The sequence below is a fragment of the Acidovorax sp. GW821-FHT09B03 genome (assembly GCF_059418305.1).
Genome location: NZ_JBWKPP010000015.1, coordinates 26,978 through 82,192 on the forward strand (window position 1 = coordinate 26,978; position 55,215 = coordinate 82,192).

Here is a 55,215-nt window from a genome sequence, read left to right on the forward strand (position 1 = left end):
GTTCCTCGATAGCTCAGTCGGTAGAGCGCCGGACTGTTAATCCGTAGGTCCCTGGTTCGAGCCCAGGTCGAGGAGCCATTCATTGGCAGTAAAAGGCTACCCTTCGGGGTGGCCTTTTTGCTTTGGGGCGGCAGTCATTGATGTGGTTGATGCTGCGCACATCAGCGGTTGATGGCTGCGGGCATCGCGGGTCGGTGCTGTTCGGTGGGTTCAGCGGCGAGGTTGTTGAGGTGCAAGGCTCAGCGGACTGCTCGGGTCTGCGAACTGTCGGCTATGACCTGATGATGAGCAGCATCGGTGGCGGCTATGTGCAGGTGTGGCGGGCCTCGATGCGGGGTGGCTTGGTCGGTGCTCATTGAGGGGATAGATGGCGCACGGATTGATGCCGGATGCATTGATGGTGACTATGGTGGTGTGATCTTCACTGGCGATGCTGTAGTGGATGGTGTGGATCAGTTGAGTAGTCGATCAAGTGGATCAGCCCTCTCGAACTCCATGAACTTTGCAAAGCGCTGGTCAACCTCTTCTCTAAGTGCCAAAAGCTCTTTCCGCCGTTCTGCCTTGGCTGCTGCAAGTTCGGCGCGGTAGCTTGTCTCAGCGTTGTCGTTGTAGTTGTTCTGCGCAGCAACGTATTCAGCCATTGCAGCCCAGACGCGTCCTTCCAGGAACTCTTTCATCTCCTTGCCGAAAACCCATCGAGCACTGACGATGCCTTGAAGATACTTGCGCTCAGACTCACTGTTCATGTGCCCCAACACACCAAGGTCGCCGAACATGGCCATAACGGCGTTGTAGATCCTTAGGCGCTCCTCATACATGTCCATTCGCAGTTTGTTCCTGGCGGTGAGCGCGGCGTCCCTTGAGGTTTCCGCCTGCCTGCTGGCGATTCCCACTTGAGTTTTGGCAATGTCTGCCTGGATGGAGCCAAAACGATACGCTACATAGGCACCTAAGCAAGCGGCAATGGGTGTTCCAAAAGCTCTCGCGAATTCAAGTATCTCGTTGTACATGGCGTGTATGAGAGGGAAGCGCAGATGACGAATGCAATGTTAGATTTTCTGCGGTTCGGTGGATGGTCGTATGCAGTACTGCTGGAGCGCCTGCCTCAGAATGCAGCCAAATTTCGATTGGTCCAAGCTCGGAATACTTACTTGCAACGGACTCGACAATGCGCGCGCCACGAGGAGTTGCTTGATCGCCATAGATCAGGTAGATGGCTTTCTTGTAGTCAACTTGTTTTAGAAACGCGTGGAGGGTACAGAGGTCTTTTCGGATGCCATCTAGTGCAAGAGAGTGCTTGACTTCAATGATTGCGAAGTTCCCCTGCCAATCGCCGGGTACATGCACCAAAAGATCTGGTTTTGACTGGGACACCTCTGGCTCTCTCAGGAGTGGGTGTGCGCGCTTGTCAACCTCTCCGTTGAGAACGTAAGGGCTGGCTGTGGGCCAGCGCAGACGCATCTGGTGGTACAGCTCATAGCAATAAACCCTCTCTCGAAAAACGGAAGGCCCGCCATGAATCTTCAAACGGATGTATTGATCTTCTATCCCTGCCGTGGCGGCTTCAAGTATCGAATCAAGATTGTTCATCGCTGTGTTCAGCCTCCACCGTAGCTTTTGTCCCCAGCGGATTTGCTCAAGCGCTAGATAGGCTGCACAACAACTTCAGCAGGATCTGCAACGCTGGCTAGCCTCAAGCCCTTGGCTTGGACTGTTCAAATGGCAAAAGCAGAGCGGTCCTTGTCAGCGATCCACCCAGGAGCACGGCCCCGACCTGTCCATGTGGCTCCTGTCGCGGGATCGCGGTATTTCGCCGCCACTGTAGTGCCCTTGGTGCTGGACGTGCGGGCCTTCTTGGCGCCCCCGAACACATCCTCAGAAGTCAGTCCGAACTCAGCGATCAGGGCGCGTGCTTCTGCGATAGCGCCTGACTGCTCGGCCTTGCGGGTCTCCTCTATGAGGCGGTCAAGTTCGGCTTTGCGGGCGATGAGTGCTTTGTAGTTGGACATGTCGAGTTCGTGTGATCAGGTAAAGATGAAGGTAGCGATGAAAGGTGTGGTCGCATTGATTGTCGAGTGATGCGAACACTGGGCTAGAGGCATCATATCTTCGACAGGTACGGCAGGCCACTGCTCAAGTAGTTTTTCGCTAGTCAACTCCGGGTTTAGCCTCCATACTTACTACAATCCAAAAAACTTTAGAGGATGAATGCTCATGGAATTTGATTTGAATGCACTCGGATCAGAAAGTGACGTTGAGCAAAAGCTTGTGTATCCGCTGCTTTTGAATTTTCTAAAGTTCTACTCTGAGGAAATAAAAACAAAAGATTATATTTCTCCTACAAGCATCGATAAAGGAGCTGGCAAGAAGATTGGCTATTTCCCGGACTATGTGATTTATATTGGCGGGCTGCCCACCATAGTGGTAGAAGTCAAGGATGTTGATGTTTCGGTCGATGAAGGTTTGCGAGAGGCATTGCTCTATTCTCATGAAATAAATAAAAGATATGCATCGGGAATAAGCCCTGTTAAATATTGCATGGCGATTAATGGAAGAGAGTTAAAATATTGTCCATGGGATGCTGAAGGCGAGGCCGTATGTATTGCTCTTGATTCGGCAATTGCTAGTTCGGCATCGTTTGCAAAACTGAAGGAGGAGCTTGGGAGAGAGGCGACGATAAAACATGCTAACGAATTAAGGTCACGCTTAGTACTGGAGAAGTGGAGTAGGGGTCTCAATCAAATAGGCGGAGCTAGTAGACAGAATGAGACCATTGCTTCAAACACCTTTGCTGTAGAACTTACACCCATACTGCGAAAGTTTTTTGACCCCACAGAGGGAGCAATATCAGAGGATATTTTAAAAAGAGCCTACGTCACTTCCAACGAGGTGACTGAGTACGAAGGGACTCTCCAAGCTCTCTTAAAGGAAAGAATACCCAATCAACGAGACGTGACCACCGTTGATACCACTAAAAAACATGCTGATCAGTTTGATACTGCTTTGATTAGAGCCGTTCGGGATAAAAAGTCGGTGCCAGATCCGCTCATTCTTTTGGTCGGCGGAGTGGGTGCAGGTAAGTCAATGTTCCTGGATAGGTATTTTCGGTATCTTGTCCCGGACGAGATACGTGAAACCTTGATCCAGTTGAAGATAAATTTTAATGAGGCTACTGATGCTCTAGAAAATGTTGAGCAATGGATGTGTGAACAGGCCGTGGAGGATTTCATTCGTCTGTTTCCTGACTTTCATGATAATTCAAATTTAAAGCGATATTTTGCTAATGAAATAAATGCCCTTGAACGGGGGCCGCTCCAAGAGCTTAAAGATTTTCCAGAAAAGGCTGCGTCACTTCGAGCGGAAAAATTGATTGAATGGCAATCAGATTCAAAAAAACTTTGCTTCGCGGCAATAAAATATCATGCAAGTGTTTGCGATGTCCCCGTGGTGGTCTGTTTTGATAATGTAGATCGTAGAGACCGAGATCAGCAACTTAAAGTTTTTCAAACGGTACAATGGTTCAAGGCGCAAGCGCGATGCATGTGCATTCTTTCACTTCGGGATGAGACATTTGATGCGTTTCGAAATAAGCCTCCCCTGGATGCCTTCTTGAAGCCATTTGCGTTTAGGATATCCGCTCCTAGATTTATAAACGTAATTAAGAAGCGGCTTCAACTCGCGATTGAATTTTTGGGGCAGCCCGCAACATCAAAATTGACCTATCAGTTGAAAAATGGTATGTCTATCGAGTACCCATCTACCAGACTGGGACACTATTTGGCAACTTTGTATGTATCAATTTTCGATCAGACGAGAAAAATTGGATTGATACTTGAGGCTGTTTCAGGCCGTGATACGCGACGTGGTCTAGAGATGTTCACTGAAATCCTTCGTTCGGGATACCTTCCGGAAGAGGCAATTTTCAGCATAACTCAAGGTGGCAAGCACCAAATACCCGAATGGCTTATTATAAAAATCCTCATGAGAACAAATCATTTGTTCTATTCAGCCAAAAGGGGTTATATTGCGAATATATTGGATTTCAATGACAATGGAAAATCCGGCAATTCATTTCTTGGCCCGGAAATATTGGAGCATCTGGCTCAGAGGCGAAAAGAGGTCTATGCATTCAGTATAGAGGGCTATATTGAGGTGGGTAAAATAATCGCTGCGATGTCGGATTTTGGATACCTAAGAGAAGACGTTATGCATTGCATGGAAAATATGCTTCCTAGGGGCTTGATTGTTGCTGATCATCAAAAAACTTCGGGCCTAAAAATTAGTGACTATGTGAAAATAACGGCATCCGGATATTACCATCTTCGTTTTTTGTCGGCACGAAGAGAGTATTTATCTAATATTGCAATGGATACACCGCTGCTGGGTACCAGAAGTGGAAAGCTGATGTCTCGTGCGACAGAAGACACCTGGGAGCATTCCAATCAAAGGTTGCATTTGTTGTCGGAAAATTTGAATTCCCAAGTCGCTGCCATAGAAATTTTCCGTAGTGACTTTACCAAAAAATCTTTCGGTTATGAGACCTTGGAAAGAAACTACAAAAAGGCCTTGCAAGGTGGTGGCGCAGCCCTTGGTGAGCGAGATAGTGGTCAATCAGAATTAGATGTTTAAAGGTCAGGCAAATTTCAGAACGGCGCCCGCGCAACCATCACCTCAGCGCGCCCCTCACCCTGGTACACCACTTCACCGGTCGCTATGACCATCACCGTGCACCATTCCCCGTGGCGCAGCACCTCGTAGTGATCAATGGGCAGCGGCAGCACCCGGTCATCCACAACGGCGTCGTTCTTGGCGGGCACACGGAGCAGGGTAGGGTGCACGCGGCAACTTCAGCGTGACCCGTCGGAGCATGTTTGGCGAGGCGCAATATGTCACAAGGCGCGAGTTCGTCCGTCTTGGATGTGATGGGTCGATTGTTGGCCATCGACAACCACATCCAGGAAGGACTGAACATCATGAATCGTGCGAATTGGTTCGCTGTCTCCCCCGAAGGCGCAAAGGCGGTCGGCGCATTGCATCACTACGTCGTCAATGACACCGATCTGCCCAGCACACTCATCCACCTTGTCTTTCTGCGCGTATCGCAGATGAACGGATGCGCTCACTGCATCGACATTCATACTCGTGATCTGCTTAAAGAGGGGATGTCGATTGACAAGGCAGTATTGGTACCAGCCTGGCATGAGGCCCAGTATTTGTTCACCGAACAAGAACGTGCAGCGTTGGCGTGGTCGGAAGAAGTCACGCGGGTAAGCGAGACTCACGCATCAGACGAAGCCTATGCCGCTGCCCTGGCTGTGTTCGGCGAAAAGGACTTGGTGGACTTGACCCTGACCATTGCAGCCATGAACGCGATCAACCGTCTTGGCGTTAGTTTCCGCCTAAAGCCTCGTGCAAGAGCCTGAAGGTCTTGTGCGGTTGGCTTGAGTTGTACATGAGGGCGCGAACATGGACGCACGAAACAGTTGGCGCTTCGATTTCCTTAAAGCCTGAGGCGGTAGCGATGCCCATTTGGCTTTGAAGCACGGGTATCAAAACGGCGCCCGAGACACCACCACCTCGGCGCGCCCCTCGCCCTGAAACACCACCTCGCCGGTCGCAATGACCATCACCGTGCATAACTCGCCGTGGCGCAGCACCTCGTAGTGATCGAACGGCAGCTGCAGCACCCGGTCATCCATTACCACGTCATTCTTGGCGGGAACTCGGAGCAGGGTAGGGTGGCCCCTGGGGATGTTCTCGTCAGCACCGCCGACCCACAGCAGCCTATTTGGATCGGTCGATTTCACAGTGCCACTCCTGCATGTACCAAACCTTGTCTACCCGCTCGTAGCCAATGAACCGGATCATGCCGGCCGTGATGTAGGTCACCCGAGGTTCGTACAGCTTCGGAAAGCCTGATCCCAAGGCCTCCAGCACCTCATAGGTCTTGTCCTCGCCCACCGACCTCTCGTGCTTCAGCCATAGGTCGCCGTAGCCCCTGCGCCTCACGGGCACATGCAACTGACCCTCTTCCCGTACCAACATGACCTTGACCCGCATGGGGGTGACTGTAGCTGAAAATACTGTATTTATGTACAGTATTACACCATGTGCACCCGGTACATCCCTCCCCACGAGCGCGACCTTGAGCGTGACTGGCACATAGGCAACCGCAACCCCTATCGCTGGTGGGAGGAGGTGCTGCACCCCCAATACGTGGGCCCTTTCGTGAGGAGAGCACCCGATGGTGGCGCCAGACCCGTTGAGCTGGTCATTGGCCAATGGGGGCTCATCCCGAGCTTCTCCGCGACACCCCAAGTGGCCTTCCCCACCAGCAACGCCAGGTCGGAGGAGTTGGTGTTCAAGCCGAGCTACCGCGATCCGTGGCTGAGCGGGCAGAGGTGCCTGATCCCCGCTTTGAGCTTCGATGAGCCCTGCTGGGAGTCCGGCGCCAATGTGTGGTGGCGATTCCATCGGGTTGACGGTAGGCCGTGGGCGCTGGCGGGCCTGTGGAATACGTGGGTTGATCGAGTGACGGGGCAGCCCTTCGAGAGCTATTCGATGCTCACGGTCAACGCTGACGACCACCCGGTGATGTCCCGCATGCACAAGCCCAAGTTGGACCCGACGACCCGACGACCACGGGCGCAACAGGACAAGCGCAGTGTCGTATCCATCGAGGCCCGCGACGTGGGCACATGGCTATTCGGCACGGTCCAGCAAGCACAGCGACTGCTCACACCGCCATCGGTAGAACACCTGAAAGGAGCGCCCCACCATGACACACACGATCTCGATCTACGCACCACACCTCAACTGTTCGCCTGAGACCTTGGAGCGGGCAAAGGCAGCCGCCGTGGCCACCCTGGAGCGCCTCGGGGTGACCCTTGAGCAGGCCATGGACGCGAGGTTTGAAATCGAATGCTGGGACGACATGGGCTGCCCCGACGACCACAACTTCGCGGATGTGGACGGCAAGCGCTTGGAGGCTTTTCATGCGGCACACCAAGCGGCCATGCAGGTCTGTGGAGTGAACTTCGATGACGGAATGTTCGACATCGGGATAGACGAGGTAGACCTGCCGCAGCATCTGCCCGAATGGCTGCCCGCGTATGGTCCCTTCGCGCTATCGACTTGACCCGTCGATGCTTCCGCCTGCTTCGCGTCAGGTCGTGACAGCCGGGTACGGCGGCACCAGATCGTTCATGGTCAGGTAGCTGGCCACCAGCAGCATCAGCTTGGTGTCGACCTGCGCCACATCCCGGGGCACCAGGTCGTAGTGGCACAGCGTGCCCACGATGGCGCCGTTGGAGTCCATCACCGGCACGCCCACGTACGACGCCACGGCTTCCTTGGCGGGATGGGATGCCAGGCGTTCGTCGAGCAGTGCGTGGGGCGTCTTGAACGGGGCACCGCTTTCGCGCACATAGCAGCAGTAGGTGGCGGTTTGTGGCACCACGCCGGATGCGATGGCGGAGGGGTCGAGGCGGTCGAAGTGCACGGCGGCAGTGGCCATGCCGTCCTGGAATCGCCAGATGCCGATGTACCGAAAATCGGTCAAGGCAAGCAGCTTGGCCAGCGCATCGCGCACGGACTTCGTTTTGGCGGTGAGGACGAAATCGGCAAAGGTGGCGCTGCTGGGCTTGGTCATGGGATCTCAACGGGGGTGGGCAATTGATTGTGCAGTACCCCGGGCGGTGCTATTGCCTCGCGAAACGGGTCGCCCATCTCCAACCCTGTAGGACAAATGCCCGAGAGCGATGGCATGGGGCGGGGCCTGGCTTTCGCTCTGCGCAAACCAGTACGATCTGCACAGGTCAGGTGGGCAGGCTATGCGCAGGAGAACATTCATGATGATCCGCAAAAGGCCTCGGTGGGGTTGGCAGGCAGCAGCACTGCGGTCGTGCATCGCCGTGGCCTGTTGCGGCCTTTTGGGCATGGCCGCATCCGCTGGCGTGACCGATGGCGACCTGTTCGGCCACCGCCTGGGCGCCCGCCTCGTGACGTCGCCGAGCACCATGGGCTACTGGAGCCAGGGGCGGGCCGTCATCATTGTCGACAAGCCGGAGATTCCGCCCGAGTTCGAGAAGCTCGAGCTGCTCACCACCCCCAAGACCTACACCATCGGCAACATCTACGCGACCAAGAGCCTGCCGGAGCGAACCGCCGCCTTCACCCTGGCCGAGAAGTACAAGGACCTGTTGCCCACGTTCTACCGCGAGCAGTGCGTGCGTGAGCGGGATGGCTTTGGCGGGGTGGTGCTGGACATGCGCTGCGGCCAGTACCAGCTAACCATCCAGATCTACTCACCCGACCGGCAGAACCCCAATGGCCTGTACACGGTGCAGGTCGGTTTGACGATGGCCAAGGAGACGCGGGTCGGCTACGACTGGCAGGTGCTGCTGGACGAGGAGATGGACGCCGTTGACAAAGAGGGGCGCCAGCGCCGGCTGGAGCAGGCCAAAAAGGACCGCAGCCTGCGCGGCTTTCCTTAGAGCGACCAACAAAACTCTTCTGGCCAGCGCGGGGGTGAAATGATTGATGAAACGCCCTGGCCAGAACCGCTTCGCCGAGTTTTTTTGTCCGCTCTTAGCGGACCTTGCCGCGTGCGGGTTGAAGGGCCTGCAGCGCCGCCACCGTCTCGCGCAAGCCCCGGTGCAGCCGCTTGTCCTTGCGCACCACCACGGCCAGGGTGCGGGCCAGGGGCGGCGACAACGGGCGCACTTCCACCGCGTTGCCATGCGTGCCCTGCACGGCCATCCCCGGCAGCACGGCGCAGCCCAGGCCGGCGGCGACCAGTTCCTTGATGGCCTCCACGCTGCCCAGCGACATGGCAGGCTGCAGGGCCACGCCGGCGCGGGCGAACCAAGCGTCGGCGATGCGGCGGGTCTGGCCGCCGGGTTCGAACAGCAGCACCGGGTGGCGTGCCAGGTCGGCAGCCGTCACCTTTTTGGGCAGCGCGGTGCCCTTGGGCGCGATGGCGACAAAGGCGTCCTGCAGCACGGGGGTCACATCGAGCATGCGGCCGCTGGCGGGCAGGGTGACCAGGCCCAGGTCCAGCGTGTTGTCTTCCACGGCCTGCACGATGTCGGCCGTGTTGCCGGTGCGCACGGTGATCTCCAGGCCCGGAAAGCGCTGGCGCAGTGCGCCCAGCACCGGCGGCAGCAAGAAGATGCAGGCCGTGGCGCCCGTGCCCAGGCGCACACGGCCTGCCGTGCCGCTGGCGTGGTGGGCCACGGCGTGCAGGGCGTCGGCCACGGCGGCGTCGATGCGGGCCACGTGCACCAGCAGCTCTGCGCCTGCGGCCGTGGGGCGCAGCACGCGGCCCACGCGCTCCACCAGTGGCGTGCCCAGGCGCTTTTCGAGCTGGCGCACCTGCAGGCTCACGGCCGGTTGGGTCAGGTCCAGCCGCTGGGCCGCGGCGGAGAAGCTGCCCAGTTCGATGGCGGTGGCAAAGCCGTGCAGCTGGTCGAGGTTGATGCGTTCCATGGCAAAGAATTTCTCATACTTTGCATAAGTTGCAAAAGCTTCTTTTATGGCCTGCGGCGCGCCACACTGGCGCCATGCATTCCTCTTTCGCGCCCACCTCCTCACTGCCTTCACCCTCTGCTGCAGCACCGCATGTGCGCGATGCGGCCGACGCCGATCTGCCCGCCATCCAGGCCATCTATGCCCACCATGTGCTCCATGGCCTGGCCTCGTTCGAGGAGGTGCCGCCCGGCGTGGACGAGCTGCGCACCCGCCATGCGGCCGTGCGTGCCGCAGGCCTGCCCTACCTGGTGGCCGAGGTTGACGGCGTGGTGGCGGGCTATGCCTACGCCACGCTGTACCGCCCGCGCTCGGCCTACCGCCACACCGTGGAGGACTCGGTCTACGTGGCCCAGGGCATGGCGGGGCGGGGCATTGGTGCGGCGCTGCTGGCTGTGCTCATCGCGCGCTGCGAGGCGGGGCCCTGGCGCCAGATGCTGGCCACCATAGGGCAGGGCGATGGCAATGCGGGCTCCATCGCGCTGCATGCGCGCATGGGCTTCACGCGCATCGGGGCCTTGCGGTCGGTGGGCTTCAAGCACGGGCAGTGGCTCGATACGGTGCTGATGCAGCGGCCCCTGGGGACGGGCGACGGCACCTTGCCCGCCGTGTGATGGCGTCCCCTGGCGTGATGCGCCGGCTGGTGTGGTGCCTGGGCTTCTCGCAGTTCATCTGCTGGGGCATTTCGTACTACATGCTCGGCGCATTCGGCGAGGCCATGGTGCGCGACCTGGGCTGGCCGCGCACGCTGGTGCACGGAGGTTTTGCGCTGGCGCTGCTGGTGATGGGCGGCGTGTCGGGCCTGGCCGGCCGCTGGGTGGACCAGCGCGGTGGCCGCACCGTGATGGTGGCGGGCTCGCTGCTGCTTTTTACCGGCTGCCTGGGGCTTGCCGTCGGGAAGGGGGTGGCGGCTTACTACCTGGCCTGGGCCGTGCTCGGGCTGGCCATGCGGCTCACGCTGTACGACGCGGCGTTTGCCACGCTGGCCCATGTGGCCGGGCAGGGCGCGCGCCGGCCCATGGCGCAGATCACGCTGCTCGGCGGGCTGGCCTCCACGGCCTTCTGGCCGCTGGGGCATGCGCTCGCCGAGTCGCTGGGTTGGCGTGGGGCGCTGTGGGTGTATGCGGCGCTGGCGCTGCTCACGGTGCCGCTGCACCTGGCGATTCCGCGCGCTGGCGGGCCGGCGCACGCCACCCAGGTGCCGCCTGCGCCGCCCGAGCCCCTGGCCGCTGCGGGGCCGGACCGCCTGTGGGCGGCCGCGCTGTTTGCCGCGGTGACCACGCTGGTGAATTTTCTCAACGCGGGCATGTCGGCGCACATGGTGGGCCTGCTCGCGGGCCTGGGCCTGGCGCTGCCCCTGGCGGTGGGGATGGCGGCGCTGCGTGGCGTGGGCCAGTCGGGCGCGCGCCTGGCCGAGGTGCTGTTTGGCGCCCGGCTGCACCCGCTGGCGCTGGGGGCGTTTGCCGCCCTGCTGTTGCCGCTGGCCTGCCTGGCGGGCGTGTGGGCGGGGCAGGTGCTGGCCATGGCCGTGGTGTTTGCACTGGTGTACGGCGCGGGCAATGGGCTGCTCACCATCACACGGGGCACCTTGCCGCTGGTGCTGTTCGACCACCGCACCTACGGCGCTTTCGTGGGGCGGCTGGTGGCGCCGGGGTTTCTGCTGTCCGCTTGTGCGCCGGTGGTCTATGCGGCGGTCATGGATGGGTATGGTGCGGCGGCAGCGCTGTGGATGTCGGTGCTGGTGGCGGCACTGGTGTTTGCGGCATCGATGGCGCTGCAGCTGCGCTTTGGGGCGCGGGCTCGGACTACGCCCCTTCACCCGTGAAACTGGCGCGGACCAAGCCAGCGCCCCCGCGCAAGGGCCGCCCCGCCGCGCTGGAGGCGTCCCCCCTCAGGGGGGATGGCGCGAAGCGACTCAGGGGGGAGTCATTTCGGTGCCAGGCGAATGGCGCCGTCCAGGCGGATCACTTCACCGTTGAGCATGTCGTTTTCGAGGATGTGCTTGACCAGCTTGGCATAGTCCTGCGGCGTGCCCAGGCGGCTGGGGAAGGGCACGCCGGCGGCCAGCGCGTCCTGCACTTCCTGGGGCATGCCGAACAGCATGGGCGTGCCGAAGATGCCGGGGGCGATGGTCATGTTGCGGATGCCGTTGCGTGCCAGGTCGCGGGCGATCGGCAGCGTCATGCCGACCACGCCGCCCTTGGAGGCGGCATACGCGGCCTGGCCGATCTGGCCGTCGTAGGCGGCCACGCTGGCGGTGGAGATCAGCACACCGCGCTCGCCGGTGGCTTCGGGTTCATTCTTGCTCATGGCCTCGGCGGCCAGGCGGATCATGTTGAAGCTGCCGATCAGGTTCACCGTGATGGTCTTGCTGAACACGGCCAGCGCGTGCGCGCCGTTCTTGCCCACGGTCTTTTCCGCGGGGGCAATGCCGGCGCAGTTCACCAGGCCGGCCAGCTTGCCCAGCGACACGGCCTTGGCCACCACGGCCTGGCCATCGGCCTCGTTGCTCACATCGCACTTCACGAAGGCGCCGCCGATGTCCTTGGCCACGGCCTCGCCCTTGTCGGCCTGCATGTCGGCAATCACCACGGTGCCGCCCTGGGCGGCCAGCATGCGCGCCGTGCCTTCGCCCAGACCCGATGCGCCGCCGGTCACGATGAAAACCTTGCCCTTGATGTCCATGTGCTGTCTCCTGAAAAATGAGTGACGTTAACGTAAACGTCAATTATGAACGCAAAAAAAGCCCGGGCAGTGCCGGGCTTTCCGTGGACTGGCGGGCCTGCTTACTGGAAGCCCACGCGGTCCAGCATCTGCTGCACCTTGGTCGTGTTGGCGCCCACGGCGCTGATCGGGATGGTTTCGCTCTTGAAAGGCGCATTGCCCGTCATGGCCTTGAGGGCCGGGTTGTCGATGTTCAGGCCCTTGGCGGCGGGCCATTCGTTGTTGCCGTTGGCAAAGTAGTTCTGCGCTTCGGCGCTGGCCAGGTATTCGAGGAACTTGATGGCGTTCTCGCGGTTCTTGGCGTTCTTGGCGACGGCGCCGCCAGCGATGTTCAGGTGCGTGCCCCAGGATTGCTGGTTGGGGAACACCACGCCGACCTTGTTGACCACGGCCGTGTCTTCGGGCTTGCCCGAGCGCATCATGCGTGCCAGGTAGTAGCTGTTGGTGACGGCGATGTCGCATTCACCCGATGCCACGGCCTTGATCTGGTCGGTGTCGCCACCCTTGGGGGCGCGCGCCAGGTTGCCGACCATGCCCTTGAGCCAGGCCTCGGCCTTTTGCTCGCCCATGTGCTCGGTCACGGCGCCGAACAGGCTCAGGTTGTAGGGGTGCGAGCCCGAGCGGATGCACAGCTTGCCCTTGTTCTTGGCGTCGCCGAGTTCCTCGTAGGTGTCCACGTCTTCCTTTTGCACCTTGACCTTGTTGTAGACGATCACGCGGGCGCGGGTGGACAGGCCGAACCAGGCGATGCTGCCGTCGGCCGTGGGCGTGCTGCGCAGGTTGGCGGGGATGGCGTCGGTCAGCACTTTGGACTGGATGGGCTGGAACAGGCCGTCGACCTCGCCCTTGTACAGGCGCGCCGCATCCACCAGCAGGATCACGTCGGCCGGGGAGGCCGTGCCTTCGGCCTTCAGGCGCGCCAGGATGCCGGCGTCGTCCGCGTCCACGCGGTTGATCTTGATGCCCGTGGCCTTGGTGAAGCCGGTGTACAGCGCTTCGTCCGTGGAATAGTGGCGTGCCGAGTACAGGTTCACCACCTGCTCCTGGGCAGATACGGCGCCGGCGGCAGCGGCCAGTGCACAGGCGGTGAGCAGGGCTTTCACGGTCTTCGACATGGGATGCATCTTTCGAGGTGTAACGACGGGGCGATGATAAAACAAACGCGAATTATTCTTAATAAAACCAAGGGGGAGGGATGGATTTGATGCCGTGCTCCAGGGGCGTGGGTCCATCCATGGCAAGCGAAATTGCAGGCCGCCTGAGCGCTATCAAATGAGGAGCATTCGGGGCAAAAAAAAGCCCGGGGGTAACCGGGCTTTGAATTGGATCCAAGAAACGGGGGTTTCGAGAGGATCCAAGGAGACAACTGGGGGCCCCGAACTGCATTTCGCGTCTCGGGGCCATGGGTTGAATTATCAGGGTAATCCCTGCGTTGCGCCTAGAGTCTACACTCCAGACGCAATGGATGGCTTAGCGCTTGCGGGGAGCAGCGGTCTTGGCGGCGTTGGCAGCGGTGCTGGCCACGGCGTTGAAGTTGGCTTCGGCCACGTCCGACGCTTGCTTGACGGCCTTTTGCACCGATTCAAACGCGTTGTTGGCGGCAGAGACGGCGCTCTTCATCACGGCCACGGCGGTTTCGGAACCGGCGGGGGCGTTCTTGGCGGCGCTGTCGACCAGGTTGGTGAAGCTCTTTTGAGCGTCAGCAGCTTGCGATTCGAAAGCCTTGCCGAATTCGGCAGCGGTGCCAGAAGAGATGTCGTACAGGTGGCGGCTGTAGGCAGCGGTCTTTTCAGCCAGGGGCTGGAACAGGCCGGCTTGCAGGGCCAGCAGTTCTTGTGCGTCCTTCACGCCCAGGAAAGCCTGGGTGTGGGTGGAGGCTTCCGACAGGGCAGCGCGCGAAGCGGTCACGTTCAGTTCGACCAGCTTTTCGACGCCTTCGAAAGCCTTGGTGGTCAGACCAAACAGGGTTTCGATGTTGGCCTTGTGGGATGCCAGAATTTGTTCAGCGGTCAGCGACATGTCATATCTCCTGAGAATAGGGCCCAGCGGGCCGAGGTGGTTTACAGAGAATCTGCGCTGTCGTTGACTTCGTGAGTCATGTTGCAGTGCAGCATGGGTTGAATTTTAGGGGCTTGAGCGGGGATTGCAAGTTCTTTTTGTTGCGCTGCAGCAATTTAGAGGTGACAGTCCAACACCGCGCCCCTTGCCACAATGGCGTCATGCATGCCTATTACGCAGACCAGTTCGTGCTGCCGCTGCCCGAGGGCCACCGTTTTCCCATGGCCAAGTACCGCCTGTTGCGCGATGCGGTGGCCACCCACCTTCCCGGCGTAGCCCTGCAGGTGGCGCCGCCCGCATCGGACGGTGAGCTCGCGCTCGCGCACACGGCGGGCTATATCGGGGCGATTGCCAACGGCACCCTGCCTGCGCCCGCGCAGCGCGAGATCGGCTTTCCCTGGAGCCCGGCCATGGCCGAGCGCGCGCGCCGCTCGGTGGGCGCCACCATCGCGGCCTGCCGGGTGGCCATGGCCGGCGGGGAGGGCGGCGGCATCGCGGGCAACCTGGCCGGCGGCACGCACCATGCCTATGCCGACAAGGGCAGCGGGTTTTGCGTGTTCAACGACATGGCCGTCGCGGCACGGCTGATGCAGGACGAACATGCGCGCGCCGCCTCGGCCATGGGCGCCAACCCGCTGGCACTGCGCGTGGCCATCATCGACCTCGATGTGCACCAGGGCAACGGCACGGCGCGCATCTTCCAGGGCGACGACTCGGTGTTCACGCTCTCTCTGCATGGCGCGCGCAACTTCCCCTTCCGCAAGGAGGCGGGCGACCTCGACGTGGAACTGCCCGACGGCTGCGGCGACGACGAATACCTGGCCGCGCTGGAGCAGGCGCTGGACACGCTGGAGCAGCGCTTTGCGCCCGGCCTGGTGCTTTACCTGGCCGGGGCCGACCCGCATGTGGGCGACCGCCTGGGGCGCCTGCACCTGAGCCACGACGGCCTGGAGGCGCGCGACCGGCGCGTGTTCGACTGGGCCTGGCAGCGCCGCGTGCCCGTGGCCTTTGCCATGGGCGGCGGCTACGGCACGGACATTGCCGACACCATCAAGGCCCAGCTCGCCACCTGGCGCGTGGCCCACCAATACCAGCAGCGCTGGCAGAAATCCTTGCAACCCTCTCCTTCTTCTGTTTGACCATGACGACCACTTCCCCCGCGCCGCGCCCGGCGCCGCAGCCCCGCAGCGCCTACCGTGCCTTCCGTGCCATCAGCACCCGCTGGGCCGACAACGATGTCTACGGCCATGTCAACAACGTCGTCTACTACAGCTGGTTCGACACCGCCGTGAACGCCCACCTCATCGAGCAGGGTGTGCTCGACATCCACGCCGGCACCACCATCGGCCTGGTGATCGAGACGCAGTGCAACTACTTCGCCCCGCTGGCCTTTCCGCAGACGGTGGAGGCCGGCATCCGCGTGGCGCGCCTGGGTGGATCGAGCGTGCGCTACGAGGTGGGCCTGTTCGCCCAGGGCGAGGAGATGAGCGCGGCGGCCGGGCATTTCATCCACGTGTATGTGGACCGCGAAACGCGCCGCCCCGTGCCCGTGCCCGAGCCGCTGCGCAAGGTGCTGCAGGCACTGGTGGTGGGGGCCTGAGGCACCTGCGTCCCCCGGCGAAAACCCCTTGCGGCCCTGCGCTGCAATGATCGGTGCGATGGCCTACACTGTGATGCTTTGCTGCCCGTTGGCCGGCAGTGCTTTCAGGGCCTTGCGCTGTGGCCCGCTTCGACAATGATCATCACCAGCCTGCTCGACACCGACCTGTACAAGTTCACGATGATGCAGGTGGTGCTGCACCAATTCCCCGGGGCACAGGTCGAGTACCGCTTCAAGTGCCGCAACCCCGGCGTTCAGCTGGCGCCCTATGCCAATGAGATCCGCGACGAGATCCGCTCGCTGTGCAGCCTGCAGTTCCAGGATGCCGAGCTGGCCTACCTGCGCTCCATGCGCTTCATCAAGAGCGACTTCGTGGACTTCCTCGGGCTGTTCCGCCTGAACGAGAAGTACATCACCATCACGCCGCAGCACAACGGCGAGATCGAGATCACCATCCGTGGGCCCTGGCTGCACACCATCCTGTTCGAGATCCCGGTGCTGGCCATCGTCAACGAGGTCTACTTCCGCAACACGCAGAAGGTGCCCAATTTTCCCGAAGGCCGCCGCCGCCTGGACACCAAGATCGCCCAGCTGCAGGCCGAGGGCCTGTCCGAACTCAAGATCGCCGACTACGGCACGCGCCGGCGCTTTTCGCGCGCCTGGCACGAGGAGGTGCTGCGCGTGCTGTGCGCGCGCCTGGGCACGGGCGACCGCCGGCCCGGTGCGCCCGTGGGGCCGGGGCAGTTCGCCGGCACCAGCAATGTGCTGTATGCCATGAAGCTCGGTGTGACGCCGCTAGGCACCATGGCGCACGAGTACCTGCAGGCCTGCCAGGCGCTGGGCCCGCGGCTGCGCGACAGCCAGGTCTTCGGCTTCGAGATGTGGGCCAAGGAATACCGCGGCGACCTGGGCATTGCCCTGTCGGATGTGTACGGCATGAGCGCCTTCCTGCGCGACTTCGACCTGTACTTCTGCAAGCTGTTCGACGGCGCGCGCCACGACAGCGGCGACCCGTTTGCCTGGGGCGAGCGCCTGCTGGACCACTACCGCAAGAACCGTGTGGACCCGCTGACCAAGACGCTGATCTTCAGCGATGCGCTCACCGTGCCGCGCACCATCGAGCTGTACCAGCAGTTCCGCGGCCGCTGCCAGCTGGCCTTCGGCATCGGCACCAACCTGACCAACGACCTGGGCAGCCCGCCCGAGCACGAGCCGCTGCAGGTGGTCATCAAGATGACCCAATGCAATGGCCAGCCCGTGGCCAAGCTCTCGGACACGCCCGGCAAGGGCATGTGCGACGACGAAAAATACCTGGCCTACCTGCGCCAGGTGTTCGAGATTCCCACGGCCCAGTGAGGGTGGCTCACCCGCGCGGCGGCGTGGTGGCGCTGCCTTCCTGTGCCTGTCCAACCATGAGGGAGTATCTGTCCATGAAGGTTCCAAGCGGGCTGCTGCTGACCGCACTGCTCCTGCTGCCGGGCATGGCCACGGCCGCCGAGGTGGACGGCAGCGCGCTGTCCGTCCTGTGGGGCGTGCCGTTTGCCGGGGTGCTGCTGTCCATTGCCATCATGCCGCTGCTGGCGCCCACGGTGTGGCACCACCATTTCGGCAAGATCACGGCCGCCTGGGCTCTGGCCTTTGTAGTCCCGTTCGCGCTGGTGTTCGGGGCATCCGCCGCGGGCGCGAGCCTGGTGCATGCGCTGCTGGCCGAGTACATCCCCTTCGTGATCCTTCTCACCGCGCTGTTCACGGTGGCGGGCGGTATCTACATCCGCGGCAACCTGCATGGCAGCCCGGGGCTCAATACCGCCATCCTGGCCATCGGTGCCGTGCTGGCCAGCTTCATGGGCACCACGGGCGCATCGATGCTGCTGATCCGCCCACTGATCCGCGCCAACGACAACCGCAAGCACACGGCGCACGTGGTGGTGTTCTTCATCTTCATCGTCTCCAACGCGGGCGGCTCGCTCACTCCGCTGGGCGACCCGCCGCTGTTCCTGGGCTTCCTCAAAGGGGTGGATTTCTTCTGGACGGTGCGCCACATCTTTCCCGAAACGCTGTTCCTGGTGGGCAGCCTGCTGGTGATCTTCTTCGTGCTCGATTCCTGGTACTACCATCGCCGCGAGGAGGTGCTGCCGCAGGACCCCACGCCCGACACGCCGGCCCTGGGCTTCGAGGGCAAGGCCAATTTCCTGCTGCTCGGGGGCGTGGTGGCCCTGGTGCTGCTCAGCGGGTTCTGGAAGTCGCCCGTGGCCTGGAGCATCGCCGGCACCGAGGTCGGCCTGCCCGGCCTGGTGCGCGATGCCGGCCTCATCCTCATCACGCTGGTCTCGCTGCGGCTGACGCCCGCCAAGGTGCATGAGGACAACCAGTTCGGCTGGGGGCCGATGCAGGAGGTGGCCAAGCTGTTCGCGGGCATCTTCCTGACCATCATCCCGGTGATCGCCATGCTCAAGGCCGGCGTCAATGGCCCGTTCGGTGCCATTGTGGCCGCCGTCACCCGGCCAGACGGCTCGCCCGACCCGGCCATGTACTTCTGGGCCGCGGGGGCGCTCAGCTCCTTCCTGGACAATGCGCCGACCTACCTGGTGTTCTTCAACACCGCGGGCGGCGATCCGGCCGTGCTCATGACCACCCTGGCCCCCACGCTGGCCGCCATCTCGGCCGGCGCCGTGTTCATGGGCGCCAACACCTACATCGGCAATGCACCGAACATGATGGTCAAGGCCATTGCCGAGGACCGGGGCGTGAAGATGCCCAGCTTCTTCGGCTACATGCTGTGGTCGGGCGGCATTCTGGTGCCGCTGTTCGTTGTGATGACTTTCATCTGGTTTCGCTGATCTGGAGATCGAACTTTCATGAGCAAGCCCCGCATTCTGGTCGCCCGCGCGATCTTCCCCGACATCGTTGACCGCCTGCGCCAGCACTTCGACGTGCAGGACAACCCCGAGGACGTGATCTGGACCCCGGCCGAGCTGGCCGAGCGCCTGGCCGACAAGGACGGCGCCTTCACCACCGGCAGCCAGCGCATCGATGCCGGGCTGCTCGCCGCCGCGCCGCACCTGCGCATCGTGGCCAACATGGCCGTGGGTTACAACAACTTCGACGTGGACGCCATGACGGCGGCCGGCGTGCAGGGCACCAACACGCCCGACGTGCTGACCGAGACCACGGCCGACTTCGGCTTTGCCCTCTTGATGGCCACCGCGCGCCGCATGACCGAGAGCGAGCACTACCTGCGCGCCGGGCAGTGGACCAAGTGGAGCTACGACATGTTCTCGGGCTCGGACATCCATGGCAGCACGCTCGGGATCATCGGCATGGGCCGCATCGGCCAGGGCATTGCGCGCCGCGGCGCGCACGGCTTCGGCATGAACGTGGTCTACCACAACCGCTCGCGCCTGTCGCCCGAGCTGGAGGCCGAATGCAAAGCCCGCTACATCAGCAAGGAAGAGCTGCTGCGCACGGCCGACCACGTGGTGCTGGTGGTGCCCTACACCCCGGCCTCGCACCACACCATCGGCGCGGCCGAACTGGCCTTGATGAAGCCCACGGCCACGCTGGTCAACATTGCGCGCGGGGGCATCGTCGACGACGCAGCGCTGGCCGTGGCCCTGCGCGAGCAGCGCATCGCGGCGGCGGGCCTGGACGTCTTCGAGGGCGAGCCCAGCGTGCACCCGGACCTGCTCACCGTGCCCAACGTGGTGCTCACGCCGCACATCGCCAGTGCCACCGTGCCCACGCGCCGCGCCATGGCCAACCTGGCGGCGGACAACCTGATCGCCTTCTTCGAGCAGGGCGCGCCGCTCACGCCGGTGAACACGCCCGCACCGAACCGTTTGCGTACACAATAACCGCCTTGCTTTCGCGCACCGCCCTGGTGCGCTCTTTCTAGCCCAACCCCGCTTTTGACCACCGACACCCTCATCCTGCTGGCCGCGCTGGCCCTCGTCCTGTTGCTGCTGGTGCTCGTGCTGCTGCGCCGCCCGCGCGTCGACCTGCCGCCCGAACTGGCGGCCCGCCTGCAGGCCCTGGAGCAGACGGCCCAGGCCACGCAGCTGGCCGTGGCCCGCAACGATGGCGCGATGGAGGCCCTGGCCCAGCAGATGCGCGGTTTCACGCAGACCACGCAGGCCACGCTCGAAACCGTGCGCCACGCCGTGGACGAACGCCTGGCCCAGGCCGTGACCGAGTCGCGCACCGGCCGCGCCGAGCTGCTGGCGGCCTTTGGCGTGTTCGAGGGCCGACTGGAGCAGCGCATCGAAGGCCTGCAGCAGGTGGTGGCCGGCCGGCTGGAGGACAGCCGCAAGGCGCTGCTGGAGAACCTGGCCCAGGGCCAGGCCGATTCGGCCGTGGCGCGCAAGGAGCTGTCGGACACGCTCACCGGTTTTCGCACCGAGCTCACCACCACCACGGCAGCGCTGGCGGCCGAGAGCGTCAAGTCGCGCGAGGCCATGACCGAGAGCGGGGTGCTGTTCGAAAAGCGCATCCAGGAGCGCTTCGAGGCGCTGACCCTGGCCACACGCACCACGCTCGATTCGCTCAAGGGCGACATCCAGAGCCAGCTCGGGACCATGTCCGGCGCGCTCAAGGACCAGCTCGAAGCCAACGGCAACCAGATCCGCCACCAGTTCTCGGTGCTGCAGGACGCCGTTTCGCAGCAGCTCACGGGCATGCTGCAGGGCAGCCAGACCAATGCCGAGCAGCTGCGCAACGCGCTCAACGAGCGCCTGGCCGCCATCCAGGCCGACAACTCCACCAAGCTCGAAGAGATGCGCCGCACGGTGGACGAAAAACTGCACGCCACGCTGGAGCAGCGCCTGGGCGAATCCTTCAAGCTGGTGAGCGACCGCCTGGAGCAGGTGCACAAGGGCCTCGGCGAGATGCAGACCCTGGCCGGCAGCGTGGGGGATTTGAAGCGCGTGATGACCAATGTGAAGTCGCGCGGCACCTGGGGCGAAATGCAGCTCGGGGCCATCATCGAGAACGTGCTCACGCCCGACCAGTTCGCGCGCAACGTGAAAACTGTGCCGGGCAGCGACGACCTGGTCGAATTCGCCATCCGCCTGCCGGGCAAGAGCGATGAGCACCCGGTGTGGCTGCCCATCGACTCCAAGTACCCGGTGGAGCAGTACCAGCGCCTCATGGACGCGCAGGACGCGGCGGACAAGGGGCTCATCGCCTCCGCCGGCAATGCTTTCGAGGCCTCGATCAAGCTCGAAGCCAAGAAGATCTTCGCCAAGTACGTCTCGCCCCCGCACACCACCGACTTCGCCGTGCTCTACCTGCCCACCGAGGGCCTGTTCGCCGAGGTGATCCGCCGCCCCGGCCTGGTGGAGGCCTTGCAGAACGACTGCCGTGTGATGATCACCGGCCCGGCCAACCTGGCGGCCATGCTCAACAGCCTGCAGATGGGCTTCAAGACCCTGGCCATCGAGAAGCGCTCGTCCGAGGTCTGGAGCCTCTTGGGCATGGTCAAGACCGAGTTCGCCAAGTTCGGCGACGTGGTGGAGGCGACCAAGAAATCCATCGACTCGGCCGCCAAGCGCTTTGAAGAAGTGGGCGTGCGCACCCGCGCCATCCAGAAGCGCCTGCGCGACGTGCAGGACCTGCCCGCACCCGACGCGGCCGGCGTGGTGCCCAAGCTGCGCCCGCCCATGTCGGCCGCTGACGCCCAGGACGAGCTGCTGTGAACGCGGCGCTGGCCCGCCTGATCGCCGGCCAGATCTGCGTGCACGCCTGCATGGCGGGCATGCGCCTGGCCGCCCCCCTGCTGGCGCTGCGCGAGGGCTACAGCGCCGCCGCCGTGGGGGTGCTGCTGGCCCTGTTCGCGCTCACGCAGGTGTTCCTGGCCCTGCCGGCCGGGCGCTATGCCGATCGCCATGGCCTGAAGCGCCCGGTGGGCTATGCGGTGGCCGTGGCCACCGCAGGCGCCGCCGCCGCGCTGGTGTTTCCGGTGTTCCCCGTGCTGTGCCTGGCGGCGCTGGCCACCGGCGGCGCCACGGGTGCGGCCACGATTGCGCTGCAGCGCCATGTGGGCCGCGCGGCCCACGACGCCACGGCGCTCAAGCAGGTGTTCAGCTGGCTGGCCATCGGGCCGGCGGTGTCCAATTTTGTCGGGCCGTTCTGCGCCGGGCTCATGATCGACCATGGCGGCGTCATCGCGGGCGATACCCAGGGCTACCGCGCCGCGTTCGCGCTCATGGCGCTGCTGCCGCTGGCCACCTGGTTCTGGGTGCGCGACACGGTGGAGCTGCCCCCGGTGATCGCCGCGGCCGGCGGCCCGCCCCAGCGCGCCTGGGACCTGATGAACGAGGTGCCGTTCCGGCGCCTGCTCATCGTCAACTGGATCCTGTCCTCGTGCTGGGATGTGCACACCTTCGTGGTGCCGCTGATCGGGCACGAGCGCGGGCTGTCGGCCTCGGTCATCGGCTCCATCCTGGGCGCCTTCGCCATTGCCGCGGCCTTCATCCGCGTGCTGATGCCCCTGGTGGCCGAGCACCTGCGCGAGCGCGTGGTGGTGGCCGTGGCCATGGTGGTCACGGCGGTGCTGTTCGCGGTCTACCCCGTGATGCCCACCGCGCTCACGATGGGCGTGTGCTCGGTGCTGCTGGGCTTTGCGCTGGGTTCGGTGCAGCCCATGGTGATGAGCCTGCTGCACCAGATCACGCCTTCCCACCGCCACGGCGAGGCGCTGGGCCTGCGCCTGATGGCCATCAATGCATCGAGCGTGCTCATGCCCATGCTGTTCGGCACCGCCGGTGCCGTGATCGGCGTGGGCGGGGTGTTCTGGGTGGTGGGCGCCGCCGTGGGCGCGGGCGCGCGCATGGCCTGGAACATGGGCGCGCCCGAAGGCGGCCACGGGCACTGACCGGCCCGGGCGGGTCGCGCAGTTTGTAAAAATCTGCCGACGCCGGCGAAATCGGAGTAGATTCCGGTAGCGTCTGCTCACATTGCTTGCAAATCGCTGCAAGCGAATGGATCAGCGCTGCTGCCCACGACGCGGCCATCCCCGCAACGGTACGCCATTGCCCGCATGAGGAGATCTCCCATGGGTATTGTTCGTCTGTCTTGTCGCAGGCCGCTGCTGCGGCTGGTTCCGGTTCTGCTCGGTCTGGCGCTTGCTGCTGGCGCCGCCCATGCCGATGCATTGCTCGACCGGGCGGCGGCCCTGGTGCAAGGCGGTGCGGCCCGCGAGGCCTTTGACCTGCTCGACCCGCTGGAGGCGGCCCGCGCCGGGGATCCGGCCTTCGATGCAGCCATGGGCCGCGCCGCACATGCCGCAGGCCAGTACAGCCGTGCCGTGCTGGCCTGGGAGCGCGTGGTGGCCGCGCAGCCCGATGACATGGCCGCGCAGGTGGCCCTGGCCCGCGCCCTGTATGCCGTGGGCGACCAGCGCGGGGTGATGGCTCTCTCGGAACGCGCGCGCGCTCTGGGCATTCCGGTGGATGCCGCGCTCAGCATCGACCAGTTCCTCGTGTCCTACGACCGGGCCGCGAGCGAGGGCGGCTCCACCCTCAAGGGCTATGCCGAGTTGGCGCTGGGCCACGATTCCAACGTCAATGCCGGGCCGGCGTCGATGCTGCTGCCTTCGCCCGTGCCGGGCACTCCGGCATGGACGCTGGCGCCCTCGGCGCTGGCGCGGTCCTCCGATTTCCTGGCGGCGCTGGTTGCGGTGCGCGGGCGCTACGTGCTGGACTCGCGCTGGTCCCTGGTCGGCGCGGCCGCCGGCACGCCCCGCCGCAACGAGGGTGGGGCAGGGGCCTTCGACTCCGACCAGTTCGATGCCAGTGCCGGCGTGGCCTGGCGCTCGGAGCGCCATGAACTCATCGTGCAGGGCCAGGGCTCCTACTATGCGCTCGACGGCACACGCTTGCGCACCATCGGCGGCGTGCTGGGCGAATGGATCTACCGGTTCGATGGCTTCCGGCAATGGGGCAGTTTCCTGCAGTCGGCCCGCCTGCACTATCCCACGCAGCCGCTGCGCGACGTGCAGCGCACGGTGCTGGGCACCTCGTATGCCCATGTGTTCCGCGATGGCAGCCTGGCCTATGCGGGCCTGCATGGCGGGCGCGAGGAGCCTGATGCGGCCGGCGTGGACTACCTGGGCCACCGCCTGGTGGGCGCGCGCGCCGGCGGGCAACTGGCGCTGGCCCGCAACTGGGCGCTGTTTGCCAACCTGGACTGGGAGCGGCGCCGCTATGGCGCTGCCGACCCCTTCTTTGCCGTGGTGCGGCGTGACCGGCAGGTGAATGCCTCGCTGGGCGTGTCATGGATACCCGCCACGGCCTGGCGCGTCACGCCGCAGTGGACGGGCACGCACAACGATTCGACCCTGCCGGTTTCCGAATACCGGCGGCGCATCTGGTCCGTCACCGTACGCCGTGAGTTTTGATGCAGAAGGGGTACTTCATGACGACCGAACCTCGCCTGTCCCGCATTGCGCTGCTCATGGCCATGGTGGCCGCGTGGCCGGCTTCCACACTCGCTGCAGCCGGGCTGGTGCAGTTCGCCACCGGCGAGGTCAGCCTGCGCCGGGGCGACGCCACCACCGGCGTGGCCAAGGGGGCCGAGGTGGACATGGGCGACGTGCTGCTGACCGGCAGCGCAGGCCGCGCGCAGATCCGCTTTACCGACGGCGGCCTGGTGGCGCTGTACCCGGATTCGCAGTTCACCGTGACCCGGTATTCCGACAGTGGCGACGTGGCGCAGGACGGCTTTGCGGTGACCTTGCTGCGCGGCGGCATGCGTGCGATCACGGGCCTGATCGGCAAGCGCAACCCGGGCAGCTACAAGGTCATCACGCCCACGGCCGTGGTGGGCATCCGCGGCTCGGCCTTCCTGGTGGGCTTCAATGCCCAGGGCCAGCTCACCGTGGCCGGCGAACAGGACGAGATCGAGGTCTGCACCGAGGCCGGCTGCGTGGGCGTGAAGGCCGGCGAGTCGGTGCTGGTGCTCTCCAGCCAGAAGCTGCCGGTGTACACGAACACGCGCGCACTGCTGCCCTTGCCGGCGCTGCCCCTGCCGCAGATGGCGGGCGACCAATTGCAGGGCGATGGCCACCGCAGCAGCGTGTTCGTGATTCCGCCGCCGCCGCCTCCACCGCCACCGCCGGTGCATGTGCCACCACCGCCGCCTATGGTGGACCCGGTAGTGCCCCTGCCGCCACCTCCGCCACAACCACCTCCTCCGCCGCCAGCACCGGTTCCGGTGCCCCCGCCGCCTCCACCCCCGGCGGGTTTCCCGCTCCCGCCGATACCTGCTCCAGGCCCTGCGCCGGTGCCAACGCCGCCACCGGAGGTCTTGCCTCCTCCGCCGCCGCCCAGCACCGGCACGGTCACGACCACCACGCCAGGCACCACGACGACACCGCCGACGACCACGCCGCCCCGGCCGCCGCCGACCACGCCCATTTTCGTGCTGCCGCCAGGGGTGATCCTGCTGTCCCCTCCACCGCCGCCACCGATACGCTGAGGGCGGATCGGCGGGGCATGGGGTGCCGTGCACCCGGGCACCGCTTCGCGACCCCCAAGGGCTGCCGCACCGGGGCGCGACGCGAAGCGAGGTCAGATCTTGTAGAACGCCTTGATCAGGTCCCAGGCTTCCTGGGGATCATCGGTGTAGTGGAAGAGCTTGAGGTCCTGCGGCGAGATCGTGCCTTCTTCCACCAGCACGTCGAAGTTGACCAGGCGCTTCCAGTAGTCGGTGCCGAAGAGCACGATGGGCACGGGCTTGGCCTTGCCTGTCTGCACCAGGGTCAGCACCTCGAACAGCTCGTCCAGCGTGCCGAAGCCGCCGGGGAAGGCCACCAGCGCCTTGGCACGCATCATGAAGTGCATCTTGCGCAGCGCGAAGTAGTGGAACTTGTAGCACAGCGAGGGCGAGATGAAGCGGTTGCCGCTCTGCTCGTGGGGCAGGGCGATGTTCAGGCCCACGTTGAGCGCGCCCACGTCGTGGGCACCGCGGTTGGCGGCCTCCATGATGCCGGGGCCGCCACCGGTGCACACGTAGATACGGTCGGCCGGTGCATTGCGCTCGCTGTGTTCGGCCACCAGGCGGGCGAACTGCCGGGCCAGGTCGTAGTAGCGCGCATTGCGCACGGCCTGCCGTGCCTTGGCAATCACCGCCTCGTCACCGTCGGCCTCGGCTGCAGCCAGCTGTTCGGCCGCCTCGTCGGGCGCGACGAAACGCGCACTGCCATAGACCACCACGGTGCTCTCGATGCCCTGCGCGGCCTGGCCGAGGTCGGGCTTGAGCATCTCCAGCTGGAAGCGGATGCCGCGCGTCTCGCGGCGGAACAGGAATTCGGGGTCCGCGAACGCCAGGCGGTAGGCATCGGCGTGCAGGGGGTTGCCTTGGGAGGCGTGGTTCTGCAGTTCGGCCCAGGCATCGGCCAGGCGGCTTTCGTTGAGTTGGGTATTGGCGTCCATAGGGCCATTGTGCCGAGGTTCTGTGGCACTTTCTGGCGCAAGGGTGCTCTTTTTGTGAGCAACCGCCTCAGGCACGCTGTGCGAGAAACCAGGTGGCGCTCTGGATGCCCAAGACAGTGAGCGCCAGCGAGCCCGCCACATGCAGCCCCGTCGTGCCCAGCGCCAGCACATAGCGCTGCTGCAGCAGCATGCCCACCACCTCGGCCGAGAAACTCGAAAACGTCGTGAGCCCGCCCAGGAAGCCCGTGACCAGCGCCAGCCGCCAGGTCGGATCGAGCTGCGGCAGGGCCTGGAACACGGCCACGCACACCCCGACCAGGTAGCCCCCCACCAGATTGGCCGCCAGCGTGCCCCAGGGCAGCACCGAGCCCGCCGTGGAGAGCCACAACCCCAGCCGCCAACGCGCCAGCGCGCCCAGGCTGGCGCCAATGCAGATGGCAACGACTGCGAGCATGGTGTGTTCTCTCCGTGTTGGTTGGAGCGCCATTTTGGCGCAAGAACAACCGCGCTCGAAAACTGGCACGGCCCCTGCCAGCGCTCCCGGGCAAGGGCCGCCCCGCCGCGCTGGGAGCGCGTCCCCCCTTGGGGGGGGACGGCGGCGCAGCGCCTCAGGGGGCTACTTCTCTTTGCCCATGACCAGGTCGGGCAGGATGGTCACGATCTGCGGAAAGAGGGTGATGATGGCGATGCACACCACCAGGCACAGGAAGAACGGAATGGCGGCACGCGCGATGGTATTGCTGTCCTTGCCGGTCATGTTCTGCAGCACGAAGAGGTTGAAGCCCACGGGCGGCGTGACCTCGGCGATCTCGACCAGCAGCACGATGAAGATGCCGAACCAGATCAGATCGAACCCGGCCTGCTGGATCATGGGCAGCACCACGGCGCTGGTGAGCACGATCATGCTGATGCCGTCGAGCGCGGTGCCGAGCACCAGGTAGACCACCACCAGCACGCTGATCAGCGCGAACGGCGACAGGTGCATGGCGTTCACCCACTCGGCCAGCTCGCGCGGGATGCCGGTGAAGGCCATGGTCTTGGTCAGGAAGGCCGCCCCTGCCAGGATGAACATGATCATGCAGCTGGTGCGCGTGGTGCCCATCAGCCCGTCCTTGAAGTTCTGCCAGGTCAGCGAGCGGCTCCACAGCGCCAGGCCCAGCGAACCCAGCACGCCGAAGGCCGCGCATTCGGTGGCCGTGGCATAGCCGGTGACCAGTACCGCGACGATGAACACGATGAGCACTCCCACGGGGATCAGGTTGCCCGACTTGCGGATCTTCTCGCGCAGGGTCGAGGGCGGGTCGGCCGCGGGCACCTTGTCGGGGTTGCGCAGGCTCCACCAGCCGATGTAGCCCGAGAACAGCAGCATCAGCAGGATGCCCGGCAGAAAGCCCGCCAGGAAGATGCGGATGATGGAGGCATCGGCGGCGACCGCGTACACCACCATGGTGATGGACGGCGGGATCAGGATACCGAGCGTGCCGGCCGTGGCCAGCGCGCCCAGGGCCAGCTTCTCGTCGTAGCCGCGCTTCATGAGCTCGGGCAGCGCCACCTTGCTGATGGTGGCGCAGGTGGCGGCCGACGAGCCCGAGACCGAGCCGAAGATGCCGCAGCCCAGGATGGTGGTGTGCATCAGCCGGCCGGGCACGCGGTTGAGCCAGGGGCGCAGGCCCTCGAACATCTCTTCGGACAGCTTGGTGCGAAACAGGATCTCGCCCATCCAGATGAACAGCGGCAGGGCCGCCAGCTCCCAGCTGGCATTGCTCTCCCAGAAGGCCGAGAACAGGTTCTTGGCTGGTTGCGTGGAGGTGAAGAAGGCCTGGCCCACCCAGCCGCAGATCGCCAGGGTCATCGCGATCCAGACACCGCCGGACAGCAGCACCAGCATCAGCAGCAGCAGGACGCCGCCCACCATCAGAATATCCATGTCGTGCTTTCTTGTGGCCCCTGTCCCCGCAACGGGGCAGGCGACCTGTTGTTATTGGGAGTGACGGGTCAGATGTCGGAAGAGAAGTCGCCCTTGGCGTGGCGTTCTTCGACGGCACGCACGAAGGTCGGCACGCCGCCGCGCAGCACGATGATGAATTCATCGACCACGGCCACCCACAGCAGGATGGAGCCGAGCGCAAAGCTCAGCTGCGGAATCCACAGCGGCATGGGCAGCAGGCCCTGCGCGATGTCGTTGAACTCCCAGCTCTCATAGGTGTAGCTGCAGGCCGCCCACATGAGGTAGCCCACGGCCACGGAGCCGATGGCCAGCGCCACCACCTCGAGCTGGCGGCAGCGCCGGGGCGGCAGCTTTTCCAGCAGCAGCGTCACGCGCACGAAGTCTCCGTGCTTGAAGGCATGGGCCATGGCCAGGAAGGCGGCGGCCGCGCAGAACCAGGCCACGATGTCGTTGATGGCGCCCGTGCGCAGGCCCAGTTCGCGCATGATGCTCTGCGCCACCATGAGCACGCAGATCAGCACGATGAAACCGGCGCCCAGGGCGCCGGCGGCCAGGTAGATGCGGTCGAGCCAGCGGCGCAGCATCGTCACTTCTTGGCCGGCGTGGCCGGCGCGCTCTTGCGGTAGGCGGCGATGATGGCTTCACCATCGGGGCCGGCCTTCTTGGTCCAGTCGGCCAGCATGATCTCGCCTACCTGGCGCATGTCGGCCATCAGCTTGGGGGCGGGCGTGACGATCTTCATGCCCTTTTCGACCAGTGCCTTCTTGTACCACTCGGTCTTTTCCTCGCTGAGCTTCCAGCCGCGCGATTCGGCATCGGCCGAGGCCTTGAGCAGCGCATCCTGCGTGGGCTTGTCCAGCGCGTCGAAGGCCTTCTTGTTCACGATGACGGCGTTCTTGGGCAGCCAGGCCTGGGTGTCGTGGAAGAGCTTGATGCTTTCGTAGATCTTGCTGTCGTAGCCGGTGGAGCCGGAGGTCATGGTGGCTTCCACCACGCCGGTGGCCAGGGCCTGCGACAGTTCGGCCGCCTGGATGGTCACGGGTTGGGCACCGATCAGTTCGGCGATCTTGGCCGTGGCGGGGCTGTAGGCGCGCCACTTGATGCCGCGCAGGTCGGCGACGGAGCCCAGTTCCTTCTTGGCGTAGATGCCCTGCGGCGGCCAGGCCACTGCGTACAGAAGCTTCATGCCCTGGGTGCCCAGCAGCTTGTCGAGGTAGGGCTTTTGCGCGTCGTACAAACGCTTGGAGTCGGCATACGAGGTGGCCACGAAGGGGATGCCGTCCACGCCGTAGAGTGGGTTCTCGTTCTCGAAGTTGCCCAGCAGCACTTCGCCGGCCGGGGCCTGGCCGCCCTGCACGGCGCGCTTGATCTCGTTGGCCTTGAACAGCGAGGCGTTGGCGTGCACCGTGATCTTGAGCTTGCCTGCGGTCGCGGTGTCCACGTCCTTGGCAAACTGCATCAAGGTTTCGGTGTGGAAGTTGCTGACCGGGTAGGCTGCTGCCAGGTCCCATTTGGCCTGGGCCATGGCGGAGGTGGCGGTGAAGCCGAAGGCCAGTGCCAGGCCGAGCGCAGTGACGGGGAGGATTCGACGCTTCATGGAGTGCTCCGCAAGTGGAAGGGACGTGGGTGGGGGAAGTCAGGCGACTGTATCGAAAACAACTCGTTACCGTATAGGTGTTTTGCCTGAACGTTGACAAATTGCCAACAAATCATTGGTGACTTGCCTACAATGCCCATGCATATCCCGTGCCAGTCTTTTCCGATTCCTTGCAAAGGCGACCCCCATGAAATCTGCGGCCAGTGCCAAGCGCGATTCCGGGCCCATCGTGTCCTCCGCGCACCTGGTGTCGGCGCAGAGCGCGGAGATGAGCGAGTTCGAGTTCGGCCTCATCGTCGCGGGCAATGCCTTCCACCGCTGGGTGGTGCACTGCATGTCGGCGGCGGGCCTCAAGGACCTCACGCCGCTCGATGTGGTGGTGCTGCACCACGTGACGCACCGGGCGCGCGACAAGCGCCTGGCAGACATCTGCTTCATCATGAACGTGGAAGACACGCACCTGGTGAATTACGCCCTCAAAAAGCTGCAGAACCTGGGCGTGGTGGCGTCCCAGAAGAATGGCAAGGAAGTGACCTACGCGGCCACCGATGTGGGACGCGCCTATGTGCAGCGCTACCGCGAGATCCGCGAGCGCTGCCTGATCGACGCGCTGCATGCCGACGATGCCCTGAACCGCGACATCGGCGAACTGGCCCGCTTGCTGCGTGTGCTCTCGGGCATGTACGACCAGGCGGCGCGTTCGGCGGCCTCCCTTTGATTTGCGGCAGCACCGTCCGCGGGTCCCCTCCCTTTTACCTACCGATTTCATGACGATGGCTTCTTCTGCCTCCACCCACCCCGCACGCTGGCAATTCTGGATCGACCGGGGAGGCACCTTCACCGACGTGGTCGGCAAGCGGCCCGACGGCACGCTGGTCACGCACAAGCTGCTGTCCGAGAACCCCGAGCAGTACAAGGACGCGGCCGTGGCCGGCATCCGCCACCTGCTGGGCCTGAAGGCCGGCGAGCCGGTGACACCCGAGGCGGTGGAGTGCGTGAAGATGGGCACCACCGTGGCCACCAATGCGCTGCTGGAGCGCAAGGGCGAGCCCACGCTCCTGATCACTACCAAGGGCTTTCGCGATGCGCTGCGCATCGCCTACCAGAACCGGCCGCGCCTGTTCGACCGGCACATCGTGCTGCCCGAGCTGCTCTACAGCCGCGTGATCGAGGCGCAGGAGCGCATGGGCGCGCACGGCGAGGTGATCGAGGCGCTGGACGAGGCGCACCTCAAGGAGCGCCTGTGGGCCGCCTACGATGCCGGCCTGCGCAGTGCGGCCGTGGTCTTCATGCATGGCTACCGCTACACCGCGCACGAAGAAGCGGCCGCCCGCATCGCGCGCGAGGCCGGCTTCACGCAGGTCAGCGCATCGCATGCCACCAGCCCCATGATGAAGCTGGTGAGCCGCGGCGACACCACGGTGGTCGATGCCTACCTTTCGCCCATCCTGCGCCGGTACGTGGAGCAGGTGGCCAGCGAGATGCCGGGCGTGCCCCTGTTCTTCATGCAGTCGTCCGGTGGGCTCACCGATGCCCATGCCTTCCAGGGCAAGGACGCGATCCTCTCGGGCCCGGCCGGCGGCATCGTCGGCATGGCGCGCACGGCCGGCCTGGCCGGGCACCAGCGCGTGATTGGCTTCGACATGGGCGGCACCTCCACCGACGTGAGCCACTACGCGGGCGAGTTCGAGCGCGAGTTCGAGACCCAGGTGGCCGGCGTGCGCATGCGCGCCCCGATGATGAGCATCCACACCGTGGCGGCGGGCGGGGGCTCCATCCTCGGTTTCGACGGCGCGCGCTTTCGCGTCGGGCCCGAGAGTGCCGGCGCCAACCCCGGCCCGGCCAGCTACCGCCGCGGCGGCCCGCTGGCCGTGACCGATGCCAACGTGATGGTCGGCAAGATCCAGCCCGCGCACTTCCCGCGCGTGTTCGGCCATGGCGCCAACGAGGCGCTCGACGGCGATGCCGTGGCGCAGAAGTTCGCCGCACTCTCGCAGCAGACCGGCCGTGCGGGCGAGGACGTGGCCCACGGCTTCATCCAGATCGCCGTGCAGCAGATGGCCAATGCCATCAAGAAGATCTCGGTGGCGCGCGGCTACGACGTGACGCGTTACACCCTGCAGTGCTTTGGCGGCGCGGGCGGCCAGCATGCCTGCCTGGTGGCCGACGCGTTGGGCATGACGCGCGTCTTCGTGCATCCGCTGGCAGGCGTGCTCAGCGCCTATGGCATGGGCCTGGCGGACCAGAACGTGATCCGTGAACAGGCCGTGGAGCGCAGGCTCGCGCCTGAGGCGCTGGCCGAGATCGAGTCCGTGCTGGAGCGCCTGGCGACCGCCGCGCGCGCCGAACTGGAGCAGCAGGCCGGCGATGGCACCGCCACGGTGCACCGGCGCGTGCATGTGCGCTACGAGGGCAGCGACAGCGCCCTCATCGTTCCGTTCGGCGCCATCGAGGCCATCACGGCGGCATTCGAGTCGGCTTACCGCCAGCGCTTCGCCTTCCTCATGCAGGGCAAGGGCCTGGTGGTCGAGGCCGTCTCGGTCGAGGCCGTGGTGGCCGGCGATGCGCCCGTGGAGCCGCGCCATGCCCTGCAGGCCGCGCGCGAGGTGCCGCGCCGCAGCACGGTGCGCATGTACACCGGCGGCACCGACGGCGTGCCCGCCTGGCACGACGCGGCCCTGGTGGTGCGCGAGGACCTGCGCCCCGGCGACGTGATCCCGGGCCCGGCCATCATCGCCGAGAAGAACGCCACCACCATCGTCGAGCCCGGCTGGGAGGCGCAGCTCACCGACCTCGACCACCTGCTGCTCGAGCGCCGCGTGGCGCGTGCCGTGCAGCATGCCGTGGGCACCACGGTGGACCCGGTGCTGCTCGAAGTGTTCAACAACCTGTTCATGAACATCGCCGAGCAGATGGGCCTGCAGTTGCAGAATACGGCCTACTCGGTGAACATCAAGGAGCGCCTGGATTTCAGCTGCGCGCTGTTCGACACGGCGGGCAACCTGATCGCCAACGCGCCGCACATGCCGGTGCACCTGGGTTCCATGGGCGAGAGCATCAAGACCGTGATCCGCGACAACGCCGGCCGCATGCAGCCGGGCGACGTGTTCGTGCTCAACGACCCCTACCACGGCGGCACGCACCTGCCCGACATCACGGTGATCACGCCGGTCTACATCGGCGAGGAAGCCGAGCCCACCTTCTACGTGGGCAGCCGCGGCCACCATGCGGATGTGGGCGGCATCACGCCGGGCTCCATGCCGCCGTTCTCCACGCGCATCGAGGAAGAGGGCGTGCAGATCAACAACGTGAAGCTGGTCGAGCGCGGCGTGCTGCGCGAGGCGGAGATGATCGCCTTGCTGGAAAGCGGCGAGTACCCCTCGCGCAACCCGCAGCAGAACATGGCCGACCTGCGCGCCCAGATCGCGGCCAACGAAAAGGGCCAGCAGGAACTGCGCCGCATGGTCGGCGAGTTCGGCCTCGACGTCGTGCAGGCCTACATGCGCCACGTGCAGGACAACGCCGAGGAGTCGGTGCGCCGCGTGATCACCCGCCTCAAGGACGGCCAGTTCACCCTGCCGCTGGACAACGGCTCGCAGATCAGCGTGGCCGTGCGCGTGGATGCGAAAAGCCGCAGCGCCGAGATCGATTTCACCGGCACCAGCGCGCAGCAGACGCACAACTTCAACGCCCCCACGGCGGTGTGCATGGCCGCCGTGCTCTACGTGTTCCGCACCCTGGTGCAGGACGACATCCCGCTCAACGCGGGCTGCCTGAAGCCGCTCAAGGTCATCATTCCGCCGGGCTCCATGCTCAACCCGAACCCGCCGGCCTCGGTGGTGGCGGGCAACGTGGAGACCTCGACCTGCATCACGAATGCGATCTATGGCGCGCTGGGGCTGATGGCGGCGGGGCAGTGCACCATGAACAACTTCACCTTCGGCAGCGAGCGCTACCAGTACTACGAGACCATCTCGGGCGGCAGTGGCGCCGGCGGCGTGTGGGATGCCTCGGGTGCGCTGGTGGACGGCTTTGCGGGCACGAGCGTGGTGCAGTGCCACATGACCAATTCGCGCCTCACCGACCCCGAGGTGCTGGAGTTCCGCTTCCCGGTGCGTCTGGAAGGCTACGAGATCCGCAAGGGCTCGGGTGGTGCGGGCCGCTGGGCGGGTGGCGATGGCGGCGTGCGCCGCGTGCGCTTCCTCGAGCCCATGACGGCCAGCATCCTCTCCAACGGCCGCCACCATGGCGCCTTCGGCATGGCCGGCGGTTCCGCGGGGGCGGTGGGCCTCAACAAGGTGGTGCGTGCCAATGGCAAGGTGGAGGCGCTTGACCACATCGGCCAGGCGCAGATGCAGCCGGGCGATGTGTTCGAGATCCATACGCCCGGGGGCGGGGGCTTCGGAACCCCGGGCTGACCTGCAGGGACCTACAGGTCCTTGCGGCCTGCAGGCGTGACGCTGCTCAGGCTGGGCGGCACGTCCTGTCCTGCCTGGCGGGCCCGGAAGAGGGCGGCGCGCATCAGGAAGATGGAGGTCACCGGCACCGTGACGGCCACGAAGCCGGCGATCAACAGCGCATGCAGCGCCAGGCTGCCATCGGCGACCGAGAAGTAGATCACCGTGGCATGCATGATGCACCAGCAGCCCATGGTGGCCGCGATGGACGGCGCATGCAGGCGCTCGAAGAAGGTCGGCAGGCGCAGCAGGCCGGTGGCGCCGAGCAGGGCCATGCCGGCGCCCAGCAGCACCAGGGCGGCCACCACGATCTCCAGCCACAGGGGCAGGGTGCTTGCGACCTCGTTCATTCGATCACCTCGCCGCGCAGCAGGAACTTGGCCATGGCCATGGACCCCACGAAGCTGAACAGCGCCAGCAGCAGTGCCGCCTCGAAGTAGTTCTTGCTGCCGTACAGCAGGCCCAGCACCAGCATGGCCAGCATGCCGTTGAGGTACATGCAGTCGAGCGCCAGCACGCGGTCCTGTGCCGACGGGCCCTTGAGCAGGCGCACCAGCGCACAGCCCATGGCCAGCACCAGCATGAACAGGGCCGCAGGCAGGGCCCAGGCGAGGATGGGAGTGGTCGTCATTCAAAGATCTCCATCAGGGGGCGCTCGTAGCGCTGCTTGATCAGCGCCGCGATCGCCTGGGCATCGTCCACCTCCAGCACGTGCAGCATCAGCATGCTGCGGTCCACCGAGAGCTCGGCCCAGGCCGTGCCCGGGGCGATGCAGACGATGACGGCCAGCACCGCCAGGGCGTTGGCATCGCGCAGCTCCAGCGGAATCTGCACGAAGCCCGAGGGGTGGCGCCTGCGGTGGGGCGACAGCAGCAGGCGCGCCACGGCGATGTTCGATTGCACGGTGTCGGCCATCACGGTCAGCGCCAGGCGCAGCACCGCGCCCGGCGCGCGGATGCGCACCGGCAGGGGGCGCAGGCCGGCCGTGAGCAACGGGATGGCGAGCGCCAGCAGGCTGCCCAGCACGATGTGGCCGGCGCTGAGCGAGCGGTTAAGCAGCAGCCACAGGCCGAGAAGCGCCAGCGACAGCAGGGGGGCGGGGACGATGCGCTTGATCATCATTGCGGCCTTCCGTTGGCGCCAGGGGTGGTGCCGGGTGGGTTGGCCACGGGCATGGCGGACATCACGGCGCGCACGTAGGTGCCGGGCGCGTGCAGCGCATCGGCCGTGGCCTGGGTGTAGCGCATCACGGCGCCGGCCTGCCAGGTCAGCAGTGCGCAAGCCACCAGCAGCATGGCGATGGGCAGGCCTTCGAGCACCAGCAGCTTGGGCGAGGCGCGGTCGTGCGAGGCCCAGAAATGCCGTATGCCGGCCCGCGTGAGGGCGATCAGCGCCAGCAGGCCGGTGGCCACCATCAGCGCAAGCAGGGCCCATCCCGCGGAGCCCAGCGCGAAGCCGCCCGAGGACCCCAGGCCCAGCGGGTTGAGCAGCGCATGGACCATGGCGAACTTGCCCACGAAGCCAGGCAGTGGCGGCAGCCCGGCGATCACCAGCGTGCAGGCCATGAAGGCCAGGCCCAGAAAGGCCACGGCCGCGGGGATGACCTGGCCGATCAGCACCTCCTCCTTCTCGTCCAGGTTCAGGCCCTGCGTGTGCACCAGGTCGGCGGTGAGGAAGGGTGCGTCGTCGGTCTGTTCGTGCGGTGCGAGGCTGGCGCCGTCGTTGCGCCAGCGCTCGATCAGGTCGGTCAGCAGGAACAGGGCGCTCACCGCCAGCGTGGACCCGAGCAGGTAGTACAGCAGGCCGGCCGTGAGCAGGGTCTGCCCGAAGCCCATGGCCGCCAGCAGCGTGCCCGATGACAGGATGGCCGCGTACCCCGCCAGGTGCCCCAGGCGCTGAGAGCCCAGCATGCCCACCGCTCCGAAGGCCATGGTCACCAGGCCTGCGCCCACAATCCACTGGCTGCCGAACTGCGCCGAGTCGCCCGCCTCGCTGCTGAACAGCAGGGTCCACAGGCGCAGCATGCTGTAGACGCCGACCTTGGTCATCAGCGCGAACAGCGCGCCCACCGGGGCCGTGGCGGCACTGTAGGCCGGCACCAGCCAGAAGTTGAGCGGCCACACGGCGGCCTTGATGAGGAAGGCCACGGCCAGGATGCCTGCCGCCGCATGCAGCAAGCCCCGGTCGGACGGGTCGATGCCGGCGATGCCGCGCGCCAGATCGGCCATGTTCAGCGTGCCGGTGATGCCATAGAGCATGGACACACCGATCAGGAACAGCGACGAGGCCGCGAGGTTGATGGCGATGTAGTGCAGCCCGGCGGACACACGCGGCCGGCCCGAGCCGTGCAGCAGCAGGCCGTAGGAGGCGGCCAGCATGATCTCGAAGAACACGAACAGGTTGAACAGGTCGGCCGTGAGGAAGGCGCCCGCCAGGCCCATGAGCTGGAACTGGAACAGCGGATGGAAGTGCACCCCCGCGCGGTGCCAGCGCGCGGCCGAGAACAGCACCGTGGCCAGCGCCACCGTGCTGGCCAGCACCAGCATCATGGCCGAGAGGCGGTCGAGCGCGAGCACGATGCCGAACGGCGCCGGCCAGTTGCCCGGCAGGTACACCCCCAGGCTGGTCTGCACGCCGGGCTGCTTGGCCTGCACCAGCAGCAGCACCGCGATGACCAGGCCGAGGAAGGTGGAGACCAGGTTCATGGCCACCTTGGTGCGCTGGCGCTCCTCGCGCAGCAGCAGCATGAGGCCGGCCGTGAGCAGGGGCAGTGCGATCGGCGCCAGGATCAGGTGGGGCATGAGCAGCGCCGTAACGTGCGCGGTCAACTCGGCCATCAGTGCGTCTCCTGCGCGTCGGGGGAGTGCGTGCCGTCCACGTGGTCGGTGCCCGACATGCCGCGCGAGGCCAGCAGCACCACGAGGAACAGCGCCGTCATGGCAAAGCCGATGACGATGGCCGTGAGCGTGAGCGCTTGGGGCATGGGGTCGGCGTAGTGGGCCAGGTCCTGCGGCAGGCCGGGCTGCAACACCGGTTCCTTGTCGATGGCCAGGCCCAGGCGGCCCATGCTGAAGATGAACAGGTTCACGGCGTAGGACAGCAGCGCCAGCCCCATGATGACCTGGAAGGTGCGTGGGCGCAGCAGCAGCCACACGCCCGAGCCGGTGAGTATGCCGATGGCCAGTGCGAGTATCAGTTCCATCAGCGGACTCCTGGGGTGTTGTTGTTCTGCAGGGGGGATGCCGCCAGTGCGGCCATGGCCGCGGCCTGTTCCTCCTGCGCTTCCTCGGCGGCGCGGGCGTTGAAGCGGTGGCTGCGCACCGATTGGTGGGCAATGGCCGTGAGGATCAGCAAGGTGGAGCCCACCACCAGCGTGAACACGCCGATGTCGAAGAACAGGGCGCTGGCCACGTGGACCTCGCCCACCACCGGCAGGTGCAGGTGCGCCGTGTGGCTGGTGAGGAAGGGGTAGCCCCAGAACAGCGCTCCGAGGCCCGTGGCCAGGGCGATCAGCAGGCCGGTGCCGATCCAGCGGCGCGGGTACAGCGGCAGGTGGGCTTCGACCCAGGAGGTGCCCGAGACGATGTACTGCAGCAGCAGCGCGACCGAGAACACCAAGCCCGCCACGAAGCCGCCGCCGGGCTCGTTGTGCCCGCGCATGAAGAGGTACACCGCCACCAGGGTCGCAAACGGCAGCAGCAGGCGCACCAGCACGGCCGGCACCATGAGGTAGCCCACGGCGGTGTCGGTGGTCTGGCGCGGGTTGGCCAGGTCGGTGGCGACGTCGGCGGGCACGGCGCGTTGCTGGGGCGGCAGGTCCATCACCTCGCGCGCCGGGCGGAAGCGCCGAAGCAGCGCATACACGGTGAGCGCCACGATGCCCAGCACCACGATCTCGCCGAAGGTGTCGAAGCCGCGGAAATCCACCAGCATCACGTTGACCACGTTGGTGCCGCCACCGTCGGTGAGCGCGTGCTCCAGGAAGAAGGTGGAGGTGCTTTCGGGGAAGGGGCGGCTCATCATGGCGAAGGACAGCAGCGCCATGCCGGCGCCCGAGAGCAGGGCCAGCGTCATGTCGCGGTAGCGGCGCAGCTGCGTGCGCCGCTCCTGTGCCAGGGTGGGCACGCGCAGGCTTTCGTCGCGCCGCGGCAGCCAGCGCAGGCCCAGCAGGATGAGGATGGTGGTCACCACTTCCACCACGATCTGCGTGAGCGCCAGATCGGGTGCCGAGAACCACAGGAAGGTCAGGCAGGTGCACAGCCCCGCGCCGCCGAGCAAGGTCAGCGCGGCCAGCCGGTGGTACTTGGCCTGCCAGGCGGCGGCCACGGCGCACATCGAGCCCAGGAACCAGAGCACCGCGAAGGCCGGCGACAGCGGCAGTTGCTCGCGCGCACCGATGGGCAGGCCGCGGGCCCACAGCGGCAGCGTGCCGGCCACCAGGGCCGCCGCCACCAGCCACAGCATCTGCCACTGCAGGCGCCCGGTGCCCAGCAGGCTCCGGCCCTTGCGCCCGGCCAGCGAAAGCCAGGCCAGCAGCCCCTCGAAAAGCTGTTTGCCATTGATGTGGCGCATCAGCGGCGGTGCATCGAGCGCGCCACGCGCGCGCAGCCAGCGCAACAGCAGGTACAGCGCGATGCCGCCGGCCAGGGCCACCAGGCTCATCACGAAAGGGGTGTTGAAGCCGTGCCACACGGCCAGGCTGTAGGTGGGCAATTCGCCCCCCACCACGGGGCGTGCGGCGGCCTGCAGCACGGCACCCACGGACCAGGCCGGCAGCATGCCCACCACCAGGCAGGCCAGCACCAGCAGCTCGACCGGCACGCGCATCCAGTGCGGGGGCTCGTGCGGGGTGTGGGGCAGGTCGGTGGCGGGCGGGCCCCAGAACACGTCGACCGTGAAGCGCAGCGAATAGGCCACGCTGAAGATGCCGGCCACCGTGGCGGCCACGGGCAGCAAGGTTTCGAGCCAGGGCACGGTGTTCACGAACACCGTCTCGGCGAAGAACATCTCCTTGGACAAAAAGCCGTTGAGCAGTGGCACGCCGGCCATGGCGGCGCTGGCCACCATGGCCAGCGTGCCGGTGATGGGCATCATGCGCACCAGGCCCGACAGGCGCCGGATGTCGCGCGTGCCGCTCTCATGGTCGACGATGCCGGCGGCCATGAACAGCGAGGCCTTGAAGGTCGCGTGGTTCATGATGTGGAACACGGCGGCCACGGCCGCGAGCGGGCTGTTCAGGCCCAGGAGCAGGGTGATGAGGCCCAGGTGCGAAATGGTGGAGTAGGCCAGCAGCCCCTTGAGGTCGTTCTGGAACATGGCCGCATAGCCGCCGACCAGCAAGGTGCACAGGCCTGCTCCGCCCACCAGCCAGAACCACTGCTCCGTGCCGGCCAGTGCCGGCCACAGCCGCGCTAGCAGGAAGACGCCGGCCTTGACCATGGTGGCCGAGTGCAGGTAGGCCGACACCGGCGTGGGCGCCGCCATGGCATTGGGCAGCCAGAAGTGGAAAGGGAACTGGGCGCTCTTGGTGAACGCGCCCAAAAGGATCAGCACCAGCGCCGTGAGGTACAGCGGGTGGGCCTGGATCAGTGCGCTGGCGGCCAGCACGTGGTCCAGGTCGTAGCTGCCCACGATGTGGCCCAGCACCAGCATGCCGGCCAGCATGCACAGCCCGCCCGTGCCCGTGACGGTGAGCGCCATGCGCGCGCCGCGCCGCGCATCCTTGCGGTGGTGCCAGTAGCCGATCAGCAGGAAGGAGAACAGGCTGGTCAGCTCCCAGAACAGCGCGATCTGGATGATGTTGCCCGAGAGCACCACACCCACCATGGCGCCCATGAAGGCCAGGAAGAACGAGAAGAAGCGCGGCACCGGGTCGGCCGCCGACATGTAGTAGCGCGCATACAGCACCACCAGCGAACCCACCCCCAGCACCAGCATGCAGAACATCCAGGCAAAGCCGTCCAGGCGCAGCACCAGGTTCAGGCCCAGCGCGGGCAGCCAGGTGATCTCCTGGCGCAGCACCTCGCCCCCGGCGATCTGGGGGAAGTACAGCGCGGCCTGCACGGTGCAGAACAGGGCGATGAGCCCGGCCAGGGTGGACTCGGTATTGCGGGCGTTTGCGGGCAGGACGGCCGCGAGAAGGCTGCCGATGAAGGGGAGAAGGATGAGGGTGATCAGGGGCATGCCCGAACGATTTTAGGGCGTGCTCCCAAAGTCCCTTTTCAGCGTCTGGAGAGAGGGCTCCCGCATGGCCGGGGGCTGGCCATGAAAAAGCCCGCCGAAGCGGGCTGCCGCGTGCCATGCGGGGGCGCCCGCAGGGCGGGCCGGCTTCACTTCTTGGCGCCGCTGGCGGCCGCCTGCGGGGCTGCGGCCGCAGGCTCTGCGGCCTTGTCCTTCTTCTGGCGCGCGGGCTTGTCCTCGCCCTTGGTGGCTGTCTTGCTGGCCTTGGCTTCTGCTTCTTTCTTCTTCTTGTCGGCCTTGGCCTGGGCGGCGGCGCTGAAGCGCTTGCCATTGACGGTCAGGCCCTCGGCCGATAACTTGGCCGCTGTCTTCTCGCCCACGCCGCCCACGCGGCCGATGAAGTCGTTCCAGTCCTTGAACTCGCTGTTCTTGCGCTCGTTGATGATCTTCTCGGACATGGCCGGGCCGATGCCCTTGATGCCGTCGAGCTCGGCCGCGCTGGCCTTGTTCACGTCCACCGCGGCCGACACGGTGCCGGCAAACAGCAGGGCAGCGATGAGCAGGAACTTCTTGAAGATGGACATGGATGCAACTCCCTCGGTGTGTTGTTGGGTGCCGGCCATCATATCGGTCCTGCCCTGTGCGTGGGGGATCAGAGTTCCTCGACGCGGCGGGCGGGGTAGCTGTCCCAGGTCTGGCAGCCCGGGCACTGCCAGAAATGCTGGCGCGCCTCGAAGCCGCAGGCCGCGCAGCGGTAGCGCGTGAGCGGCTTGACGGCGTGGTCCAGCGCGCGCTGCACCTGCGGGTGGAAGGACTCGTGCTCCAGCTTCTCGCCAGCCAGCCACTTGGCGGCGGCGACCAGGGATTTCTCCTTGTCCAGGTGGTCCACATAGCGCTGGCGGGCGCTTTCTGCGGCGCCCTGGGCGGTGTCGATGGCGACCAGGCTCTCCAGCACGTCCAGCGAGGGCCCGCCGTCATAGTGCTCCTGCAGCAGGGCCTGGGCCTGCACCGTCTGCCCGGTGCTGGCGGCCGCCTCGACCATCAGCGGTGCGGCCAGGGGCAGGGCTGCGGGGTTGTGCTCGCCCAGCGCCTTCAGGGTGGCCAGCGCGGCGGCGGGCTGGCCCATCAGGTGCTGCAGGCGCGCCATGTCGATGCGTGCGCGCGCGGCGCCCGGGGCTGCGGCCACGGCCTGCTCCAGCAGGGCCAGAGCGCCGGCATGGTCGGCCTGGCCGCTGAGGGCTGCCGCCTGCTCGCACAGGTAGTGCGCCTGGCGGGTGCTGAAGTCGCCCTGGTCGGCATCGTGCATCTTGCGCGCGATGGTGGTGGCGTGGGGCCAGTCGCGCGAGCGCTCGTAAATGGCCAGCAGCGCCAGCCGGGCCTGGGCCTCGAAGGGCGTGCCCTCCAGGCGGTTGAGCGCGTCTTCGGCGCGGTCGAGCAGGCCGGCCTTGAGGAAGTCGAGCGCCAGCGCATGCTGGGCGCGTTCGCGGTCGGTGCGGCTGAGGTCGCCGCGCGAGAGCAGGTGCTCGTGCACGCGCACGGCCCGGTCGTATTCGCCGCGGCGGCGAAACAGGTTCCCGAGGGCAAAGTGCAGCTCCGAGGTGTCGGGGTCGTTCTGCACGGCCTCGATGAAGGCATCGATGGCCTGGTCCTGCTGTTCGTTGAGCAGGAAGTTCAGGCCTTTGAAGTAGGCCTTGGGCGCGCGGCGGTTTTCGGCGCGCAGCTGGCGCAGGTCGAAGCGCGATGCCAGCCAGCCGAGCACGAAGGCCAGCGGCAGGCCCAGGAGGATCCAGCTGAGGTCAAATTCCATGGATGGGCGGCATCTCGGCAGGTGCGGCTTCGGCCGGGACGGCGGCCTTGGCGGGGGTTGCGGGGGGCGCCTGCTTGAGGGCCTGGCGGGCTGCGCTGCGGTGCTTCCACCAGCGCGGCACCATGCCCAGCACGCCCACGATGAGGCCGGCGGAGAACGCCGTGAGCACGACCAGCACCAGCGGCGCGCGCCACTGCGTGCCGAAGAAGAAGTGCACGGTGGCGTCCTGCTGGTTGTTCAGCGCAAACGCGAAGAGGGTAAAAAAAATGGCTGCCTTGAGCAGCCACAGGAGGTATTTCATGGGGCTCCCCGGTGGTGGGGAGATTCTAAGGCGCTGGTGGCGCCGTCCCTGGGATGGTGCGCACCCCCATGGGGAATGCACGCCCTGGTTGACGCGCGGCCCCGGCAGTGCGTCAACCCGCAGTGCCCGTGGCCTTGGCCGCAGCCGCCGGGGTGGGCGTACCGTCGTCTTCCATCTCGGCCGTGCGCTTGTCCACGGCTTCGCGCAAGGCCTTGCCTGGCTTGAAGTGGGGCACGCGCTTTTCGGGGATGGCCACGGCCTCGCCGCTGCGGGGGTTGCGGCCCATGCGGGGCGGGCGGTGGTTCACCGAGAAACTGCCGAAACCCCGGATCTCGATGCGATGGCCACGCACCAGCGCGTCGCCCACGGCGTCAAGAATGGTCTTGACGGCGTATTCGGCATCGCGGTGGGTGAGCTGGCCAAAACGGGCGGCCAGTTCTTCAACAAGGTCAGAGCGGGTCATGGTATCGGGATGTCGGGTAGAAAGAGAAGCGGGCGCACGAGGCGCCCGCTGACAGAGACCTTCAGAAGGTCAAGCCGTCAATCACTTGTCGGAGTTGTCCAGCTTGGCGCGCAGCAGGGCGCCCAGGCTGGTCGTACCGGCGCTTTCGCGGCTCGATTGCTGGCTCAGGCTGGCCATCGCACCTTGCTCGTCGGCCATGTCCTTTTGCTTGATCGACAGCTGGATGTTGCGGGTCTTGCGATCCACATTGACCACCACAGCGGTGACTTCGTCGCCTTCCTTGAGCACGTTGCGGGCATCTTCCACGCGGTCGCGGGAGATTTCCGAAGCGCGCAGGTAGCCCACGATGTCTTCGCCGAGGTCGATTTCAGCGCCACGGGCGTCCACGGTCTTGACCTTGCCGGTCACCGTCTGGCCCTTGTCGTTCACGGTCACGAAGGTCGTGAATGGGTCGCCGTCGAGCTGCTTGATGCCCAGCGAGATGCGTTCACGGTCCACGTCCACGGCCAGCACGATGGCTTCCACTTCCTGGCCCTTCTTGTAGTTGCGAACAGCGGCTTCGCCGGGTTCGTTCCACGAGAGGTCGGACAGGTGCACCAGGCCGTCGATGCCGGCAGCCAGGCCCACGAACACGCCGAAGTCGGTGATCGACTTGATCGGACCCTTGACGCGGTCACCGCGCTTCGTGTCCTGTGCGAATTCTTGCCATGGGTTGGCCTTGCACTGCTTCATGCCCAGGCTGATGCGGCGCTTGTCTTCGTCGATTTCCAGAACCATGACTTCGACTTCGTCGCCCAGCGAAACCAGCTTGGCGGGAGCGATGTTCTTGTTGGTCCAGTCCATTTCGGAGACGTGCACCAGGCCTTCGATGCCGGGTTCGAGTTCGACGAACGCGCCGTAGTCGGCAATGTTCGTGATCTTGCCGAACAGGCGCGTACCTTGGGGGTAGCGGCGGTTCACGCCCATCCATGGGTCGTCGCCCATTTGCTTCAGACCCAGCGAGACACGGTTCTTCTCGGTGTCGAACTTCAGGATCTTGGCCGTGATTTCCTGGCCAGCCGTCACCACTTCCGATGGGTGACGCACGCGGCGCCATGCCATGTCGGTGATGTGCAGCAGGCCGTCGATGCCGCCCAGGTCCACGAACGCACCGTATTCGGTGATGTTCTTGACCACGCCTTGGACGATGGAGCCTTCCTTCAGGGTTTCCATCAGCTTGGCGCGCTCTTCGCCCATGGAGGCTTCCACCACGGCGCGGCGGCTCAGCACCACGTTGTTGCGCTTGCGGTCGAGCTTGATGACCTTGAATTCCAGGGTCTTGTTTTCGTAAGGCGTCAGGTCCTTGATCGGACGCGTGTCGATCAGCGAACCGGGCAGGAATGCGCGGATGCCGTTGACCAGAACGGTCAGGCCGCCCTTGACCTTGCCGCTGGTGGTGCCGGTGACGAATTCGCCGGATTCCAGGGCCTTTTCCAGGCTCATCCACGAAGCCAGGCGCTTGGCGGTGTCGCGCGACAGGATGGTGTCGCCGTAGCCGTTTTCGATGGAGCCAATGGCCACCGACACGAAGTCACCCACTTGGACTTCGACTTCGCCCTTGTCGTTCTTGAACTCTTCCAGCGGCACGTAGGCTTCGGACTTGAGGCCGGCGTTGACCACGACGAAGTTGTGTTCCACGCGCACGACTTCGGCGGTGATCACTTCGCCTGGGCGCATTTCGGTACGCTGCAGGGATTCTTCAAAAAGGGCGGCAAAAGATTCGGACATGTGTTTCCTTGCCACAAACAGGATTCCGGGAGCACCATTGCTTCCGTTTTTATAGCTGCTTGCGGTGGTTTTTTGCGGCAAAGCCGCGGGTTAGGTTGTGGTTGATCCACACAGCCCGTGCGCTTGTGAGCGAGCGGTACCGTGGGGCCCTTGCAGGGCTTTCGCCCTGGTTGGCAGCGCCTTGCGGCCCTGCCAGTCAGCCCCGTGCGGCCAAGGCTGCAAAGGGCTGGCGCTCCTGCCACCAGGCAAGCACCTGATCGACGGCTTCATCAATCGTCAATTCGGAGTTGTCCAGCACCAGGGCGTCCTGCGCGGGCTTCAAGGGAGCGACGCTGCGGGAGCTGTCCCGCGCATCGCGCGCCTCAAGGTCTGCGCGAAGGTCGGCTATGTTAGCTGAAAATCCCTTTGAAATCAACTGCTTATACCGGCGCTCCGCACGGCAGGCGGCGCTGGCCGTCAGGTACACCTTGAGCGGGGCCCCGGGGAAGATCACCGTGCCCATGTCGCGCCCGTCGGCCACCAGGCCCGGCAGGCGCCGAAAGCTGTGCTGCAGGTCCACCAGGGCCTCGCGCACGGCGGGCAGGGAGGACACGCGCGAGGCGTTCATGCCTGCCTCTTCGGTGCGGATGGCGTCGGTCACGTCGTCGTTGCCCAGCAACACGCGCCCGCCCTCGAAGTGCACGGGCAGGGTCTTGGCCATGTCGGCAATGCGGGATTCGTGGGTGGCGTCGATGGCCAGGTCCTGGCGCAGGGCGGCCAGCGCCGTGATGCGGTACATGGCGCCCGAGTCGAGGAAGCGGTAGCCCAGGCGACGGGCCACGGCCGCTGCCACGGTGCCCTTGCCCGAGGCCGTGGGGCCGTCGATGCAGATCACCGGAATGCGCTCGGTGCTGGCGTGCGCCACCGAGAACAATGCCTCGAAGTAGTCCGGGAAGGTCTTGGCCACGCACTTGGGGTCTTCGATGCGCACCGGCAGCCCGGCCGGGTTGAACGCGGCCAGCGAGAAGCACATTGCCACGCGGTGGTCGTCGTAGGTGTGGATGCTGGCGGCTTTCCAGTCCGACAGCTGCGCGGGCGGGGTCACGCGGATGAAGTCGGCGCCTTCCTCCACCGTGGCGCCAAGCTTGCGCAGCTCGGTGGCCATGGCGGCGATGCGGTCGGTCTCCTTCACGCGCCAGCTGGCGATGTTGGTCAGCGTGGTGGTGCCCTCGGCGTACAGCGCCATCACGGCCAGGGTCATGGCCGCGTCGGGAATGTGGTTGCAATCGAGGTCGATGGCCTTGAGCGGCCAGCCCTGGCCGGGCTCGCCGCGGCGGATGTGCAGCCAGTTGGCGCCGCCCGTGACCTGCGCGCCCATGGCGCGCGCAGCCTCGACGAAGCGGATGTCGCCCTGGATGGAATCGAGCCCCACGCCGTGGATGCGGATGCCCTCGGGCAGGCCTTCGTGGCCCGCCGCAATCGCGCCCAGGGCGATGAAATAGCTGGCCGAGGAGGCATCGGCCTCGACATGGATCTCGCCCGGCGAGCGGTACTGGCAACCCGCGGGGATGGTGAAGCGCTGCCAGTCCTGGTGCGTGACCGCGATGCCGAAGCGCGCCAGCAGCTGCAGGGTGATGGCGATGTAGGGCTTGGAGATCAGCTCGCCCACGACCTCGATCTCGATGGCCTGCCCGCGCGCGGCCAGGGGCAGCGCCATGAGCAGGGCCGTGAGGAACTGGCTGGAGACATCGCCGCGCACGCGGATGGGCGCGGCCAGCGCCAGGGGCGGCACGCCCTGGCCGTGCGCGATGCGCAGGGGCGGGTAGCCGTCATTGCCCAGGTACTCGACCTGGCAGCCGAGCTGGCGCAGTGCATCCACCAAGTCGCCGATGGGGCGCTCGTGCATGCGCGGCACGCCCGACAGCTCGAACTCGCCGCCCAGCAGCGACAGCGCGGCCGTGAGCGGGCGCATGGCCGTGCCGGCATTGCCCATGAAGAGTTTGGCGGGCGAGCGCGGTGTGCCGCCGCCCAGGCCGGTGATGCGCACGGTGGTGCTGCCGTCCTCGTCCACCGTGCAGCCGATCTGGCGCAGGGCGTCGAGCATGACGCGGGTGTCGTCCGAGGCCAGCAGGTCGTGCACGGTGGTGGTGCCGGCACTCAGGGCCGCCAGCAGCAGCACGCGGTTGGAGATGCTCTTGGAGCCGGGCAGGTGGACTTCGCCGCCTGCGGCGTCCAGGGCCGGCAGGTCGAGCCAGGGGGTGCTGAACATCAACGTCCCTTGCTCGTGCGCTGCGCACCCATGCGCCAGTGCGCGCGGGTCTCGCTGGCCAGGGTGATCATGTCTTCCAGTGCCTGCGCATCGCTCTTCTGCATGGCCTGCTCGATGTTCTGCAGCGTTTGCTGGAACAGGCGCGACTGGGCCAGCAGCTCTTCGCGGTTGGACAGCAGGATGTCGCGCCAGACCTTGGGGTCGCTGGCGGCGATGCGCGTGAAGTCGCGGAAACCGGGGCCGGCCAGCGACAGGAAGTCGTCGCCATTGGCTTGACCGGTGATGCTGTTCATCATCGCAAAGGCCAGCAGGTGGGGCAGGTGGCTCACGGCGGCAAAGGCCGCGTCGTGCGATTCGGGCGACATGCTGCTCACCCGGCAGCCCAGGGCGGTCCATACGGTCTCGGCCTGGCTGAGCTGGGTGGTCAGGGTGCGCTCGATCGGGGTCAGGATGACCTGGCGGCCGGAGTACAGCTCGGCATCGGCATGCTCCACGCCCGAGACCTCGCGGCCCGTGATGGGGTGGGCCGGCACGAAGGAGCCCACCTGGTCGCGCAGTGCGCGGCGCGCGGCCTGCACCACATCGGCCTTGGTGGAGCCCACGTCCATGATCAGCATGTTGGGCGTGACCAGGTGGCGGATGGCCTTGAGCGTGGCCTCGGTGGCGGCCACGGGCACGGCCACCAGCACGATGTCGGCGCCAGCCACGGCCAGAAGGGCCGAGGGGGCTTCGACGTCGATCACGCCCATCTGGCGGGCGCGGTCGGTGGTGGAGGGCGACTTGCTGTAGCCCACCACGCGCTTGACCAGGCCGGCCTTCTTCATCGCCAGGGCGAAGGAGCCGCCCATGAGGCCGCAGCCGATGAGTCCCAATTGTTCAAACATGGTGCGATTCCGGCATGGGGCGACGGGGAGCGATCGCCGGGCTTTCAGGGGGGCGCATGGGCATACAAAGGCTCATGGCGCAACCGGATAGGTGCCCAGCACCTTGTAGAAGGCGCACAGGCTGCGCAGCTCTTCGAGGGCGCGCGCCACATGGGGCTGGGCGGGGTGGCCGTCCAGGTCGATGTAGAAATAGTACTCCCACTGGCCGGTGCGTGCAGGGCGCGATTCGAAGCGCGTCATCGACACGCCGTGGGCCTTGAGCGGCACCAGCAGGTCGTGCACGGCGCCGGGGCGGTTGGGCACCGAGACCACCAGGCTGGTGCAGTCCTTGCCCGAGGGCGGTGGCGTCTGCAGCGTGTGCGGCAGGCAGATGATGGCAAAGCGCGTGCGGTTGTAGGCATCGTCCTGGATGGCGTGCGAGACGATGTGCAGGCCGAACTGGGTGGCGGCGCGTTCGCTCGACAGCGCGGCCCAGGCGGGGTTGGTGGTGGCCAGGCGGGCGCCCTCGGCATTGCTCGACACCGGGCGGCGCTCGGCATGCGGCAGGTGCTTGGACAACCAGGCCTGGCACTGGGCCAGGGCTTGGGGGTGGGCCAGCACGGCCTCGATGCCGTCGAGCGAGTTGCTGGTGCGCAGCAGGTTGTGGCGCACCAGCAGGCTGACCTCGCCCACCACGTGGGTGGGGGTGTGCAGGAACAGGTCGAGCGAGCGCGTGACCACGCCTTCGGTGGAGTTCTCCACGCCCACCACGCCGTACTGGGCGCTGCCGGCGGCCGTGGCATGGAACACCTCATCGAAGTTGGCGCAGTACATCAGGTCGGCCGCGCCGCCGAAGAACTCGATGGCTGCCTGCTCGCAGAACGTGCCCTCGGGGCCGAGCACGGCCACGCGCTGGGGCGATTCGAGCGCCAGGCAGGCCGACATGATCTCGCGCCAGATGGCGGCCACATGCGGATCCTTGAGCGGGCCGGGGTTGGCGGTCTGGATCTTGTCGATGACCTGGGCCACGCGGTCGGGCCGGAAGAACGGCGTGCCCTCGCGCTTCTTGACCTCGCCGACCTGTTCGGCCACGAGGGCCCTCTGGTTGAGCAGCGTGAGCAGTTGCTGGTCGATGGAGTCGATCTGCACGCGCAGGCTGGCGAGATCAGGGGAGGCTTGCGGTTGGGTCATGAAAGGGCAACTTTTCTGGCGGGCGTCCGGCGGGAGGGGGCTGGGAAGGGGGACTCAGGCGCGCTTTTGTTCAAATTCTCGCATGTAGTCCACCAGCGCCTGTACACCGGCCAATGGCATGGCGTTGTAGATGCTGGCGCGCATGCCGCCCACGGACTTGTGGCCCTTGAGCTGCAGCAGGCCGCGCTCGCGGGCGCCGGCCAGGAAGGCATCGTTGCGCGACTCGTCGCGCAGGAAGAAGGGGATGTTCATGCGCGAGCGGCAGTTGGCCGCCACCTTGTTCACGTACAGCTGCGAGGCGTCGATGGTGTTGTAGAGCAGCTGTGCCTTGGCGATGTTGCGCTGCTCCATCGCGGCCACGCCGGTCAGCTCGCCCTCGCGCTGGCGCAGCAGCCACTGGAAGGTCAGGCCCGCCACGTAGATGCCCCAGGTGGGCGGGGTGTTGTACATGGACTCGTTGTCGGCCACGGTCTTGTAGTCGAAGGCGCTCGGGCAGGCGGGCAGGGCGTGGCCCAGCAGGTCTTCGCGCACCACCACCAGCGTCAGGCCGGCGGGGCCCAGGTTCTTCTGCGCGCCGCCGAAGGCCAGGCCCACGCGCGACCAGTCCACGCTGCGCGAGGCCACGTGCGACGAGAAGTCGATGACCAGCGGCGCATCCGTGCCCAGCGCCTTGAGGTCTGGCAGCTCGTGGAATTCGGTGCCGTTGATGGTCTCGTTGCTGCAGATGTGCAGGTAGCTCGCGCCGCGGCTCAGGTTCCAGGTGGCGGGGGCGGGCAGGGTGGTGAAGTCGCTGTCCTGGCTGCTGGCGGCGATGTTGACCTCGGAGGCGTACTTGCGTGCCTCCTTTTGCGACTTCTGGCTCCAGCTGCCGGTGACCACGAAGTCCACCGCAGCGGCGCGCGAGAGGTTCAGCGGCACGATGGCGTTCTCGGCCAGGCCGCCGCCCTGCATGAACAGGATCTTGAAGTTCGCGGGCACGGCCAGCAGCGTGCGCAGGTCGGCCTCGGCCTGCTGGTAGATGGACAGGAATTCCTTGCCCCGGTGGCTCATCTCCATCACGCCCATGCCGCTGCCGTGCCAGTCCAGCATTTCGGAAGCGGCCTGTTGCAGCACTTCGGCGGGAATGGCGGCGGGACCGGCGGAGAAGTTGTAGGGGCGGTTCATGTCAGGCAAAACGGAAAATGGATGGCTGTCTCGGTGGGCTGGCGGCTTGCGCTGCGCTGGCCCGCATTGCTTCATGCTGCCCGAAGGCGCATGGCGTGCAGCACCCGGTGTGCCCCGGGGTGCTGCCGCGCACATGCAGTCCGTCAGGACTCGGTGGGGCTGTCGGTGTCCGGCGCGGCATCGCTGCCGGTATCCGATGCGCCGCCTTCGCCCTCGACCACGTTGGCATCGTTCTCGACGATGCGCTGCAGGCCGCTGAGCTTGGAGCCTTCGTCCAGCGCGATCAGCGTCACGCCCTGCGTGGCGCGACCCAGCTCGCGGATCTCGGAAACGCGGGTGCGCACCAGCACGCCCTTGTCGGTGATGAGCATGATCTCGTCGTCGGCATGCACCAGCGTGGCGGCCACGACCTTGCCGTTGCGCTCGCTCTGCTGGATGGCGATCATGCCCTTGGTGCCGCGGCCGTGGCGCGTGTACTCGACGATGCTGGTGCGCTTGCCGTAGCCGTTCTCGGTGGCAGTGAGCACGCTTTGTGTCTCGTCCTCGGCCACCAGCATGGCGATCACGCTCTGGCCGTCTTCCAGCGTCATGCCGCGCACGCCGCGGGCCTGGCGGCCCAGGGGGCGCACGTCGTTCTCGTCGAAGCGCACGGCCTTGCCGCCATCGCTGAACAGCATCACGTCGTGCTGGCCGTCGGTCAGGGCGGCGCCGATCAGATAGTCGCCGTCATCGAGGTTGACGGCGATGATGCCGCCCTTGCGCGGGTTGCTGAACTCGTCGAGCGCGGTCTTCTTCACGGTGCCCATGCTGGTTGCCATGAACACGTAGCGGTCGGCCGGGAAGGTGCGCATGTCGCCGGTGAGCGCCAGCACCACGTTGATCTTCTCGCCCTCCTGCAGCGGGAACATGTTGACGATGGGGCGACCGCGCGAGCCGCGCGAGCCTGCCGGCACTTCCCAGACCTTGAGCCAGTACAGCCGGCCGCGGTTGGAGAAGCACAGGATGTAGTCGTGCGTGTTGGCGATGAAGAGCTGGTCGATCCAGTCGTCTTCCTTGGTCGCCGTGGCCTGCTTGCCGCGTCCGCCGCGCTTTTGCGAGCGGTATTCGGACAGCGGCTGGCTCTTGATGTAGCCGGTGTGGCTGAGCGTCACCACCATGTCGGTGGGGGTGATCAGGTCCTCGGTGGACAGATCCTGCGCGCTGTACTCGACGATGCTGCGGCGTGCGCCCAGCTTGCTCTGGCCGAACTCGGTCTTGATGGAGGTGAGTTCTTCGCCAATGATGGTGGAGACGCGCTCGGGCTTGGCCAGGATGTCCAGCAGGTCTTCGATGACCGACATGACTTCCTTGTACTCGGCGACGATCTTGTCCTGCTCCAGGCCCGTGAGGCGTTGCAGGCGCATCTGCAGGATTTCCTGGGCCTGCGTTTCCGACAGGCGGTACAGGCCGTCCTGGCCCATGCCGAATTCCTTTTCCAGGCCGTCGGGGCGGTAGTCGTCGGCGCTGACCACGCCGCCATCGGCGCGCGTGCGGGTGAGCATCTCGCGCACCAGCTTGCTGTCCCAGGGGCGGGCCATCAGCTCGGCCTTGGCCACCGGCGGGGTGGGGGCGTTGCGGATGATGGCGATGAAGTCGTCGATGTTGGCCAGGGCCACGGCCAGGCCTTCGAGCACGTGGCCGCGGTCGCGTGCCTTGCGCAGCTCGAACACCGTGCGGCGCGTGACCACTTCGCGGCGGTGCTGCAGAAAGACGCTGATCAGGTCGCGCAGGTTGCACAGGCGGGGCTGGCCGTCGATCAGCGCCACCATGTTCATGCCGAAGGTGTCCTGCAACTGCGTCTGCTTGTACAGGTTGTTGAGCACCACCTCGGGCACTTCACCGCGCTTGAGCTCGATCACCAGGCGCATGCCCGACTTGTCGGACTCGTCCTGGATGTGGCTGATGCCCTCGATCTTCTTTTCGTGCACCAGCTCGGCCATGCGCTCCTGCAGCGTCTTCTTGTTGACCTGGTAGGGCAGCTCGTCGACGATGATGGCCTGGCGCTGGCCGCGGTCGATGTCCTCGAAGTGGCACTTGGCGCGCATCACGACCTTGCCGCGGCCCGTGCGGTAGCCGTCCTTCACGCCGTTGATGCCGTAGATGATGCCGGCCGTGGGGAAGTCGGGTGCGGGGATGATCTCCATCAACTCGTCGACCGTGGCATCGGGGTTGCGCAGCATGTGCAGGCAGCCATCGACCACTTCGTTGAGGTTGTGCGGCGGGATGTTGGTGGCCATGCCCACCGCGATGCCGGCCGAGCCGTTGACCAGCAGGTTGGGCAGCTTGCTGGGCAGGACCAGCGGCTCCTTTTCGCTGCCGTCGTAGTTGGGCCCGAAGTCGACGGTTTCCTTGTCGATGTCGCCGAGCATTTCGTGCGCGATCTTCGCCAGGCGGATTTCCGTGTACCGCATTGCGGCCGCGTTGTCACCATCCACCGATCCGAAATTGCCCTGGCCGTCCACCAGCATGTGGCGCAAGGAGAAGTCCTGCGCCATGCGCACGATGGTGTCGTATACCGCCGAATCGCCGTGCGGGTGGTACTTGCCGATCACGTCGCCGACGATACGCGCGGACTTCTTGTAAGGCCGGTTCCAGTCGTTGTTGAGCTCGTGCATGGCGAACAGCACGCGCCGGTGCACGGGCTTCAAGCCATCGCGCGCGTCGGGCAGCGCCCGGCCCACGATCACGCTCATCGCGTAGTCGAGGTAACTGCGCCGCATCTCCTCTTCGAGGCTGATGGGCAGGGTTTCTTTGGCAAACTGGGTCATAGGGCGGCGGTGACGGCGAAGGAGAATCATTTTAGAGGGGAAAGCGTGTCGCGCTCTCGCAACATATCGCCGCAATTACGGTTTTGTCCTACGGGCCCCAATGCGGTGCGGGCGCTTTTGCCCTGTTACGTATGGCACAATCGTTTGAACGCTTTGGGTGATGGTCACCTCAAGCGTCCTGATTCGCAGCGCGGCTGCGGCTTTTTCCCCAAGAGGAGAACCATGAAGAAACTGAACAAAGTGGCGATGTTGTTTGCCTCTGCAGCGCTCGCAACCGCCGCTGGCGCCCAAACCGTTGACAACTGGAGAGATGCTTCTGGCCAACTGGTCTGGAAGAACGGCACCAACGAATACTGCTGGCGCAATGCCAACTGGACGCCGGCTACCGCCGCTCCAGGCTGCGATGGCGCCATTGTTGCTCCAGCACCCGCCGCTGCTGCTCCAGCAGCAGCTCCTGGCGCTGCTCCAGCAGCAGCTCCAGCACCAGCTCCAGCTGCTCAGCCACCAGTGATGGCCAGCAAGGTGACCTACGCTGCTGACGCATTCTTCGACTTCGACAAGTCGGTGCTGAAGGCAGAAGGCAAGGCCAAGCTGGACGACCTGGTCTCCAAGGTCAAGGGCATCAACCTGGAAGTCATCATCGCCGTGGGTCACACCGACTCCGTGGGTTCCGATGCTTACAACCAGAAGCTGTCGGTCCGCCGTTCCGAAGCCGTCAAGGCTTACCTGGTGTCCAAGGGCATCGAAAAGAACCGCGTGTACACCGAAGGCAAGGGCGAAAAGCAACCAGTGGCTGACAACAAGACCGCTGAAGGCCGCGCCAAGAACCGCCGCGTGGAAATCGAAGTGGTTGGCACCCGCGCTAACTAATCTCTCGATTGGTTCGCACCAAGAAAGCCCCGGCAACGGGGCTTTTTTTCGTCCAGACCTTTCCGGATTCTGTATTGTTACAAATTGCCGTACCCCGCGTGCAACCCGTGCATGCCCCTATATCTATATATATGGCAGCAAAAGCATTCCCTGGGACGGACTGCCAGGGGTGCGGCTTTCTGACGGGCATGCAGCATCGTTGACAATGCACACCATGAGCGAAGAAACGACCACCATCCCCCCTGTCAACGCCGACCCGGCCGAGCTGGCCAAGTTTTCCGCGCTGGCCCACCGCTGGTGGGATCCGGACAGCGAGTTCCGCCCGCTGCACCAGATCAACCCGCTGCGGCTGGACTGGATCCACGCCCTGAGCGGCCTGGGCGGCAAGCGCGTGCTCGACGTGGGCTGCGGCGGTGGCATCCTGGCCGACTCCATGGCGCGCAAGGGGGCTGACGTGACCGGTATCGACCTGGCCACCAAGGCGCTGCGCGTGGCGCAGTTGCATGCGCTCGAGGCCGGCACCAAAGGGGTGCAGTACTGTGAGATCAGCGTGGAAGCACTGGCAGCCGAGCAGCCCGCCAGCTTCGATGTGGTGACCTGCATGGAGATGCTCGAGCACGTACCCGACCCGGCCTCCGTCGTCAAGGCCTGCTCCGAACTCGTCAAGCCCGGCGGCTGGGTGTTCTTCTCCACCATCCACCGCAATGCCAAGGCCTTCATGCTGGCCATCGTGGGGGCGGAGTACGTGCTCAACATGCTGCCGCGCGGCACGCACGAATACGCCAAGATGATCCGCCCGAGCGAGCTGGCATCGCACTGCCGCAGCGCGGGTCTCGATGTGCTGCAGACCCGGGGGCTGGAATACAACCCGCTGACCAAGCGCTATTGGCTGAGCAACGACACCAGCGTGAACTACATGTTCGCAACGCAGCGCGCGGCCTGATTTGACCTGAGAGATCCGTTTCCGTGACGACACCCGCCCTGAATCCTGTATTCCACAACATCCGCGCCGTCCTGTTCGACCTGGACGGGACCCTGATCGACAGCGCCCCTGATCTGGCCGCTGCCGCCGACAAGATGCGCACCGACCGGGGTATGGCGTCCCTGCCTTTGGCGCGCTACCGCCCCATGGCCGGCGCCGGTGCGCGCGGCATGCTGGGCGAGGCCTTCGGCCTCAAGCCCGAGGACGCGGAGTTCGCTGCCCTGCGCGAG

General features: G+C 65.6%; 54 protein-coding genes and 1 tRNA gene (1 of these 55 running past the window's edge). 23 read left to right on the top strand and 32 right to left on the bottom strand.

Annotation, left to right across the window (positions count from 1 at the left end):
* Positions 1–2 precede the first annotated feature (2 nt).
* Positions 3–78, top strand: a tRNA-Asn gene (locus AC07PA_RS23055).
* Between the two features lie 71 nt (positions 79–149).
* Positions 150–359 carry a hypothetical protein gene (locus tag AC07PA_RS23060; RefSeq protein ID WP_494655393.1) on the top strand — a complete coding sequence of 70 codons (210 nt, stop codon included), beginning with the start codon at positions 150–152 and terminating at the stop codon, positions 357–359.
* Between the two features lie 93 nt (positions 360–452).
* On the opposite strand, the gene AC07PA_RS23065 is transcribed toward AC07PA_RS23060, so the two are convergent.
* From AC07PA_RS23065 to AC07PA_RS23075, 3 genes are all read right to left on the bottom strand, one after another.
* Positions 453–1,010 carry a hypothetical protein gene (locus AC07PA_RS23065; protein WP_494606017.1) on the bottom strand — a complete coding sequence of 186 codons (558 nt, stop codon included), beginning with the start codon at positions 1,008–1,010 and terminating at the stop codon, positions 453–455.
* Complete coding sequence (locus AC07PA_RS23070) at positions 991–1,590, bottom strand: hypothetical protein (protein WP_494606015.1); 600 nt, start codon at positions 1,588–1,590, stop codon at positions 991–993. Before AC07PA_RS23070 ends, AC07PA_RS23065 begins: the two co-directional genes overlap by 20 nt.
* A 125-nt stretch (positions 1,591–1,715) precedes the next feature.
* Entirely contained in the window at positions 1,716–2,009 is a 294-nt protein-coding gene (locus tag AC07PA_RS23075; protein ID WP_494606013.1) for an H-NS histone family protein, read from the bottom strand.
* Positions 2,010–2,214: 205 nt separating this feature from the next.
* Here AC07PA_RS23075 and AC07PA_RS23080 point away from each other — a divergent pair, with 205 nt between their 5' ends.
* Positions 2,215–4,629 carry a type I restriction endonuclease gene (locus AC07PA_RS23080; protein WP_494606011.1) on the top strand — a complete coding sequence of 805 codons (2,415 nt, stop codon included), beginning with the start codon at positions 2,215–2,217 and terminating at the stop codon, positions 4,627–4,629.
* Between the two features lie 14 nt (positions 4,630–4,643).
* Here the strand turns inward: AC07PA_RS23080 and AC07PA_RS23085 are convergent, their stop codons facing one another.
* Positions 4,644–4,817: a hypothetical protein gene (locus AC07PA_RS23085; RefSeq protein WP_494606009.1), complete on the bottom strand. Its 174-nt coding sequence runs from the start codon at positions 4,815–4,817 to the stop codon at positions 4,644–4,646.
* 156 nt (positions 4,818–4,973) lie between these two features.
* On the opposite strand from AC07PA_RS23085, the gene AC07PA_RS23090 reads away from it, so the two are divergent.
* Positions 4,974–5,423: a carboxymuconolactone decarboxylase family protein gene (locus AC07PA_RS23090; RefSeq protein WP_494606260.1), complete on the top strand. Its 450-nt coding sequence runs from the start codon at positions 4,974–4,976 to the stop codon at positions 5,421–5,423.
* A gap of 126 nt (positions 5,424–5,549) precedes the next feature.
* Here AC07PA_RS23090 and AC07PA_RS23095 read toward each other — a convergent pair whose 3' ends face one another.
* Together AC07PA_RS23095 and AC07PA_RS23100 are read right to left on the bottom strand one after the other, a co-directional pair.
* The gene (locus tag AC07PA_RS23095) at positions 5,550–5,807 is read right to left on the bottom strand and encodes a hypothetical protein (RefSeq protein ID WP_494606007.1); all 258 of its coding nucleotides are present in this window, start codon (positions 5,805–5,807) and stop codon (positions 5,550–5,552) included.
* Positions 5,785–6,060 (bottom strand): hypothetical protein, encoded by a 276-nt coding sequence (locus tag AC07PA_RS23100; RefSeq protein ID WP_494606005.1) that lies wholly within the window; start codon positions 6,058–6,060, stop codon positions 5,785–5,787. Before AC07PA_RS23100 ends, AC07PA_RS23095 begins: the two co-directional genes overlap by 23 nt.
* A 48-nt stretch (positions 6,061–6,108) precedes the next feature.
* Between AC07PA_RS23100 and AC07PA_RS23105 the strand changes: the two genes are divergently transcribed.
* Positions 6,109–6,828 (top strand): SOS response-associated peptidase, encoded by a 720-nt coding sequence (locus AC07PA_RS23105; protein WP_494606003.1) that lies wholly within the window; start codon positions 6,109–6,111, stop codon positions 6,826–6,828.
* A complete protein-coding gene (locus tag AC07PA_RS23110; RefSeq protein ID WP_494606001.1) occupies positions 6,779–7,138 on the top strand; it encodes a hypothetical protein in 360 nt (119 codons plus the stop codon). Before AC07PA_RS23105 ends, AC07PA_RS23110 begins: the two co-directional genes overlap by 50 nt.
* Positions 7,139–7,165: 27 nt before the next feature.
* Here the strand turns inward: AC07PA_RS23110 and AC07PA_RS23115 are convergent, their stop codons facing one another.
* Entirely contained in the window at positions 7,166–7,651 is a 486-nt protein-coding gene (locus AC07PA_RS23115; protein ID WP_494605999.1) for a GAF domain-containing protein, read from the bottom strand.
* 286 nt (positions 7,652–7,937) lie between these two features.
* Here AC07PA_RS23115 and AC07PA_RS23120 point away from each other — a divergent pair, with 286 nt between their 5' ends.
* Complete coding sequence (locus AC07PA_RS23120; protein ID WP_494605997.1) at positions 7,938–8,495, top strand: hypothetical protein; 558 nt, start codon at positions 7,938–7,940, stop codon at positions 8,493–8,495.
* A 94-nt stretch (positions 8,496–8,589) separates the two neighbouring features.
* Here AC07PA_RS23120 and AC07PA_RS23125 read toward each other — a convergent pair whose 3' ends face one another.
* A complete protein-coding gene (locus AC07PA_RS23125; RefSeq protein WP_494605995.1) occupies positions 8,590–9,489 on the bottom strand; it encodes a LysR family transcriptional regulator in 900 nt (299 codons plus the stop codon).
* 74 nt (positions 9,490–9,563) lie between these two features.
* Here AC07PA_RS23125 and AC07PA_RS23130 point away from each other — a divergent pair, with 74 nt between their 5' ends.
* On the top strand, positions 9,564–10,142 hold the full coding sequence (locus AC07PA_RS23130) for a GNAT family N-acetyltransferase (protein ID WP_494605993.1): 579 nt from the start codon (positions 9,564–9,566) through the stop codon (positions 10,140–10,142).
* The gene (locus tag AC07PA_RS23135) at positions 10,142–11,353 is read left to right on the top strand and encodes an MFS transporter (protein ID WP_494605991.1); all 1,212 of its coding nucleotides are present in this window, start codon (positions 10,142–10,144) and stop codon (positions 11,351–11,353) included. Before AC07PA_RS23130 ends, AC07PA_RS23135 begins: the two co-directional genes overlap by 1 nt.
* 101 nt (positions 11,354–11,454) lie before the next feature.
* On the opposite strand, the gene AC07PA_RS23140 is transcribed toward AC07PA_RS23135, so the two are convergent.
* The 3 genes from AC07PA_RS23140 to AC07PA_RS23150 all read right to left on the bottom strand — a co-directional run bounded on the left by AC07PA_RS23140 (position 11,455) and on the right by AC07PA_RS23150 (position 14,271).
* Positions 11,455–12,213: a 3-hydroxyacyl-CoA dehydrogenase gene (locus AC07PA_RS23140; RefSeq protein WP_007857914.1), complete on the bottom strand. Its 759-nt coding sequence runs from the start codon at positions 12,211–12,213 to the stop codon at positions 11,455–11,457.
* 101 nt (positions 12,214–12,314) lie between these two features.
* A complete protein-coding gene (locus tag AC07PA_RS23145; protein ID WP_494605988.1) occupies positions 12,315–13,367 on the bottom strand; it encodes an extracellular solute-binding protein in 1,053 nt (350 codons plus the stop codon).
* Between the two features lie 355 nt (positions 13,368–13,722).
* Entirely contained in the window at positions 13,723–14,271 is a 549-nt protein-coding gene (locus tag AC07PA_RS23150; RefSeq protein WP_007857916.1) for a phasin family protein, read from the bottom strand.
* A 200-nt stretch (positions 14,272–14,471) separates the two neighbouring features.
* On the opposite strand from AC07PA_RS23150, the gene AC07PA_RS23155 reads away from it, so the two are divergent.
* From AC07PA_RS23155 to AC07PA_RS23195, 9 genes are all read left to right on the top strand, one after another.
* Positions 14,472–15,449, top strand: coding sequence for a histone deacetylase family protein (locus AC07PA_RS23155; protein ID WP_494605986.1), 978 nt, complete (start codon positions 14,472–14,474; stop codon positions 15,447–15,449).
* A gap of 2 nt (positions 15,450–15,451) precedes the next feature.
* Positions 15,452–15,910, top strand: a complete 459-nt coding sequence (locus tag AC07PA_RS23160) for an acyl-CoA thioesterase (RefSeq protein WP_494605984.1) — start codon at positions 15,452–15,454, stop codon at positions 15,908–15,910.
* Positions 15,911–16,045: 135 nt separating this feature from the next.
* Positions 16,046–17,266 carry a nicotinate phosphoribosyltransferase gene (pncB, locus tag AC07PA_RS23165; protein WP_494605982.1) on the top strand — a complete coding sequence of 407 codons (1,221 nt, stop codon included), beginning with the start codon at positions 16,046–16,048 and terminating at the stop codon, positions 17,264–17,266.
* A gap of 74 nt (positions 17,267–17,340) precedes the next feature.
* Positions 17,341–18,750 carry a sodium:proton antiporter gene (locus tag AC07PA_RS23170; RefSeq protein WP_494605980.1) on the top strand — a complete coding sequence of 470 codons (1,410 nt, stop codon included), beginning with the start codon at positions 17,341–17,343 and terminating at the stop codon, positions 18,748–18,750.
* Positions 18,751–18,768: 18 nt separating this feature from the next.
* Complete coding sequence (locus AC07PA_RS23175; RefSeq protein ID WP_494605978.1) at positions 18,769–19,764, top strand: 2-hydroxyacid dehydrogenase; 996 nt, start codon at positions 18,769–18,771, stop codon at positions 19,762–19,764.
* A 54-nt stretch (positions 19,765–19,818) separates the two neighbouring features.
* Positions 19,819–21,603 (top strand): DNA recombination protein RmuC, encoded by a 1,785-nt coding sequence (locus AC07PA_RS23180; protein ID WP_494605976.1) that lies wholly within the window; start codon positions 19,819–19,821, stop codon positions 21,601–21,603.
* The gene (locus AC07PA_RS23185; protein WP_494605974.1) at positions 21,600–22,781 is read left to right on the top strand and encodes an MFS transporter; all 1,182 of its coding nucleotides are present in this window, start codon (positions 21,600–21,602) and stop codon (positions 22,779–22,781) included. The genes AC07PA_RS23180 and AC07PA_RS23185 overlap by 4 nt, the downstream gene beginning before the upstream one ends.
* 180 nt (positions 22,782–22,961) lie before the next feature.
* Positions 22,962–24,305, top strand: coding sequence for a surface lipoprotein assembly modifier (locus tag AC07PA_RS23190; protein ID WP_494605972.1), 1,344 nt, complete (start codon positions 22,962–22,964; stop codon positions 24,303–24,305).
* A 17-nt stretch (positions 24,306–24,322) separates the two neighbouring features.
* The gene (locus AC07PA_RS23195) at positions 24,323–25,384 is read left to right on the top strand and encodes a FecR family protein (RefSeq protein ID WP_494605970.1); all 1,062 of its coding nucleotides are present in this window, start codon (positions 24,323–24,325) and stop codon (positions 25,382–25,384) included.
* 92 nt (positions 25,385–25,476) lie between these two features.
* Here the strand turns inward: AC07PA_RS23195 and AC07PA_RS23200 are convergent, their stop codons facing one another.
* The 5 genes from AC07PA_RS23200 to AC07PA_RS23220 all read right to left on the bottom strand — a co-directional run bounded on the left by AC07PA_RS23200 (position 25,477) and on the right by AC07PA_RS23220 (position 29,885).
* Complete coding sequence (locus AC07PA_RS23200; RefSeq protein WP_494605968.1) at positions 25,477–26,340, bottom strand: LOG family protein; 864 nt, start codon at positions 26,338–26,340, stop codon at positions 25,477–25,479.
* 67 nt (positions 26,341–26,407) lie between these two features.
* Positions 26,408–26,794, bottom strand: coding sequence for a fluoride efflux transporter CrcB (gene crcB / locus AC07PA_RS23205; RefSeq protein WP_007857936.1), 387 nt, complete (start codon positions 26,792–26,794; stop codon positions 26,408–26,410).
* 162 nt (positions 26,795–26,956) lie between these two features.
* Positions 26,957–28,267, bottom strand: coding sequence for a TRAP transporter large permease (locus AC07PA_RS23210; protein ID WP_186458007.1), 1,311 nt, complete (start codon positions 28,265–28,267; stop codon positions 26,957–26,959).
* Positions 28,268–28,335: 68 nt separating this feature from the next.
* Complete coding sequence (locus tag AC07PA_RS23215) at positions 28,336–28,872, bottom strand: TRAP transporter small permease (RefSeq protein ID WP_007852627.1); 537 nt, start codon at positions 28,870–28,872, stop codon at positions 28,336–28,338.
* A 2-nt stretch (positions 28,873–28,874) separates the two neighbouring features.
* On the bottom strand, positions 28,875–29,885 hold the full coding sequence (locus tag AC07PA_RS23220; RefSeq protein WP_145698319.1) for a TRAP transporter substrate-binding protein: 1,011 nt from the start codon (positions 29,883–29,885) through the stop codon (positions 28,875–28,877).
* A gap of 187 nt (positions 29,886–30,072) precedes the next feature.
* Between AC07PA_RS23220 and AC07PA_RS23225 the strand changes: the two genes are divergently transcribed.
* Both AC07PA_RS23225 and AC07PA_RS23230 read left to right on the top strand, forming a co-directional pair.
* The gene (locus AC07PA_RS23225; protein WP_007852621.1) at positions 30,073–30,603 is read left to right on the top strand and encodes a winged helix DNA-binding protein; all 531 of its coding nucleotides are present in this window, start codon (positions 30,073–30,075) and stop codon (positions 30,601–30,603) included.
* Positions 30,604–30,658: 55 nt separating this feature from the next.
* Positions 30,659–34,303: a hydantoinase B/oxoprolinase family protein gene (locus AC07PA_RS23230; RefSeq protein WP_494605964.1), complete on the top strand. Its 3,645-nt coding sequence runs from the start codon at positions 30,659–30,661 to the stop codon at positions 34,301–34,303.
* 11 nt (positions 34,304–34,314) lie between these two features.
* Here AC07PA_RS23230 and mnhG read toward each other — a convergent pair whose 3' ends face one another.
* The 16 genes from mnhG to gyrA all read right to left on the bottom strand — a co-directional run bounded on the left by mnhG (position 34,315) and on the right by gyrA (position 53,133).
* Positions 34,315–34,692 (bottom strand): monovalent cation/H(+) antiporter subunit G, encoded by a 378-nt coding sequence (gene mnhG / locus AC07PA_RS23235; protein WP_007852617.1) that lies wholly within the window; start codon positions 34,690–34,692, stop codon positions 34,315–34,317.
* A complete protein-coding gene (locus AC07PA_RS23240; RefSeq protein ID WP_007852614.1) occupies positions 34,689–34,973 on the bottom strand; it encodes a K+/H+ antiporter subunit F in 285 nt (94 codons plus the stop codon). The genes mnhG and AC07PA_RS23240 overlap by 4 nt, the downstream gene beginning before the upstream one ends.
* The gene (locus AC07PA_RS23245; RefSeq protein ID WP_035202848.1) at positions 34,970–35,461 is read right to left on the bottom strand and encodes a Na+/H+ antiporter subunit E; all 492 of its coding nucleotides are present in this window, start codon (positions 35,459–35,461) and stop codon (positions 34,970–34,972) included. The genes AC07PA_RS23240 and AC07PA_RS23245 overlap by 4 nt, the downstream gene beginning before the upstream one ends.
* The gene (locus AC07PA_RS23250) at positions 35,461–37,179 is read right to left on the bottom strand and encodes a monovalent cation/H+ antiporter subunit D (RefSeq protein ID WP_007852610.1); all 1,719 of its coding nucleotides are present in this window, start codon (positions 37,177–37,179) and stop codon (positions 35,461–35,463) included. The genes AC07PA_RS23245 and AC07PA_RS23250 overlap by 1 nt, the downstream gene beginning before the upstream one ends.
* A complete protein-coding gene (locus AC07PA_RS23255) occupies positions 37,179–37,544 on the bottom strand; it encodes a Na+/H+ antiporter subunit C (protein WP_007852609.1) in 366 nt (121 codons plus the stop codon). The genes AC07PA_RS23250 and AC07PA_RS23255 overlap by 1 nt, the downstream gene beginning before the upstream one ends.
* Complete coding sequence (locus tag AC07PA_RS23260; RefSeq protein ID WP_007852608.1) at positions 37,544–40,525, bottom strand: monovalent cation/H+ antiporter subunit A; 2,982 nt, start codon at positions 40,523–40,525, stop codon at positions 37,544–37,546. Before AC07PA_RS23260 ends, AC07PA_RS23255 begins: the two co-directional genes overlap by 1 nt.
* Positions 40,526–40,671: 146 nt before the next feature.
* Positions 40,672–41,106: a ComEA family DNA-binding protein gene (locus tag AC07PA_RS23265; protein ID WP_494605960.1), complete on the bottom strand. Its 435-nt coding sequence runs from the start codon at positions 41,104–41,106 to the stop codon at positions 40,672–40,674.
* 68 nt (positions 41,107–41,174) lie between these two features.
* Complete coding sequence (gene lapB, locus AC07PA_RS23270; RefSeq protein WP_007852603.1) at positions 41,175–42,329, bottom strand: lipopolysaccharide assembly protein LapB; 1,155 nt, start codon at positions 42,327–42,329, stop codon at positions 41,175–41,177.
* Positions 42,319–42,630 carry a LapA family protein gene (locus tag AC07PA_RS23275; RefSeq protein ID WP_145698325.1) on the bottom strand — a complete coding sequence of 104 codons (312 nt, stop codon included), beginning with the start codon at positions 42,628–42,630 and terminating at the stop codon, positions 42,319–42,321. The genes lapB and AC07PA_RS23275 overlap by 11 nt, the downstream gene beginning before the upstream one ends.
* 112 nt (positions 42,631–42,742) lie before the next feature.
* Positions 42,743–43,093, bottom strand: coding sequence for an integration host factor subunit beta (locus AC07PA_RS23280; RefSeq protein WP_007852598.1), 351 nt, complete (start codon positions 43,091–43,093; stop codon positions 42,743–42,745).
* Positions 43,094–43,174: 81 nt separating this feature from the next.
* Positions 43,175–44,860 (bottom strand): 30S ribosomal protein S1, encoded by a 1,686-nt coding sequence (gene rpsA, locus AC07PA_RS23285; protein WP_007852596.1) that lies wholly within the window; start codon positions 44,858–44,860, stop codon positions 43,175–43,177.
* A 196-nt stretch (positions 44,861–45,056) separates the two neighbouring features.
* The gene (locus AC07PA_RS23290; protein WP_494605957.1) at positions 45,057–47,108 is read right to left on the bottom strand and encodes a bifunctional 3-phosphoshikimate 1-carboxyvinyltransferase/cytidylate kinase; all 2,052 of its coding nucleotides are present in this window, start codon (positions 47,106–47,108) and stop codon (positions 45,057–45,059) included.
* The gene (locus AC07PA_RS23295; protein WP_007852590.1) at positions 47,108–47,992 is read right to left on the bottom strand and encodes a prephenate dehydrogenase; all 885 of its coding nucleotides are present in this window, start codon (positions 47,990–47,992) and stop codon (positions 47,108–47,110) included. The genes AC07PA_RS23290 and AC07PA_RS23295 overlap by 1 nt, the downstream gene beginning before the upstream one ends.
* A gap of 72 nt (positions 47,993–48,064) precedes the next feature.
* On the bottom strand, positions 48,065–49,162 hold the full coding sequence (pheA, locus tag AC07PA_RS23300) for a prephenate dehydratase (RefSeq protein ID WP_007852588.1): 1,098 nt from the start codon (positions 49,160–49,162) through the stop codon (positions 48,065–48,067).
* A 54-nt stretch (positions 49,163–49,216) separates the two neighbouring features.
* Positions 49,217–50,326, bottom strand: coding sequence for a 3-phosphoserine/phosphohydroxythreonine transaminase (serC, locus tag AC07PA_RS23305; protein ID WP_007852583.1), 1,110 nt, complete (start codon positions 50,324–50,326; stop codon positions 49,217–49,219).
* A gap of 143 nt (positions 50,327–50,469) precedes the next feature.
* The gene (gyrA, locus tag AC07PA_RS23310; RefSeq protein ID WP_494605954.1) at positions 50,470–53,133 is read right to left on the bottom strand and encodes a DNA gyrase subunit A; all 2,664 of its coding nucleotides are present in this window, start codon (positions 53,131–53,133) and stop codon (positions 50,470–50,472) included.
* Between the two features lie 222 nt (positions 53,134–53,355).
* On the opposite strand from gyrA, the gene ompA reads away from it, so the two are divergent.
* The 3 genes from ompA to gph all read left to right on the top strand — a co-directional run.
* A complete protein-coding gene (gene ompA / locus AC07PA_RS23315; RefSeq protein WP_145698330.1) occupies positions 53,356–54,003 on the top strand; it encodes an outer membrane protein OmpA in 648 nt (215 codons plus the stop codon).
* 214 nt (positions 54,004–54,217) lie between these two features.
* Positions 54,218–54,946, top strand: a complete 729-nt coding sequence (gene ubiG / locus AC07PA_RS23320) for a bifunctional 2-polyprenyl-6-hydroxyphenol methylase/3-demethylubiquinol 3-O-methyltransferase UbiG (RefSeq protein ID WP_494605953.1) — start codon at positions 54,218–54,220, stop codon at positions 54,944–54,946.
* A 23-nt stretch (positions 54,947–54,969) separates the two neighbouring features.
* Positions 54,970–55,215 carry the 5' end (the start) of a phosphoglycolate phosphatase gene (gph, locus tag AC07PA_RS23325; protein ID WP_494605951.1) on the top strand. Its footprint extends 444 nt past the window's final position, so the window shows 246 of its 690 coding nt (coding positions 1–246); its start codon is at positions 54,970–54,972; its stop codon lies beyond the right edge, outside the window.

Excerpts from the sequence above, each read along its gene's own strand:
- AC07PA_RS23120 (WP_494605997.1), top strand. The coding sequence starts at position 7,938 with ATGGCCGCATCCGCTGGCGTGACCGATGGCGACCTGTTCGGCCACCGC.
- AC07PA_RS23150 (WP_007857916.1), bottom strand. The coding sequence starts at position 14,271 with ATGTCGCTGACCGCTGAACAAATTCTGGCATCCCACAAGGCCAACATC.
- crcB (WP_007857936.1), bottom strand. The coding sequence starts at position 26,794 with ATGCTCGCAGTCGTTGCCATCTGCATTGGCGCCAGCCTGGGCGCGCTG.
- AC07PA_RS23115 (WP_494605999.1), bottom strand. The coding sequence starts at position 7,651 with ATGACCAAGCCCAGCAGCGCCACCTTTGCCGATTTCGTCCTCACCGCC.
- gyrA (WP_494605954.1), bottom strand. The coding sequence starts at position 53,133 with ATGACCCAGTTTGCCAAAGAAACCCTGCCCATCAGCCTCGAAGAGGAG.
- rpsA (WP_007852596.1), bottom strand. The coding sequence starts at position 44,860 with ATGTCCGAATCTTTTGCCGCCCTTTTTGAAGAATCCCTGCAGCGTACC.
- pncB (WP_494605982.1), top strand. The coding sequence starts at position 16,046 with ATGATCATCACCAGCCTGCTCGACACCGACCTGTACAAGTTCACGATG.
- pheA (WP_007852588.1), bottom strand. The coding sequence starts at position 49,162 with ATGACCCAACCGCAAGCCTCCCCTGATCTCGCCAGCCTGCGCGTGCAG.
- AC07PA_RS23090 (WP_494606260.1), top strand. The coding sequence starts at position 4,974 with ATGAATCGTGCGAATTGGTTCGCTGTCTCCCCCGAAGGCGCAAAGGCG.
- AC07PA_RS23295 (WP_007852590.1), bottom strand. The coding sequence starts at position 47,992 with ATGTTTGAACAATTGGGACTCATCGGCTGCGGCCTCATGGGCGGCTCC.
- AC07PA_RS23260 (WP_007852608.1), bottom strand. The coding sequence starts at position 40,525 with ATGCCCCTGATCACCCTCATCCTTCTCCCCTTCATCGGCAGCCTTCTC.
- AC07PA_RS23135 (WP_494605991.1), top strand. The coding sequence starts at position 10,142 with ATGGCGTCCCCTGGCGTGATGCGCCGGCTGGTGTGGTGCCTGGGCTTC.
- AC07PA_RS23175 (WP_494605978.1), top strand. The coding sequence starts at position 18,769 with ATGAGCAAGCCCCGCATTCTGGTCGCCCGCGCGATCTTCCCCGACATC.
- AC07PA_RS23265 (WP_494605960.1), bottom strand. The coding sequence starts at position 41,106 with ATGTCCATCTTCAAGAAGTTCCTGCTCATCGCTGCCCTGCTGTTTGCC.
- AC07PA_RS23200 (WP_494605968.1), bottom strand. The coding sequence starts at position 26,340 with ATGGACGCCAATACCCAACTCAACGAAAGCCGCCTGGCCGATGCCTGG.
- AC07PA_RS23280 (WP_007852598.1), bottom strand. The coding sequence starts at position 43,093 with ATGACCCGCTCTGACCTTGTTGAAGAACTGGCCGCCCGTTTTGGCCAG.
- AC07PA_RS23190 (WP_494605972.1), top strand. The coding sequence starts at position 22,962 with ATGGGTATTGTTCGTCTGTCTTGTCGCAGGCCGCTGCTGCGGCTGGTT.
- AC07PA_RS23275 (WP_145698325.1), bottom strand. The coding sequence starts at position 42,630 with ATGAAATACCTCCTGTGGCTGCTCAAGGCAGCCATTTTTTTTACCCTC.
- AC07PA_RS23255 (WP_007852609.1), bottom strand. The coding sequence starts at position 37,544 with ATGGAACTGATACTCGCACTGGCCATCGGCATACTCACCGGCTCGGGC.
- AC07PA_RS23290 (WP_494605957.1), bottom strand. The coding sequence starts at position 47,108 with ATGTTCAGCACCCCCTGGCTCGACCTGCCGGCCCTGGACGCCGCAGGC.
- ubiG (WP_494605953.1), top strand. The coding sequence starts at position 54,218 with ATGAGCGAAGAAACGACCACCATCCCCCCTGTCAACGCCGACCCGGCC.
- AC07PA_RS23245 (WP_035202848.1), bottom strand. The coding sequence starts at position 35,461 with ATGATCAAGCGCATCGTCCCCGCCCCCCTGCTGTCGCTGGCGCTTCTC.
- AC07PA_RS23215 (WP_007852627.1), bottom strand. The coding sequence starts at position 28,872 with ATGCTGCGCCGCTGGCTCGACCGCATCTACCTGGCCGCCGGCGCCCTG.
- AC07PA_RS23060 (WP_494655393.1), top strand. The coding sequence starts at position 150 with ATGCTGCGCACATCAGCGGTTGATGGCTGCGGGCATCGCGGGTCGGTG.
- serC (WP_007852583.1), bottom strand. The coding sequence starts at position 50,326 with ATGAACCGCCCCTACAACTTCTCCGCCGGTCCCGCCGCCATTCCCGCC.
- AC07PA_RS23145 (WP_494605988.1), bottom strand. The coding sequence starts at position 13,367 with ATGTCGAAGACCGTGAAAGCCCTGCTCACCGCCTGTGCACTGGCCGCT.
- AC07PA_RS23075 (WP_494606013.1), bottom strand. The coding sequence starts at position 2,009 with ATGTCCAACTACAAAGCACTCATCGCCCGCAAAGCCGAACTTGACCGC.
- AC07PA_RS23195 (WP_494605970.1), top strand. The coding sequence starts at position 24,323 with ATGACGACCGAACCTCGCCTGTCCCGCATTGCGCTGCTCATGGCCATG.
- AC07PA_RS23220 (WP_145698319.1), bottom strand. The coding sequence starts at position 29,885 with ATGAAGCGTCGAATCCTCCCCGTCACTGCGCTCGGCCTGGCACTGGCC.
- AC07PA_RS23070 (WP_494606015.1), bottom strand. The coding sequence starts at position 1,590 with ATGAACAATCTTGATTCGATACTTGAAGCCGCCACGGCAGGGATAGAA.
- AC07PA_RS23065 (WP_494606017.1), bottom strand. The coding sequence starts at position 1,010 with ATGTACAACGAGATACTTGAATTCGCGAGAGCTTTTGGAACACCCATT.
- AC07PA_RS23125 (WP_494605995.1), bottom strand. The coding sequence starts at position 9,489 with ATGGAACGCATCAACCTCGACCAGCTGCACGGCTTTGCCACCGCCATC.
- mnhG (WP_007852617.1), bottom strand. The coding sequence starts at position 34,692 with ATGAACGAGGTCGCAAGCACCCTGCCCCTGTGGCTGGAGATCGTGGTG.
- AC07PA_RS23100 (WP_494606005.1), bottom strand. The coding sequence starts at position 6,060 with ATGCGGGTCAAGGTCATGTTGGTACGGGAAGAGGGTCAGTTGCATGTG.
- AC07PA_RS23105 (WP_494606003.1), top strand. The coding sequence starts at position 6,109 with ATGTGCACCCGGTACATCCCTCCCCACGAGCGCGACCTTGAGCGTGAC.
- AC07PA_RS23230 (WP_494605964.1), top strand. The coding sequence starts at position 30,659 with ATGGCTTCTTCTGCCTCCACCCACCCCGCACGCTGGCAATTCTGGATC.
- AC07PA_RS23110 (WP_494606001.1), top strand. The coding sequence starts at position 6,779 with ATGACACACACGATCTCGATCTACGCACCACACCTCAACTGTTCGCCT.
- AC07PA_RS23250 (WP_007852610.1), bottom strand. The coding sequence starts at position 37,179 with ATGGCCGAGTTGACCGCGCACGTTACGGCGCTGCTCATGCCCCACCTG.
- AC07PA_RS23140 (WP_007857914.1), bottom strand. The coding sequence starts at position 12,213 with ATGGACATCAAGGGCAAGGTTTTCATCGTGACCGGCGGCGCATCGGGT.
- AC07PA_RS23225 (WP_007852621.1), top strand. The coding sequence starts at position 30,073 with ATGAAATCTGCGGCCAGTGCCAAGCGCGATTCCGGGCCCATCGTGTCC.
- AC07PA_RS23130 (WP_494605993.1), top strand. The coding sequence starts at position 9,564 with ATGCATTCCTCTTTCGCGCCCACCTCCTCACTGCCTTCACCCTCTGCT.
- ompA (WP_145698330.1), top strand. The coding sequence starts at position 53,356 with ATGAAGAAACTGAACAAAGTGGCGATGTTGTTTGCCTCTGCAGCGCTC.
- AC07PA_RS23155 (WP_494605986.1), top strand. The coding sequence starts at position 14,472 with ATGCATGCCTATTACGCAGACCAGTTCGTGCTGCCGCTGCCCGAGGGC.
- AC07PA_RS23210 (WP_186458007.1), bottom strand. The coding sequence starts at position 28,267 with ATGGATATTCTGATGGTGGGCGGCGTCCTGCTGCTGCTGATGCTGGTG.
- AC07PA_RS23170 (WP_494605980.1), top strand. The coding sequence starts at position 17,341 with ATGAAGGTTCCAAGCGGGCTGCTGCTGACCGCACTGCTCCTGCTGCCG.
- AC07PA_RS23240 (WP_007852614.1), bottom strand. The coding sequence starts at position 34,973 with ATGACGACCACTCCCATCCTCGCCTGGGCCCTGCCTGCGGCCCTGTTC.
- AC07PA_RS23080 (WP_494606011.1), top strand. The coding sequence starts at position 2,215 with ATGGAATTTGATTTGAATGCACTCGGATCAGAAAGTGACGTTGAGCAA.
- AC07PA_RS23160 (WP_494605984.1), top strand. The coding sequence starts at position 15,452 with ATGACGACCACTTCCCCCGCGCCGCGCCCGGCGCCGCAGCCCCGCAGC.
- lapB (WP_007852603.1), bottom strand. The coding sequence starts at position 42,329 with ATGGAATTTGACCTCAGCTGGATCCTCCTGGGCCTGCCGCTGGCCTTC.